Below are 57,671 nucleotides of genomic sequence, written 5' to 3' on the forward strand. Positions count from 1 at the left end.
GAGCAAGATATTAAGAAGGTTTTAAGTAAAGTTAAAGATACTTATGGTGAGGAGTATGCTTAATTAAGAGTGGAAAAATTGGATAAAGAGAATTTAGAAAACCCAGTAGAAGAGGTTAGCAGTAAGGAAGTAAAAAAAGACTTTCAAGGGCTTTTAGGTAGTGTGAAACAGTTTTTAAGAGAATTGTTAGATATTCGTCAGAATACAGATTTAGATGCCACCAAAGAAGCTATTATTGCAGATATACCATTTAAAGGACATACTTCTTGGATTCTTATTTGTTCTATATTTATTGCCTCTATAGGTTTAAATGCAAACTCTACTGCTGTTGTAATTGGAGCCATGTTAATATCTCCACTTATGGGACCTATTTTAGGTATAGGAATGTCATTGGCTATAAATGATATTGACACATTACGAAGATCTTTAAAGAATTTTGCAGTAATGGTAGTTCTTAGTATACTTACAGCCTATTTGTTTTTTGTTTTATTCCCGCTAAGAGATGAGTCATCAGAGTTATTGGCTCGTACAGCTCCAGATATTAGAGATGTTCTTATCGCTTTTTTTGGAGGTTTAGCATTAGTAATTGCACGCGCAAAAAAAGGAACCATGGCTTCGGTTATTTTTGGTGTTGCTATTGCTACTGCCTTAATGCCACCGTTATGTACCGTTGGTTTTGGTTTAGCAATAAATAATTACCAATATGCAGCTGGTGCAATGTATTTATTCTGTATTAATACCATTTTTATTGCTTTAGCAACATTCTTGGTATTAAAATTATTGCGTTTCCCAATGGTACGTTATGTAAATTCTCAAAAGAGAAGGCGTATTGCTAGAATAGCATCTTTAGTTGCAATTTTAGTGATGATACCTGCAGGTATAACTTTTTGGGATGCATTACAAGAGTCTCTTTTTAGAAAACAAGCACAGAATTTTATTGCCGAAAAAGTAGCGCCATACCAATTCTCTGGCTCTGGTAGGTTTATGGAAGATTTTACAGATATTGAGTTTAATGGAGGAAAAGATCCATTTATTGAGTTGGTTTTTATGGGGAATGAAACTATCCCTGATAATGTTATTGCGACCTGGAATAAGCAAAAGAACGAAGCCGAAGGGTTCTCAAGATTAAAAGATGCAGAATTGCAAATTATTCAAGGTTCTAAAAGTGAAGAAGGAAATCAATTAAAGTATGTGGAGGAATTATATACTTCGCAAAAAAATGAACTTTTAGGGAAAGATGAAAAAATTAAATTATTAGAATCTGAACTAAAAAGACTTAATAAATTGAACGCTAAACAAATTCCATTTCAAGAAATTAGTGCAGAAGCAGAAACAAACTATGATAATTTGGAGTATTTGGCTTTTTCAAACGCAATAAGAACAGATTTTAAGAAATTAGATACGGTATCTGTTTTTGAAGCGAAATGGAAACGAAATGCTAAAAGAGTTGAAATAATTAAGGAATCTAAGAAACTTCATAATTGGCTTAAAATAAGACTAAAAGATAGTACAATTTTATTGACAGAAATAATTCAAGATTAGTTTCTTTCTTCAATATACATTTGCCTTACTTTTTTAAATAAATCAGAAGAATAAACAAAATCTGTTACCGCTTTGTTATCTGTTTTAAAAATTTCATGTTTAGAACCTTCCCATTCTTTGAGTCCATTTTTTAAGAATATTATTTTTTCTCCAATTTGCATAACAGAGTTCATATCATGGGTATTAATAACGGTAGTAATATTATATTCTTCGGTTATTTCTTTAATTAGGTTGTCTATAATAATAGAGGTCCTTGGGTCTAAACCAGAATTAGGTTCATCACAAAATAAATACTTAGGATTCATTACAATAGCGCGTGCTATAGCTACTCTTTTTTGCATTCCTCCAGATATTTCGGAAGGGTATTTATGATGCGCATCAATAAGGTTAACTCTTTTTAAAACAGTGTCTACACGGTCTTGCATTTCAGATTTACCTTGTTTTGTAAACATTTCTAAAGGGAACATAACATTACCAGATACTGTCATGGAATCAAACAAAGCGCTGCCTTGGAAAACCATTCCCATTTCTTGTCTTAAGCTACGTTTTTCGTCTGGGCTTAAATCTTTATAAATTTTGCCATCATAAGAAATGGAACCCTCTTCAGGCATAAAAAGCCCTAATAAACACTTAAGAAAAACTGTTTTTCCAGAACCACTTTGCCCAATAATTAGATTTGTTTTTCCGTTTTCAAACTGTGTTTCCACGCCTTTTAGAATATGTGTCCCATCAAAAGATTTGTGAATGTTATTTACGTGTATCATTAGCCTAAAAGAAGTTGTGTTAATATATAGTTGATAATGATAATTACAACACTTGTCCAAACAAAGGATGTAGTACTTGCTTTACCAACTTCTAATGCGCCACCTTTCATGTAAAATCCGTGGTAAGATGGTATTGTTGCTAGAACAAAAGCAAATACCATTGTTTTTAAAAAGGAGTAGGTTATATGAAAAGGAATAAAATCTAATTGCACCCCTTCAATAAAATCTGCACTAGTGCTAAAGCCTCCAAAAACTCCTGCAAACCAACCTCCAAAAATACCTACATACATAGCAATTGCAATTATAAAAGGATACAGCATTAGTGCTATAATCTTTGGAAATACTAAATAATTTAAAGCATTAACACCCATAACTTCTAAGGCATCAATTTGTTCTGTAACTCGCATGGTTCCTATACTAGAAGTTATATAAGAACCTACTTTACCTGCCATAATTATAGAGCAAAAAGTAGGGGCAAATTCTAATATTATAGATTGTCTAGTAGCAAAACCAACTAAATTTTTTGGAATTAATTCACTAGTGATATTTAAAGCTGTTTGTATGGCAACTACACCTCCAATAAAGAAAGATATAAATATTAATATACCAAGAGAGCCATAAATAAGTTCGTCAATCTCTTTGAGAATCAAGGACTTCATAATGCTCCATTTGGTAGGTTTTTTAAAAACCTCCTTTATCATTATTGCATAGCTACCAATTGATGCTAAATAATTCATTTAATAAATATAAATTTCTTTATGTAAAAATAACAATAATGACTGTCATTTAACTTGCATTTAATTTTTTTGAGAGGGATTTTATTTACTTTTACTCAATCAATTTATTATATATGCATTTTAAAAACATTAGAACTTTATTAGTATTACTTTTTTTTGCTAATATTTTTGGTAATAGTTATGGGCAAAAAAAGAAGAGTAAAGACAAAACTATGGAGGAGTTTAGTGCGCCAAAATTAGTTGTTGGTATTGTAGTTGACCAAATGCGTTATGATTACTTAACTCGTTTTTCTAATAAGTTTCAAGAAGGAGGCTTTAAAAGGTTGTTAAATGATGGTTTTAATTGTAGAAATAATCATTTTAATTATGCGCCTACTAGTACAGGCCCTGGACATGCTTCTGTTTACACAGGAACAACTCCTGCAACACATGGTATAATTGGGAATGATTGGTATGATAAAGAGTTAGATAAAATGGTGTATTGCGCATCTGATGCTACATATGCTTCTGTAGGAACAATTTCAGATGCAGGTAAAATGTCTCCGCACAGAATGGAAGTAACTACAATAGCAGATCAGTTACGCTTGCACACGCAAATGAGAGGGAAAACAATAGCAATTGCATTAAAAGATAGAGGTGCAATTATGCCAGGAGGGCATACAGCAAATGGCGCGTATTGGTTTTATGGAAAAAATGAAGGAAGCTGGATAACAAGTTCTTTTTATATGAATTCTTTACCAAAGTGGGTGGTTAATTTTAACAACTCAAGAAGTGTAGATAGTTATAAGAAAGAATGGAATACATTAAAAGATATAAGCACATACTTAGAAAGTGGTTTAGATGACAACTCCTACGAGGGTCTTTTTGAGGGGGAGAATACACCTACTTTTCCTCATAATATTCCAGTTTTATGGGACGCTAATGATAAATATGAAATTTTAAAGCACACACCTTTTGGTAATAGTTTAACTACAGATTTTGCCATTGCCGCTTTAGATGGAGAAAATTTAGGAAAAGATGAGATTACCGATTTTTTGTCTATAAGTTTTTCTAGTACAGATTACGTAGGTCATAAATTTGGAGTAAATTCAAAAGAAATAGAAGATACTTACCTAAGATTAGACCAAGACTTAGCAAGGGTTTTTAATGCCTTAGATAAGAAAGTAGGAAAAGGAGAATATACTTTATTTTTAACAGCAGACCATGCTGCGATACATGTTCCTGGGTATTTAAAAGATAATAAAATACCAGCAGGATATGCAGAATTTAAAAGCCTAAAATCTAAATTAAATGAGTTTTTGCAGTATGCTTATGGAACAACAGATATAGTAAAGAGTTTTTCTAATTTTCAGCTTTTTTTAGACCATAAAATTATTAAAAACTTAGAGTTAGAAATTGGTATTGTACAAGAATCTATTGCTAAGGAAATTTTAAAGTATAATTATATAAATAGGGTGTATACCGCAGAACAAATGTGGAGTCAGCAATATACTAGAGGTATACCTTACATATTGCAAAATGGGTACAATCAAAAGCGGTCTGGAGATATATTGTTTGTTTTAGCTCCAGGTGTAATAAGTTATGGCAAAACAGGTTCTACACACGGATCCCCACAAATATATGACACCCATGTGCCGTTATTATTTTATGGAAAAGGTATTAAGAAAGGGAATACAGTAATTAGAACTGAAATTCCAGATATAGCACCTACTATTGCTACTTTGTTAGGTATTTCTTTTCCAAACGGAACTACAGGAAAACCAATTGTACCTGTTTTAAACTAGTAGAAATTATGAGTATAATCCCTATAGGTATATTTGATTCTGGTGTAGGGGGAACATCTATCTGGAAAGAAATTGAATCTTTACTTCCTAATGAAGACATAATATATTTGGCAGATAGTAAGAATGCTCCCTATGGGAAAAAGTCTAAAGAAGAAATTTTAAGGCTTAGCATAAAAAATACAGAGTATTTATTAGAAAGGGGATGTAAGTTAATAGTGGTTGCTTGTAATACAGCAACAACAAATGCTATAAATTATTTAAGGGAAAATTATAATGTCCCATTTATAGGAATAGAGCCAGCTATAAAACCAGCGGCACTACAGTCAGAATCTAAAATAGTTGGCATTTTGGCTACAAAAGGCACTTTGTCTAGTAGCTTATTTCATAGTACGTCCGAAAACCATGCGAGTGGTATAAAAATTATAGAAAGAGAAGGGGAAGGTTTAGTGCCACTTATTGAAAAAGGAGAGTTACAAAGTGTAGAATTAAAAAATCTATTAAGTAAATATCTGCACCCTATGTTAAAAGAAGGTATAGATTATTTAGTTTTAGGGTGTACCCATTACCCATATTTAATACCTTTAATAAAAGAAATAATACCAGGAAAAGTAAAAATAATAGACTCTGGTGAGGCTGTTGCAAAACAGACAAAAGCTATTTTAGAGAAAAATAAAATAGTAAACCCTTCTACAAAAAAAGGAGAACATACCTTTTATAGTAATGTAGATAGTAGTGTTTTAAAGAGTCTGGTAGAAAAAGAAGGAGTTACTACAAAAATTTCTTTTTTAGACTTTTAGATAAGTTAAATAAGTAAAAGCATATTTATGTTTCTCATCAACAGGGTGGTGTTCTTTAGAGTCTAGTTTCCAATTTTTAGGATTAATTTCAGGAAAAAAAGTATCTGCATCAAAAGAAGCATGCACTCTTGTTAGTTCAATTTTATTTGAAAACTTTTCGGCTTGTTTATAAATTTCACCACCTCCAATAATAAAACAATCTTCTTTAGTAACTAATTTTAGAGCATTTTCAATACTATGTACTACAACACAACTTGGATGTTCTACAATATAGTTATGGTCTCTTGTAATAATTATATGCGTTCTATTTGGTAGTGGTTTAGGAAAACTTTCAAAAGTTTTTCTTCCCATAATAATTTTATGTCCAGTGGTTAAAGTTTTAAACCTTTTAAAGTCATCAGGTAAGTGCCATAATAAATCGTTGTCTTTTCCTAGCGCATTATTTTCTGCCGCTGCGGCAATCATTGTTATGTTGTACACTACTCTTTTTTTTTATTAATATTGTTTAAAGGAAACTCTGTTTCAATTTCTTTCTGGATTTCTAAGATTCTTTTTTTCTGTTTGGCTACTAATTTTTCTCTTTGTTCACGTTCCCAGTCTTTTCCCATAAATTTTTGAGTAAAAAGAACATTAAAAACATGTATTACAAACAAGAAGCCCCAAAAGGTAATACCCCAAATAAACCAATTGTACTCTACACCGTATTTAAGAATTTTATTAATTAGGATAAGAAACACACTACCTATTAGGAAAATAACAAAGTGAACGTATAAGCGTTTTTTTTGCTTAATACGAGTTTGCGCATTTTCTAATAGCTCATGTTGTTCTGTATCTAATTGAGATGTTTTTTTATTCTTGGAAAACATAGCAATACTTATCTTTACTTCAAAGATAAAGTAATTACTAAATAAGTTTGCAACATGAATAAGGTTAGAAGCAATTTTCCGGTATTGAGACAGTATATCTATGCTAATACAGCCGCTTTTGGATTGTTTTCTGATGATTTATTAGATTGGAGGCAGGAATATGATCTAGATTTTTTATTGAAAGGAAGCGCAATGCGAAAGGAAGGGCTTAAAATAATCGAAGAAACTAGAGAATCTGTAGCATCATTATTTCACTGTAAAAGTGATGATGTGGCTTTAGTTTCTAATTTTTCTTTAGGAATAAATATGGTTTTAGATAGCTTAAAGGAAGGTTCTAAAATAGCTTTATTAGAGAATGACTATCCTTCTGTAAAATGGCCTTTTGAAACACGTTCTTTTAAAACTTTTGAAATTTCTATAACAGCACAATTAGAAGAGGATATAGAAAATCTTATAGCAAAAGAAAATATTGATGTTTTAGCTTTAAGTATAGTACAGTGGTTAAATGGTGTTAAGATAGATTTAGATTTTATAAAAAAACTAAAAAAAGAAAATCCGGAACTATTAATTATTGCAGACGGAACTCAATTTTGTGGAACTTCAGATTTTAATTTTCAAGAATCAGGAATAGATATTTTAGGAGCAAGTGCCTATAAATGGCTTTTGTCTGGTTATGGGAATGGCTTTTTTCTATTTAATGAGGCTGTAAAAGATAGGCTTGCAATTCCTATAATCGGCTTTTCTTCAGCAGGAGCAGAGGAAGAAAAAAAAGATAGTATTTCTTTTGTAAAACATTTTGAGCCTGGTCATTTATCATGTTTTGCCTTTGGAAGCTTAAATTTTTCTCTTAATTATATGAAGAGTATTGGGATAGATAAAATAGAAACTCGAATTAAAGTTATAGCAGCTAAAGCAATATTAGAATTTTCGAAATTAGGTTTGTTAGATGAGGTAGTTGTTCAAAGAAAAGAACATAGTACTATATTTAATATAAAAGGGGATAGTAAACTATTTAATCATTTAACTGATAATGGCGTAATATGTTCTCAAAGGGGAGATGGTATCAGGCTTAGTTTCCATTTTTATAATACAGAAAAAGATATAGAAGACATCATAAAGGTTATAAAATCAGTTATTTAGTTATTGCAATTATTAAAAAAACATCTCTTTTTTTATGATAGTTCTGTAAATAGTATCTGTTTATTATTAAATTGATAATAATTTATTAATCCTTGTTAATGAGAGAGTTATTGTATTAGTTTTGCCCTATATTTTAATTTAATATGTTATGGCAGTAGTAAAAAAGTATTTAAAATCTAAGCCAGTTTGTAAGGTTACTTTTACAGTACCAGCAGCGGAGGCAAAAAAAGTAGAAGTTGTAGGAGATTTCAATAATTGGAAACCTAAAGGAGCAACATTAAAGAAACTTAAGAATGGAACTTTTAAAGGTACTTTTGATTTACCTAAAGAGAATTCTTTTGAATATAAGTATATAATAGATGGTTCTTATGTAAATGAACCAGAAGCGGATCGTTACCAATGGAACGATTTTGCTGGTTCTGAAAATGCAGTATTAGAACTGTAATAATATAAAGCCTGTATGTTTTCCATGCAGGCTTTCTTTTTTAAATTATTTTGTTATTTCTACACCTTTCCAAAAGGCAACTCTGCCTTTAATTGTTCGGGCTAATTCACTTACTTCCGGATAAAACCAAGCAGCATCAATATTCTCTTTTCCATTTACATTTAGCGTGTAATATGAAGCTAATCCTTTCCACGGGCAAGTGGTATGTGTGTCACTTTCTTTAAAGTATTCTTTTTTAATACTATCAGAAGGAAAATAATGATTATTTTCAATAACAACTGTATCGTCACTTTCTGCTATAATTGTATTATTCCAAATTGCTTTCATAAGATTTATTTTTTTTTGAAAATATAGTTTTTGTAGTAATTCTTTGGGTCGGTAAATTCTGTTTCAATAGTCATGCCTGCATTTTTTGCTAGCATTTGTACTGTGCGTTCATCATATTTTTGAGAAATTTCAGTATGTATAGTTTCCCATGCATTAAAATTAATTTTGAGCTCTAATTTTTCTATTAAAACTTCTTGGTCAATTGTAGAAACTAAATAACTTTTTGCAGTTCCAGTTTCTGGATTATATGTTTCCCAATGTTTAAAATTGTCTAAATTAAAATTAGCATTTAAAGAGGTGTTAATTCTTGTCAAAATATTTTTATTAAAAGCAGCGGTAATACCTGTTTGGTCATTATAAGCATCTAATATAGTTTGCGGATTTTTCTTTAAATCAAAACCAACAAATAATAAATCATCAGAGTTCATATGTTGGGTAATGGAACTTAAGAATTCTGTAGCCTCTTTATGTTCCATGTTTCCTATATTAGAACCTAAGAAAAGAATAATTTTTCTAGAGGTACTAGGGACTTCAATTTTTTTAAGTGCATTAAAATAGGTTCCTTGTATCTTGTTTACTTTTATTTTAGGAAATTCTTCTTTAATAGAACTACCTAATTGATCTAAAGCATTTTGACTAATATCTATTGGTTGATACACAAAATCTATATTAGAATTATATAAATGTTCTAGTAAAATTTTTGTTTTTTTTCCGTCACCAGCTCCGAGTTCAATTAAATTAAAAGATTGACTGTCTTTTTGAAATAAAGAAGAAATCTGTTCTTTATATTTTGAAAGAATATCATACTCACTATCTGTTAAGTAATATTCTGGCATCGCCATTATTTCTTGGAATAACCCATCTCCTTTAGTATCGTAAAAATATTTTGAGGATAAATGTTTAGGGTAATCAGTTAAGCCATTATAAATATCTTCTTCAAAAGCGTTGGTAAAAATAATGGTAGTGTTTTCTTGCATTTTCTTTTTGTCGTAATTATTTGGCCAACCTTAATCCGGTATATTGCCATCTTAAATTTGTTTGAAAAAAATTACGGTAAGTAGGTCTTGTATGTTGTGTAGGAGTGGCAATAGAACCTCCTCTTAATACTTTTTGGTTTACCATAAATTTGCCATTATATTCTCCTAGAGCACCATCTACTTTAGCGTATCCTGGATAAGGCAAATATGCGCTTTCCGTCCATTCCCACCTATCTCCCCAGCTAAATTTACCTTGTGCTATTTCCCATTCAAATTCGGTTGGTAATCTTAGTTTTTTATACTGTGCATAAGCAAAAGCTTCAAAATAAGAAATATGAGTAACAGGAGAATTTAAATTTATTTCTTGTAATCCATTTAATGTGTAATGGTACCATTTACCATCTATATTATGCCAATATAAAGGAGTCGTAATTTTATTTTTATTAACCCAATCCCATCCTTCTGCATGCCAAAAATCATGTAATTTATAACCATTAGCAGTAATAAACTCTATAAATTCTTTATTGGTAACAAGCTTGTTTGCTATTTCGTAATTAGTAAGATAAACTTTATGTCTTCCTAATTCATTATCATAACAAAAAGAAGAATTATTATGTCCAATTTCATAAACCCCTTCATTGACTTTTAACCATTCTTGTTGGTAATCTTGTGTTTCATGTTCTTTAATTATATTACTATAAGAAGGTAATAGTGGGTTGTTTCCTAGGATAAATTTAATATCAGTAAGGAGTAGTTCTTGGTGTTGCTTTTCATGATGAATGCCTATTTCTAGTAAACTATTTATTTCTAGTGTATTGGTTTTTGTAATTAACTTCTCAATTTCTTTAGTTACATAGTTTCTATATTCGTACACTTTTTGGACAGATGGTCTAGACAAATTTCCTCTGTTAGAGCGTATTACTCTTTTGCCAACAGCTTCATAATAACTATTAAAAACAAAGGAAAAATCTTCATCAAATAATTTGTAGTTGCCCAGATGCTGTTTTAAAATAAACTCTTCAAAAAACCAAGTAGTATGTCCTAAATGCCATTTGGGAGGAGAAACATCTTCTATAGGTTGTACAACATAATCTTCAATCTCTAAAGGGCTGCAAATATCTTCTGTATGTTTTCGTGTTTTAAGAAAAAACTGAAGCAAGGGGTTTGTAGTGGTCATTAAAGCTTATTTGCTTTAAAGATAGGAATTAAGAATACACAAACTTTAAGCAATCTTATGAAGATTACTTAAAAATTACTTTTATAAAAAATATTAAATAGCAACAACCCCTTTAATGTGTGGGTGCGGATTATAATCTTCTAAAGTAAAATCTTCAAATTTAAAATCGAAAATATCTTTAATTTCTGGGTTTAATATCATTTTAGGTAAAGCTCTTGGCTCTCTACTAAGTTGTAATTCTACTTGCTCCATATGATTATTGTATATATGAGCATCTCCAAAAGTATGAATAAATTCCCCAGCCTCGTAACCACATACTTGCGCCATCATCATTGTAAATAAAGCATAAGAAGCAATGTTAAAAGGAACGCCTAAAAAGATATCTGCACTACGTTGGTATAACTGGCAAGAAAGTTTGCCATCAGCAACATAAAACTGAAAAAATGCATGGCAAGGAGGTAAAGCAGCTTTTCCGTTAGCTACATTTTTAGAAAAAGATTTAGAGGTGTCTGGTAAAACACTTGGGTTCCAAGCAGAAACTAACATTCTTCTACTATTTGGATTTGTTTTTAAAGAGTGAATAACTTCCTTTATCTGGTCAATTTCGTCACTATTCCAATTTCTCCATTGGTGACCGTATACAGGTCCTAAATCCCCATTTTCATCAGCCCACTCATTCCATATTCTAACACCATTTTCTTGAAGATATTTAATATTGGTATCTCCTTTTAAAAACCACAAAAGTTCGTAAATGATAGATTTTAGGTGTAACTTTTTAGTTGTCACCATTGGAAAACCTTCACTTAAATCAAAACGCATTTGATGTCCAAAAACACTAACTGTTCCTGTTCCTGTACGATCTCCTTTTTGGTTGCCAGTTTCTAATACGTGTTTTAATAAATCGTGATATTGTTTCATAATGATGATTAACTTAATAAAGTAAAATTAGTGAATAGAAATACTTAAGTAGTAAAAGAAAGAGTGATAATTATTAATAATTATTAACTATATACTAATGACATGTAAAATTTAACCAAGTATCATTCCAGCAATAGTTGCCGATAACAATGAGGCTAAAGAGCCACCAAGAACAGCTTTCATTCCAAATTCGGATAGGGTTTTTCTTTGTCCTGGAGCAAGAGAACCAATGCCTCCTATTTGTATTCCTATAGATGCAAAGTTTGCAAAGCCACATAACATATAAGTGGCCATTATTATAGATTTGTTATACGTAAAATGGGTAGCGTTAGCCATGTTTTTAAGTTCCGCAAGTTGTATGTAACCAATAAATTCACTTGCTGCTAATTTTATACCTAATAATTGTCCCATAAGCATAATATCTTCATTGGCAACACCTATTAGCCACATTAAAGGGGCAAAAATGGTTCCTAAAATAGCTTCTAAAGAAAATTTTTCATAGCTAGTATTATTAGCAATCCAGCTGTTTAGGTGGGTTATATCTCCACTCCATTCTAATATACCATTTATCATGGCAATAAAAGCTACAAAAACTAAAAGCATAGCGCCTACATTTACAGCTAATTTTAAGCCTTCGGTTGTTCCGTTTGAAATGGCGTCTAATATATTGGAACCTATTTTTTCTGTAGATACAGTTACATTAGTATCTATTTTTTCAGTTTGCGGGTATAGAATTTTTGAAACTACAATAGCACCAGGGGCAGCCATTACAGATGCCGCTAGTAAATGTTTAGCAAATTGTAACCGTAGCACAGGGTCATCCCCACCTAAAAACCCTATATAAGCAGCTAAAACAGCACCTGCAACGGTTGCCATACCACCAATCATAACTAACAAGATTTCGGATTTTGTCATTTTCTCTAAATAGGCTTTTATAAGCAAAGGAGCTTCTGTTTGACCTAAGAAGATATTACCTGCAACAGAAAGACTTTCTGGGCCAGATATTCCTAAGGTTTTAGATAAAAGTAAGGCAAGGCCTTTTACTACTTTTTGTATAAGTCCTAAATAGAATAATAAAGAGGTTAGTGCAGAAAAAAAGATGATTGTAGGGAGTACTTGAAATGCAAAAATAAATCCGAAGGTGTCCATATCTACTACTAAACCTTCAAATAAAAATTGACTTCCTGCTCTGGTAAAATCTAATATATTAACAAAAATGTTTCCTAATCCTTCAAATATTTTTTGAATAAAAGGAACTTTTAGTACGCCAATAGCAATTAATAATTGTATTCCTAAACCTATGCCAACAGTTTTCCAGTTAATTGCTTTTTTATTAGAACTAAATAAAAAAGAGATAGCAATTATAACTACCATTCCTAAAATACCCCTCCATAAACTATGCATGGAAAAGCCCGCATTAGGAACTATTGTAGGTGTTGTAGTAGAAATGTCATTAACAATTGTAGTATTGTTAATAATAGTGTCTTGCGCTGTTGCGTCTTGAGCATAAGAAAAAATGCCAAAAATGAAAAAAATAAAAATTAGCCATGGCAAATTTTTCATGCAACTATTTTAAAAATTTAGTTTCTTTTAGATATTTCGTCTCTTAGTTTGGCTGCTTTTTCGTAATCTTCATTTGCTACAGCTTTATTTAGCTCTTTATAAAGTTCATCTGTGGTAAGCTCTGTGTAGCCATCTGTTGCACCAGATTCAATTTCTATTGGGTCTCCGCCTTCTTGTAGAATTTCATCTACCATTATACTATCATCATTCTCCTTGTCTTTGTCTTTAGAAGAGAATTTTAAGAAAATGCCAGCCTTATCTAAGATAGTTTTATAAGTAAATATAGGAGCGTCAAAACGTAATGCTAATGCAATAGCATCACTAGTTCTTGCATCAATAATTTCTTCAATACCATCTCTTTCACATATAATGCTGGAATAAAAAACACCGTCTACTAGTTTGTGTATGATTACTTGTTTTACAACAATATCAAACCTGTCGGAGAAATTTTTAAATAAATCGTGTGTTAGTGGTCTTGGGGGTTTAATTTCTTTTTCTAAAGCTATTGCAATAGACTGTGCTTCAAAAGCGCCAATTACAATTGGAAGTTTACGATCACCTTCAACTTCATTTAAAATAAGGGCATAAGCTCCATTTTGAGTTTGGCTATAGGAAATCCCTTTTATTTTTAATCTTACTAAGCTCATAAATAGTTGTAAAAAAAGGGTTGTTTAAATAAGTTGAGTATCCATTTATTTAAACAACCCTTTAGAAAGGCACAAATTAACAAAAATTAAGCGTTTTGCGCTTTAAATTCTTTTAATTTTTCGATGAGCTGCGGCACAACCTCAAAGGCATCTCCTACAATACCATAATCTGCAGCTTTAAAAAATGGAGCTTCAGGGTCTGTGTTAATAACAACTTTTGTCTTAGAAGCACTTACACCAGCAAGGTGTTGTATGGCTCCAGAAATACCAATAGCAATGTATAAATTACTTGCAACAGGTTTTCCTGTTTGTCCTACGTGTTCTCCGTGCGGTCTCCAACCTAAGTCGGATACAGGCTTAGAACAAGCTGTTGCAGCGCCAAGAACATCGGCAAGTTCTTCAATCATACCCCAATTTTCTGGGCCTTTTAATCCTCTACCACCAGATACAACAATATCTGCATCTGCTATTGTAGCTTTTCCAATAATCTTATCTACTTCTATAGATTTAGTTGAAAAATTACTATCCTCTAAAGAGGCATCAAAATTTTCTACAGCTGCTGTAGTAGCATTTTCTATAATTCCAAAAGAATTATTAGATACTCCAACAACTTTTATATCTGTATTTATTTGCGTTAAGGCAAATCCTTTATTACTAAAAACAGTTCTTTTTACGGTAAAAGGACTTGTGCTTTCTGGAGCAGCAACAACATTAGGAGCGTAACCAGCTTTTAATGATGCGCTAACTAATGGAGCTAAATATTTAGCATCTGTACTAGAACTAGTAATAATAACTTGCGCATTTTCTGCCTTTGCAGCTTGTGTAATAGTATTTGCATACCCTTTTGCATTAAACACAGACAACTTATCATTACTAACATTTAATACTTTGCTAATACCATAAGTACCTAAAGTTTCATTTTCTGTTGCATTAATAGATATTGCAACGGCATTTGTTCCTAATAGTTTAGCAACTTCTGTAGCATAAGAGGCAACCTCTAAAGCATTTTTTTTAAATTTTCCGTTTTCGGATTCTGTATATACTAAAACTGACATTTTTTCTTAAATTAAAATATTCCTAAATAATTGGAATAAAGAATTAATACTAAATTACTTTTGCTTCATTATGTAATAAACTTATAAGTTCATCAACATTGCTAGCGTCTATTAATTTAACAGCACCTTTTGCTGCTGGCTTCTCAAATTTAGTGTCCTGTGTAGTGTTTAATGCATCTACAGGTTCAACAACAGTTAATTTCTTTTGTCTAGCCATCATAATTCCTCTCATGTTAGGAATTTTTAAATCACTTTCCTGTACTAAACCTTTTTGACCTCCAATAACAAGTGGTAGAGAAGTGGTTAGAGTTTCTTTTCCGCCATCTATTTCTCTTTGCGCAGTAGCGTTTTCACCATCTATTTCTAGACTAATACAAGTATTTACAAAATTCATGTCTAATAAAGAAGCAAGAATTCCAGGAACCATACCGCCATTATAATCAATAGATTCTCTACCGGCTATAATAAGGTTGTAATCTCCATTTTTAACAACTTCTGCTAATTGTTGTGCAACAAAAAAACCATCAGTAGGTTCTGCGTTAATACGTATAGCCTCATCTGCTCCAATTGCAAGAGATTTTCTAATTGTAGGCTCTATTGTTGGGCCTCCAACAGACACTACATGTACTGTTGCGCCTTGTTTTTCTTTAAACCACATGGCTCTTGTAAGACCAAATTCATCATTTGGGTTTATAACAAATTGCACACCATTGGTGTCAAATTTTGTATCACCATCTATAAAATTAATTTTAGAAGTGGTGTCCGGTACGTTACTTATGCAAACTAATATTTTCATCGATTAAATAAGCTTTTAAATATAATAGGGCTAAGATAGTTAATAATTTCTGAATTTACTATGCGTGCATAGTAAATTTATAACTTTTTTTGAGCAAAATGGTTATTATTTTGATATATAATTCCCTATTTTTGCTTGCCTTTTAGGTATTTAATTTAGGAATTCAATTGTTATAAACATGAAAACATTACAGTTTAGAGAAGCTATAGCGGAGGCTATGTCTGAAGAAATGAGAAAAGACGAATCTATCTATTTAATGGGAGAGGAAGTTGCAGAATATAATGGTGCTTATAAAGCTTCTAAAGGAATGTTAGATGAATTTGGTCCTAAAAGAGTTATAGATACCCCAATTGCAGAATTAGGTTTTGCAGGAGTAGGTGTAGGTTCTACAATGACAGGGAATAGACCTATTATAGAGTTCATGACATTTAATTTTGCTTTAGTTGGTATTGACCAAATTATAAATAATGCAGCTAAAATTAGACAAATGTCTGGAGGTCAGTTTCCATGTCCAATAGTATTTAGAGGGCCAACAGCCTCTGCTGGACAATTAGCTGCAACACACTCGCAAGCTTTTGAAAGCTGGTATGCTAATTGCCCAGGATTAAAAGTAGTAGTACCGTCTAATCCTAAAGATGCTAAAGGTTTGCTAAAAGCAGCAATAAGAGATAATGATCCTGTAATTTTCATGGAATCTGAGCAAATGTATGGTGATAAGGGGGAGGTTCCAGAAGGAGAATTTACAATTCCTTTAGGTGTTGCAGATATTCGTAGATCTGGTTCAGATGTTACTATAGTTTCTTTTGGTAAAATCATTAAAGAGGCAGATAAAGCGGCGGATGAGTTAGAAAAAGAAGGTATTAGTTGTGAAATAATTGATTTACGTACCGTTAAGCCTTTAGATTATAAAGCTATTGTAGATTCTGTTAAGAAAACAAACCGCCTAGTAATTTTAGAAGAAGCTTGGCCTTTTGGTAATGTAGCAACAGAAATTACGTACCATATACAATCTAATGCATTTGATTATTTAGATGCACCAGTTATAAAAATAAATACAGCAGATACACCAGCGCCATATTCTCCAGTTTTATTAGAAGAGTGGTTGCCAAATGCTTCAGATGTGGTTACGGCCGTTAAAAAAGTGTTATATAAGTAAATAAACACTTACATATTTGTAAAAGAATAGTAGCTTCGCCAACTTAAATTAGTCGGCGAGGCTTTTTTATTGGTATGTTATTTGTTAGTACCATTAAATAGAACACATAATTATAATGAAAAAAATAATTTTTCTTTTCCTTTTTTTATTTGCACTACTAGTAAATGCGCAAACTAAAGTTTCTGGAATAGTATTAGATGATTTGGGTGAACCTGTTGCATTTGCCAATATACTTTTTAAGAATTCTACAGAAGGAACCATTACAAACGATAATGGGAGGTTTTATTTAGAGTCAGATACAAGTTATAATACACTTGTGGTTTCTTTTGTAGGATATGAAACGCAGACCATAATTCTTAACTCTAAGGTTAATTACGAAATGGAAATTAAGCTAGCAGAATCTAGCGAACAATTAAATGAAGTAGTTCTTATAGCGGGTAAGCAATCTAAAAAAAATAACCCAGCAGTAGATATTTTGCGAAAAATATGGGCTAAAAAAAGAGAGAATGGAGTTCGTAAGTTTAAACAATATGCTTTTGATAAATATGAAAAGGTAGAGTTTGATTTAAATACTATAGATAGTGCATTAATGCAACGTAAAATATTTAAAGGACTAGAATTTGTATTTCAAGATTTAGATACTTCAAAGATTACGGGAAAAACGTACTTGCCAATTTTCTTAAACGAAACTTTTTCTAAGGTATATGGGGATAATATTATAAAAGAAGAAAAAGAAGAAATTTTAGGGAATAAGAATTCTGGTTTTGATAACAACCAAGCAATAATTGCATTTGTAGAAGATTTGTATCAGGATTATGATATTTATGATAATTACTTAAAGTTTTTTGATAAAAGTTTTACTAGTCCTTTATCTAGAACAGGAATAGATACCTATAATTATGCACTTAGAGATAGTGCTTTTATAGATAATAAATGGTGCTATAATATTGTATACTATCCAAGAAGAAAAAATGAATTAACATTTAAAGGAGACTTTTGGGTAAATGATTCTACATACGCTATTAAAAATATAAATCTAGAAGTTACTAAAAGTGCTAATATAAACTGGGTTAAAGAGATTTATATTGAGCAAGATTTTGATGTAATGAACGATTCTGTTTTTCTTTTAAAGAGAGACTATATGCTGAGCGATTTTAGTTTTAAAAAGAAAGAAAAATCAAAAGGGGTTTACGGTAAAAGAACAACGGTTTATAACGCTTATGATTTTGATAAAGAAAAACCTAGAGATTTTTATAAGAAAGATGGGAACCCTTTTGATCCAGAGGTAGTTGTAAAAGATGATGCGTTTTGGAAAGAGAATAGATTAGAATCTTTAAATAAAGATGAAAAAGGGATTTATAAGTTAATTGATACGCTAAAAACTGTACCTAAATTTAAGTCGTATTATAACTTAGTTAGTATTCTGGGATCTGGCTATGTAGAAATAGATAAATGGAATTTAGATATTGGTTCTGTTTACGATGTTTTTGGTTATAATGATGCAGAAGGAGCAAGAGTAAGGTTAGGAGCAAGAACATATTTTGGGCCAAACGATCCATGGAGAGTAGAAGGTTATGCTGCATACGGTTTTGCTGATCAAAAAGTTAAGCATGGTATATCTGGTAAGTTTTTGTTAGATAATAAAAGTAGATTAATAATCTCTGGAGGAAATAGAAGAGATATAGAGCAACTGGGGGTAAGCTTAACAGCTACCAATGATGTTTTAGGAAGGAGCATAGCATCTTCCTCTTTGCTAACTGTTGGTGCAAATAATAGGCTTACTAATATTAATTTGAGTGCACTTAGTGTAGAAGTAGAACCATTAACAAATGTTAGGGTTTCTTTGGGGGCAAACTTTAGGACGCTTAGCTCTGCATTACCTGGCGATTTTAGTTTAGACTATGTAGATGCAGAATCTGTAACAGGAATAGCATCAGAAGTAAAGCAATTTAATCTAAACACAATAGTAATATATACACCAGGAAAAAAAACAATAGGTCATGGTGTAGAGCGTAGAGATATTAATGATAACTATAGTACACTATTATTAAATTATACAAAAGGCTTAAAAGGCCCTATGAATAGCGATTTTAATTATAGTAAACTTCAGTTTTCATATAGTCAGCCATGGCAAGTAGGAGGTTTTGGAAGGTTGTATAGTACTGTGGAAATTGGGAAAACTTTAGGAGAGGTGCCTCTAGGTTTATTAAGTGTTATTCCAGGTAACCAAACATTCTTTTCTAATTATGGTACTTTTCCAAATTTAGATTTTTACGAATTTGTTACAGATACTTATGCGTCATTGCATTTAGAACATAATTTTAATGGCAGATTATTTTCTAGAATTCCGTTAATAAGAAAATGGAATTTAAGAGAAATTGTAGGACTGCGTGGAGTTTGGGGGCAATTGTCAGATGAAAACATAGCATTAAATGCGCCAGCAAATATTACAACGCCATTAATAGCACCATCAGATAAAGTGTATTATGAATACTCCTTTGGTATAGGAAACATTTTTAAAATATTTAGAATAGATTTTAACTTTAGAGGTAATTATTTAGACACTCCAGAAGCAAGGCCCTTTAGTGTAACAGGAACTTTTGGGTTTAATTTTTAAATTAATATAGAATTAATACAATTTCATTAATGGGCTAGCGTTCATTTGTTAACTTTGCACACGAAAAAAAATACAATAATGGCAGAAAAGAAAAGCATAACTTTTGATGTTTTAATAGAAATTCCAAAAGGAAGTAGAAATAAATATGAATATGATTTTACATTACATAAAATTAGGTTTGATAGAATGTTATTTTCTTCCATGATGTACCCTGGAGATTATGGTTTTATTCCAGAAACATTAGCGTTAGATAAGGATCCATTAGATATATTAGTATTGGGGCATCAACCAACATATCCAATGGTGGTAATGGAAGTTAAACCTATAGGTGTTTTTCATATGACCGATGAAAAAGGACCAGATGAAAAAATAATTTGCGTGCCAGTATCTGATCCAATTTGGAGCAATAAAAATGATATTAACGATATAAATCCACATAGATTAAAAGAGATAGAGCATTTCTTTAAGGTTTATAAAGATTTAGAAAGAAAAAAAGTTGATACCGGTGGTTGGGGAAATGCAGAAGAAGCAATAAAAATATACCATGAATGTGTAGAGCGTTATGATAAAAGCGAGCATAAAGATAAAGGTACATTTACAATATAAATTACCTGTTTAATAAAAAAAGCCACCTTTAAATTTAAAGGTGGCTTTTTTTATTATTATCGATTTGTTACATTTACTGCTATATAAATGACAAATTAATAATAAACTATGGAAGTATTTGTGAACTATTTATGGGGCTTTGGTATTCTGGCCTTAATTTTTGTATTCGTAAAAAATCTTTGGGTATCTAAACAAGACGAAGGGGAAGAAAAAATGGCAAGGATAGCCAAGAACATTTCTGACGGTGCAATGGCTTTTTTAAAAGCAGAATACAAGGTTTTAGCGGTTTTTGTAGTAGCAGTTGCGGTATTACTTTACTTTAAAGGAAATTCTGAGGAAGGATCTAATGGTATGGTAGCGGTATCTTTTATTGTAGGTGCAATTTGTTCTGCATTAGCTGGGTTTATAGGTATGAAAGTAGCTACTAAAGCTAATGTTAGAACAACGCAAGCTGCAAGAACTTCTTTAGGGAAAGCTTTAGAAGTTGCATTTGCAGGTGGAGCTGTAATGGGACTTGGTGTTGTTGGTTTAGGGGTTTTGGGTTTAAGCGGACTCTTTATGATATATAGCGGACAAGGATGGAGTATAGGAGAGGTGTTAAATGTTCTTTCCGGATTTTCTTTAGGAGCATCTTCCATAGCTTTGTTTGCACGTGTTGGTGGAGGTATTTATACTAAAGCAGCAGATGTAGGTGCAGATTTAGTAGGTAAAGTAGAAGCTGGTATTCCAGAGGATCATCCTTTAAACCCTGCTACTATAGCAGATAATGTTGGGGATAATGTTGGGGATGTTGCAGGTATGGGAGCAGATTTGTTTGAATCTTATGTTGGTTCAATTATAGGAACAATGGTACTTGGTGCTGTTTATGCTGGTTTACCAGAATTTGCTTCATCTTTTGATGGTTTAGGAGCAGTATATCTTCCATTAGTATTAGCTGCAACAGGTATTGTTATGTCTATTCTAGGAACATTTTTTGTTCGTGTTAAGGATGGCGGGAATCCGCAAACGGCATTAAATATCGGAGAATTTGGTTCTGCAGGTTTAATGTTGGTGGCATCTTTTTTTATTATTCAAAAAATGCTCCCAGAATCATGGGTAGAAGCAGGTGTAACATATACTTCTATGGGAGTTTTTTGGGCAACAATAGCAGGTTTAGTTGCAGGTCTTTTAGTGGGTAAAGTAACAGAGTATTATACTGCAACAGGTAAAAAACCTGTTATGGATATAGTTAAACAATCGGAAACAGGAGCGGCAACAAATATAATTGCAGGATTAGGTGTTGGGATGATGTCTACAGCAATTCCTATACTTTTAATTGCAGCAGCAATTATTATTTCGCATAGCCAAGCAGGTTTATACGGTATTGCTATTGCAGCAGTAGGTATGTTGGCTAATACAGGGATTCAATTAGCGGTAGATGCTTATGGTCCTATATGCGATAATGCAGGTGGTATAGCAGAAATGGCAGAGTTGCCGAGTGAAGTACGTGAACGTACAGATAAGTTAGATGCTGTTGGTAATACAACTGCTGCAATAGGCAAAGGATTTGCAATTGCCTCTGCAGCATTAACAGCATTAGCATTATTTGCAGCGTTTATGAAAACAGCAAATGTAACTTCTATAGACGTTTCTAGACCAGATATTATGGCAGGTTTGTTAATAGGAGGTATGTTGCCTTTTGTTTTTTCTGCTTTGTCAATGAACGCTGTTGGTAGAGCAGCAATGGCAATGATAGAGGAAGTTCGTCGTCAATTTAGAGATATTCCTGAATTAAAAGCAGCACTGGGTATTATGCGTAAGTATGATTCTGATATGAGTAAAGCTTCAGAGGAAGACAGAAAAGTTTTTGACGCTGCAGATGGTGTAGCAGATTACGGTAAGTGTATAGATATTTCTACAAAAGCATCTATTAAAGAAATGGTTTTACCTGGGTTATTAGCAATTGCTGTTCCGGTAATTGTTGGCTTTGGAGGTAAAATTGTTGGTATTGGTGGTGCTGAAATGTTAGGAGGTTTACTTGCTGGTGTTACTACTTGTGGAGTCTTAATGGCTATTTTTCAGTCCAATGCAGGTGGTGCATGGGATAATGCAAAGAAAACTATAGAAGAAGATGGAAGAAAAGGTACGGATGTTCACAAAGCTGCCGTAGTAGGGGATACTGTGGGAGATCCTTTTAAAGATACTTCGGGACCTTCTTTAAATATCTTATTAAAATTAATGTCTGTTGTTGCTTTGGTAATAGCGCCTAGTATTGCAATTACAAACGACGGTCTTGCTAAGCATGTTGAAGATGTTAATAGTATAAAAGTAGAAACTACAATAAAAGTAGAAGGCAACAAAGAGATACCTATAGCTTATGCAACATTCGTGAATGAAGAGAAAACTAAGGAATAATAATTTTACAGTCAATTTATATTTAGCCGTCTTGCACTATGTAAGACGGTTTTTTTATATTTTTAATTTCTGGTGAAATTAAAGCTATGTTTAAGAAAGATAAATTGCAAATTATTCCTTTTAAAACCTATGGGACATTAACTCATATATATTTACGAGGCAGAACTTTAGAGGATGAAAATATAGATATAAATAAAAAAGGAATATTGCCAGTTTTTATTAGCACATGGAAAAGGTTTGAAACGGATGAAGTAAAATTTGCTTCTATAAATATTGAGATAAAGAATAATGAGCAGGAAAAAATAATAGCAGATTCTGAAGGGTACTATATCTTAAATAAGGGCATAGAGAATTTATCAGAAATTGTTTCTAAAGATGGTTGGGTATCTTATAAAGTAGCCTATGATAAACCAGAAGAATATACTAAAAAAATAGTCTCTGAAAATCGTTTTTATGGAGAAATGTTGGTTGTTTTGCCAGAATCTGAATACGGGATTATTAGTGATATAGATGATACTATTTTGCATACTGGCGTTGCTTCAAAACTTAAATGGAAAGCAGTTTTTAATACTTTTTTTGTTAATGTATTACACAGAAAAGCTTTAGAAGGAACCGCAGATTTTTATATGCAATTACATAAAGGAAAGTCTAAAAACAATTGTAATCCAGTTTTTTATGTAAGTAATAGTCCATGGAATTTATATAAGTATTTAGAGATTTTTTTAAATGGCAATAATTTCCCAAAGGGAGCAATATTGTTACGAAACCTAAAATTTTTATTTGATAAAACTCCAAAGTCAAAAATATCACATAAGCATCATGAAATTCAAAATATATTAAATACCTATCCAGATTTATCTTTTATTCTTATTGGAGATTGTGGAGAGCATGATCCAGATATATATGTAGATATAGTTGCTAAAAACCCAAATAGAATAACTTCCATTTATTTAAGGTCAGTAAAAAGTAAAAAGAAAATGCTACGTGTAGAAAAGTTATTTCAGGACTATAAAGACGTTGATGTTTTATTAGTTTATACTACTACAGAAGCAATTGGTCATGCAAAAAAGAAAGGCTTTATTTAAAAGTAATTACTTTAAGTAAAGTAGGGAAGTATTTGTAGGTACCTCAACAGGTTCTTTGTTCTGTTCAAAGATTCTTGCGGAAAGTTTTCCTTCAAGAGTGCATTTATTGTTTTTTAGACGAATCCAGCTGCCTTCACGTAAGCCAATAACGGGAGTTTCGTTAAACTGATGAAACTCTTTTATTCTAGTTTCTCTGGTTTCTCCTTTGTGTGTAGATGTTGGGTCTGGATCTAAATAATGTGCATTAATATTAAAAGGGATAATATGTAATGTAGAAAAGCTAGGAGGGTAAACTATGGGCATGTCGTTAGTAGTTTTCATGCTAACGCCAGCAATATTACTTCCTGCGCTAGTTCCCAAATAGGGAGTGCCTTCTAGAATTTTTTTTCTTAAAGGATTTATAAGTTGTAACTCGTATAACATAGAGACTAAGACAAATGTATTACCTCCTCCAGTAAAAATTCCTTTAGCATTATTAATAGCTTTTATAGGCTCATCAAAAGTATGAATGCCAATAAGTTTTTTGTTAATTTTCTGAAATCCTTTTTTTGCTATCGTAGTATATTCTTCATGCGAAATACCACTTGGTCTAGCGTAAGGAATAAATAGAACTTCATCAGTATTACTGTATAATTCTTTTAACTCATTAAAAAGATATTCTAAATAGGTGCTATTGTATATAGTAGATGAGCTGGCGAGAATACAGTTAATCATTTAAAAAAGACCATTTATTTCAGCATCAATCTTATTAATAACTTGCCCTAAATCTTCGGGTTTATCAACAAAATCTAATTGATCTACATCAATGATTAATAATTTGCCTTTAGTGTAATTATGAGCCCATGCCTCATAACGTTCATTTAGCCTACTTAAATAATCTATAGAAATACTATTTTCATAATCTCTACCACGTTTATGAATTTGTTTCACCAAGTTTGGTATAGAACTTCTTAAATAAATAAGTAATTCTGGTGGCTGTACTAAGGATTCCATTAGTTCAAAAAGACCAGTATAGTTACTAAAATCTCTATTTGTCATTAAACCCATAGCGTGTAAGTTAGGTGCAAAAATATGTGCATCTTCATATATGGTTCTATCCTGAATAATATTTTTTCCACTTTCTCTAATTTCAAGAATTTGTCTATATCTATTATTCAAAAAATAGATTTGCAAATTAAAACTCCAACGTTCCATTTGATTATAAAAGTCATCTAGGTAAGGGTTGTCGGCAACTTCTTCAAAATGGGGTTCCCATTTATAATGCTTGGCTAATAATTTGGTTAAAGAGGTTTTTCCGGCACCAATATTTCCTGCTACAGCAATATGCATTTTTTAGATGTTTTTTATAGTTATGATAATAAGAAAAAAATATTGCCATACAATATACAAGATAACAATAGGATGGTAAAATGTTTATGTAAATATCCGTTGAATTTTTTTTCAGGATAGATAATTAATAAAATAAAAGTATAATTTTTTAAGAGATTCTATTTTGACATATTTCTGAATAGCACTACTTTTACACTTTCAATCTACGAGGAAAGATTTGACTGCTTGCAACCTCTAAAAAATGCTAAAACAGATATTACTACGCCTATATAGGGTATTCTATCTATTTGCTTTTTTATTTTGCGCGCTGCTTTCCTTTTTAAAAAAGAATTATGTCTTATTTATTTACATCAGAATCTGTTAGTGAAGGGCACCCAGATAAAGTTGCAGACCAAATTAGTGATGCATTATTAGATAGTTTTTTGGCTTTTGACCCCGAAAGTAAAGTTGCTTGTGAAACTCTTGTTACAACGGGGCAAGTAGTTTTGGCAGGAGAGGTAAAAAGTAATACCTATTTAGATGTTCAAAATATAGCAAGAGAAGTTATTAATAAAATAGGCTACACTAAGGGAGAATATCAATTTAGTGGAGATTCTTGTGGTGTAATATCTCTTATTCATGAACAATCTAAAGAAATAAACCAAGGGGTAGATAGAGGCGAAAAAGAAGAGCAAGGGGCAGGAGACCAAGGAATGATGTTTGGTTATGCAACTAAAGAAACAGAAAACTATATGCCATTGGCATTAGATATTTCTCATAAAATTCTTCAGGTATTAGCAGATTTAAGAAGAGAGAATAAAGAAATTAGTTATTTAAGACCAGATGCCAAGTCGCAGGTAACTATAGAATATTCCGATGAAAATGTACCACAACGTATAGATACTATTGTAGTATCTACACAACATGATGCTTTTAATGCGGAGGATGAAGCTATGTTGGCTAAAATTAAGGAAGATATTGTAACAATATTAATACCTAGAGTTAAGGAACAATTACTAGAAAATATTCAAGCATTATTTAATGATGAAATTACGTATCATGTTAACCCGACAGGGAAGTTTGTAATTGGAGGACCTCATGGAGATACCGGTTTAACAGGACGTAAAATAATTGTAGATACTTATGGTGGTAAGGGTGCACATGGTGGTGGTGCTTTTAGTGGAAAAGACCCAAGTAAGGTAGACCGTAGTGCGGCTTATGCAGCAAGGCATATAGCTAAAAATTTAGTGGCAGCAGGTGTTTCTGATGAAATATTAGTACAAGTAAGTTATGCTATTGGAGTAGTAGAACCAACCTCTATTTTTGTAGATACTTATGGAACAGCAAATGTAGATGTAACAGATGGTGCTATTGCAGAGAAAGTAGCACAATTGTTTGATATGCGTCCGTTTGCTATAGAAGAACGTTTAAAATTACGTAATCCTATTTATTTAGAGTCAGCAGCATATGGCCATATGGGAAAAGAGCCAAGAACTATTACTAAAGTCTTTGAATCTCCTTATAATGGTAAAGTAGAAAAAGAAGTAGAATTATTTACTTGGGAGAAATTAGATATGGTAGATAAAGTAAAAGCTAGTTTTAACTTGTAAATTATAAAAATATGGCTCTGGAAAAGGAATCTGATTCAGAGCTGTTATTTTAAAATAAATAAATAAAAGTGTTATTTTATTTATAAAAAGTAGGCAAATAAACTTTTGGAGTATATATTTGCAACAAATTAAGTTCAAATACATATTGAAATGTTATCAAGAAAGGCGGAGGGATTAGACCCTGTGAAGCCTTAGCAACCCTTTGTTTTGCAAAGAAGGTGCTAAATTCTACCAGAGAAATCAGAAGTGATTTATAAGGCAGATAACGAAATAAGCTATCATACATAGCAACTTTCCAATTTCTTTTTAACTTTTTGATTTTACTTATTTTACAATGTCGTAATATAAGGTTTGAATTTTTTTATCAATTAACTAAAAAAATCAAAAAATCATGAGTGATCAAAAATTTTCAACAAACGCATTACATGCAGGGCATGACACAACACAAACAGGAGGAACTAGAGCGGTACCTATTTACCAAACTTCTTCTTATGTTTTTAATGATACAGAACATGCAGCAAATTTATTTGCATTAAAAGAATTAGGATTTATTTATACAAGATTAAATAATCCAACCAATCAAATATTACAAGATCGTTTAGCTGCTGTAGAAGGTGGTGTTGGTGCTGTTGTTTTTGCTTCTGGAACCTCTGCTATTGCAACAGGATTAATGACTTTGTTAAAAGCAGGAGATCATATTGTAGCCTCTAGTAGCTTATATGGAGGAACGTTTACTTTATTAAATGTTACACTACCAAGGTTAGGTATTACAACTACTTTTGTAGATGCATCTGATCCAGAAAGTTTTGGAAAAGCAGTACAAGATAATACAAGAGCATTTTTTGTAGAATCTTTAGGAAATCCAAAGTTAGATGTATTAGACCTTAAAGCTATTTCTGCACAAGCAAAAACAGCACAAGTTCCTTTTATTGTGGATAATACGGTTGCTTCACCAGCATTATTAAATCCAATTGAGCACGGAGCAAACCTTGTAATTCATTCACTTACTAAATATATTGGTGGTCAAGGAACATCTTTAGGAGGCGCAATTATTGATGCAGGTACTTTTGATTGGACAAACGGAAAATTCCCTGAGTTTACAGAACCATCTGCAGGATACCATGGTTTGGTGTATAGCGAAGCTTTAGGAGCTGCAGCATTTACTTTTAAATTAATTTTAGAAGGATTGCGTGATTTTGGAGGAGCTTTAAGTCCTTACAATGCTTTTCAAATTATTCAAGGTTTAGAGACTTTAAACGTAAGAATAAAACAACATAGTGCTAATGCATTAGAATTGGCAACTTGGTTAGAGGGTAGAGAAGAAGTAGCATGGGTAAATTACCCAGGATTAAAGAGTAGTAAGTACTATGATTTAGCAAAAGAGTATTTACCTAAAGGACAAAGTGGGTTAGTTACATTTGGCTTAAAAGGAGGATTTGAAGCTGCTAAAAAAGTAACAGATGCTACTAAAGTATTTTCTCTTTTAGCAAATATTGGAGATACAAAATCACTTATTATTCACCCAGCAAGTACAACGCACCAACAATTAACAGCCCAGCAACAAATAGATGCAGGAGTAGGAGCAGATTTAATACGTTTATCGGTTGGTTTAGAAGATATTGCAGATTTAAAAGCCGATTTAGAACAGGCTTTTGCGCAATAAGCATAAAATTTAATAAAGTAAAAAATACCAGATGTTACATCATCTTACAATTAATAAATACAAAACATATAGCGGAGTATCTCAGGATATTTCGCTATCCTATCAACTTTTTGGAAAGCCCTTGCATAGTGCTCCAATAGTGCTAGTAAATCATGCTTTAACGGGGAACTCTAATGTTACAGGTAAAGATGGTTGGTGGTCTGCTATAGTAGGGCAAGGAAAATGTATAGATACAGATAAGTATACTATTCTGGCTTTTAACGTTCCAGGAAATGGATATGATGGTTTTGTAATAGAAAATTATAAAGATTTTATTGCAAGAGATGTTGCAAGAATATTTTTATTAGGTCTTAAAGAGTTAAAAATCTCTAATTTATTTGCAATAATTGGAGGCTCTATGGGAGGTGGTATTGCTTGGGAAATGGCAGCGCTAAACCCTAATTTAACAGAGCATTTAATCCCTGTAGCATCAGACTGGAAGTCTACAGATTGGTTAATAGGAAATTGCCAAATACAAGAACAGTTTTTAATTAATTCTAAGCAACCTGTACATGATGCTCGTATGCATGCAATGTTGTGTTATAGAACGCCAGAATCTTTTAATGAGCGTTTTAAACGTAGTACTAATGAAGAGTTGCAGGTTTTTAATGTAGAAAGTTGGTTAATGCATCATGGTGATAAATTGAAGGAGCGTTTTCAATTATCAGCCTATAAATTAATGAATCAGCTTTTAAAATCTATAGATATTACTAGAGATAGAGAAGCAGCTTTTGTAGACTTGCAGAATAGTGAAACCAATATTCATATTATTGGAGTAGATTCTGATTTGTTTTTTACTGCTAAAGAAAATAGAGAAACCTTTAAGCAAATAGCACAAGCAAATAGTAATGTTACCTATGGCGAAGTACAATCTTTACATGGACATGATGCTTTTTTGATTGAGTTTGATCAAATGCAAAAATTGTTAAATCCTATTTTTAATAAAGAAGAGGAAACAGCTAAAGTTAAAGTCTTAAAATTTGGAGGTAAATCTTTAAGTAATGGAGAAGGTTTAGAACATGTTTTAGATATTATTTTAGATAAAGTAAAGGCTAAAGAAAAAGTTGCCGTGGTACTTTCTGCAAGAGAAAAAGCTACAGACCAACTAGAGGCTATTTTAGAAAAAGCTGCATCCGGTAAAAGTTATGTAAAAGACTTTGAAGCTTTTGAAAAATACCAGACGCATTCTTATAAAAATGTAAATTTATCAAAGGAGTTTGCAAGTTTGTTTCAGTTGTATGAAGGGGTTGCTTTATTAGGGGATTATAGTTCTAAGATTAAAGACCAGGTTTTAGCTTATGGAGAGTTAATATCTGCAAAACTAATAACAAAACTATTAATAGGAAAAGGGGTAAAGGCAAAAGTAATGGACTCTAGAAGTCTTGTTAAGACTGATGATAATTTTGGAGATGCTAGTGTTTTAGAAACTATATCTAAAGAAAATGTTTTAAGAGAATTTGGTTTGTTGCCGCAGGGAACCATACCTGTTTTTACAGGTTTTATAGCTTCTACTTTAGACGGTGAAACTACAACTTTAGGAAGAAATGGGAGTAATTACTCTGCGGCTTTATTGGCTAATTTCTTAGATGCTTCAGAGCTTCAAAATTATACGCATGTAGATGGTATTTACACAGCAAATCCAGATTTTGTAGCAGACGCTAAACGTATTTCTGAGCTTTCTTATAGTGAAGCCAATGAATTAGCAAATTTTGGCGCTACTATTTTACACGCCAAAACAATTATTCCTTTAATAGAAAAAAATATTCCTTTACGTATTTTAAATACATTTAATAGTGATAATGAAGGAACTTTAATAAGTGCAAAAACTAGTAAAGACGGTATTAAATCTATTTCTGTAATAGAAAAGGTTGCTTTAATTAATTTAGAAGGTAGGGGATTGTTAGGAAAAGTAGGGGTGGACGCTCGTATTTTTAAAGCTTTAGGAGATAGTAATATTAGTGTAAGTATTATTTCTCAGGGTTCCTCAGAACGTGGTATTGGGTTGGTGGTAGATGCAGATATTGCACAGAAAGCAAAACAAGCTTTGGATAGAGAATTTACACATGATTATACTTCTAAAGATGTTAATAGAATTACTGTAGTAGGCGATGTTTCTGTTATTTCTATTGTAGGTCAAGATTTGAGTACTTTTCATAAACCGTACAACTCTTTAATTAAGAACCAAATAACACCATTGCTTTTTAATAATACAGTTACAGGGAAAAATGTGAGTTTGGTAGTAAAAAAGACCGATTTACATAAGGCTGTAAATGTAATGCATGGGCAAGTTTTTGGAATGAGTAAAAAGGTTAATATAGCAGTTTTTGGGCATGGTAATGTTGGGGGAACACTAATAGATCAGATATTAAAATCTGCCAAAAATATAGAAAAAAGAAAAGGTCTAGATTTAAGAGTTTTTGCCGTTGCAAATTCTAAAAAAGTAATATTGAGTAAAAAAGGAGTTTCTAAAAATTGGAAGTCTTTGTTAGATAAAAAGGGAGAACCTTATACTTTGAGTACAATTTTTGATTTTGCTAAAAGACATCATTTAGAAAACTTAATTGTAGTAGATAATACAGCAAGTGAGGATTTTGTTGCACATTATTTTGATTTTGTAGAAAATGGTTTTGATATCGTATCCTCAAATAAAATAGCAAATACATTAGGCTTTGATTATTACCAACTTTTAAGAGAAGAGTTGGTTAAAAATCAGAAGCAATATTTATATGAAACTAATGTAGGTGCAGGACTACCTTTAATAGATACTATTAAATTATTGCATTTATCAGGAGAGAATATTACAAGAATTAAAGGTGTTTTCTCAGGTTCTTTAAGTTATATTTTTAATACTTTTTCTGAAGTAAACGCACCTTTTTCTACTATTTTAAAAGATGCTATGCAAAAAGGATTTACAGAGCCAGACCCTAGGGAAGATTTGTCTGGAAATGATGTAGGCCGAAAATTATTGATACTAGCTAGAGAGTTAGAATTACACAATGAATTTTCGGATGTAGAAATCCAAAATTTGATTCCGGCTTTATTAGAAAAAGGAGATACAAATCATTTCTTAGATAATTTAGGAATGTTAGATGATACTTTTAATGAGATAAAGAAAAATCAAAAATCAAATCATGTTTTGCGCTATGTAGGTGATTTACATGGAAATTTACAAGAAGAAAAAGGGGAGTTAGAAGTAAAACTGATTTCCGTACCAAAAGAAAGCGCTTTAGGGCAAATAAAAGGGTCCGATTCTATTATAGAAATATATACAGAGTCTTATGGAGAAAACCCATTAGTAATCCAAGGAGCAGGAGCAGGAGCAGCCGTTACAGCAAGAGGTGTTTTTGGAGATATATTAAGAATTGTAGAAAAGAATTAATTTCAACTTCGCTCAATTACCATTAATTGAGCGTAGCAGAATCATAGACGGCTGAGCGTAGTCAAAGCCAAAGAATATAAGTAAGATGAAAAAATTTGAAACAGAAGCGATAAGAACACAGTCAGAGCGTACGCAATTTTTAGAACATTCTACACCAATGTACTTAACTTCTAGTTTTGTTTTTGAAGATGCAGAAGATATGCGAGCTTCATTTGCAGAAGAAAAAGAGCGTAATATCTATTCTAGATACTCTAACCCTACAAACAATGAGTTGGTAGAGAAAGTATGTAAAATGGAGAGAGCAGAATCTGGTTTTGCTTTTGCTTCTGGCATGGCTGCAGTATTTTCTACTTTGGCAGCATTGGTAGAAACAGGGGATCATATTCTTTCTGCAAGGAGTATTTTTGGGTCTACGCATACTTTATTTACCAAATTTTTACCAAAATGGGGGGTTACAACTAGTTATTTTCCTATTGATGATTTGGGTGCCGCAGAGGCAATGATAACCTCGCAAACAAAAATTATTTATGCAGAGTCCCCAACAAATCCTGGGGTAGACGTATTAGATTTAGAAAGATTAGGGCAAATAGCAAAAAAACACAATTTAATATTCATTGTAGATAATTGTTTTGCAACACCATATATACAACAACCAATTAAATTTGGTGCAGATTTGGTTATACATTCTGGAACCAAATTAATGGATGGCCAAGGAAGGGTTTTAGCGGGTATTACTGTTGGTAGTGCGGAGTTAATAGATAAAGTATATCGTTTTTCAAGAATTACTGGACCAGCATTATCCCCTTTTAATGCTTGGGTATTAACCAAGAGCTTGGAGACATTGGCAGTTCGTTTAGACCGTCATTGCGAAAATGCATTAAAGTTGGCTCAGTTTTTAGAAGAGCACCCTAAAGTCAGTTGGGTAAAATATCCGTTCTTAAAATCGCACCCAATGTATGCGGTTGCTAAAAAGCAAATGAAAGCAGGAGGTAGTATTGTTGCTTTTGAGGTTAAAGGGGGAATTGAAGCTGGTAAAAAGTTTTTTGATAGTATTAAGATGTTGTCTTTATCTGCAAATCTTGGAGATTCTAGAAGTATTGTTACGCATCCAGCATCTACAACACATAGTAAGTTATCTGTAGAAGAACGTTTAGAATCTGGCATAACAGATGGTTCTGTACGTGTATCTGTGGGCTTAGAACATGTAGAGGATATTATTGCAGATATAAAGCAGGCTTTAAATTAAGCGGGAGTTTGCAGCAATATAAAAGCCAAATCTAATTAGATTTGGCTTTTAGGGTTTTGTCAAAAAAATGACCTTAAATTATTCTTTTTTAGTAAAAACGGCAATAAAAGTACTGCGTTCATTTTCATTTGTATCGTAGAATTTAGAAAAGAGTATTTCAAGTTTTAAGGTAGTTTCAGTCATTTCTAAAATTGTTGCTCTGTTGCCTACTTCAGAAGACCCCTTAACGTGATCGTATAATTCTGTTAAATTGTTTTCTAGTTTCCATCCTCTTGAATTGTTAAAAAAATCAAAATCTCTTATCTCTTCAATAACATCTCCATCTTCATAAGTTATAGTATAACGAAAAGTTCCTTCGGTTTTTAAAGAATTTGGGTTATTAGAAAATACCATACTAGCATCTAAATCCTTTGCTATAGCAGTGAATTTATATTCTTTATTGACTTCGTTCAATTTTAAAACGGCATCTTTTGTTATTAGTTCTGTTAGATCCCAAGTTCCAACAATTAGAAAGGAAGTTGTTGTGTCGTCTTTTTCAGAACTTTCTCTTTCCATGGTTATTGTTAATTTACCAGTAGTAGTAGAAGTTGCTCCTTCCTGTACTTCAATAGTTTCATTTATGTCATAAGAAAGAACCAACTTATTTTCTGTAGATTCTATAGTTGTCATTTTGGTTTCTTTATTGTTTTCATCAATAAAAAAGATAACACCATCTCTAAGTTCCCAGATACTAGAGTTAAATACAGTGTAAAGAGGAATTTCTGTTACTTGGGTTTGTCCTAAAATAGAAATACTAGTTTCAGATATGAATGAGCCATTGCTAGTTGCGGTGTTAGGGTCATTGCTAAATTCTATTTGCATATCAAAATCTTTTCCAATAGAAGAGTATTTTTGAGTTACAGATGCGCCATTTACTTTAGTTACTGTTTCTCCATCTTCTACTTTATAAGCAGTTAAATCCCATTCTCCGATAATATCGGATTCGGAAGTTAATGAATTTTTTAATTGGTTTTCATCGCTATCTTTTTCACAAGAAGTAAATAAAATTGTTGTGGATAAAAATAAAAATAAGCTTAGTTTTTTCATAGTTTTTTAATAACGGTTAATATATGAGAGATAAGAACGGAACAGGTTTTTAATTAGTATATTTATAGTTGTTTTTTTTATTTCCCTATCTTCGTGCTATGCTATCCAAGAAAACTAAATACGGATTAAAAGCACTTTCCTTTTTGGCATTACAAAAAGAAAATGCACCTGTACAAATAGCAGAAATTGCTAAGCAAGAAAATATATCACAAAAGTTTTTAGAAAGTATTTTGTTAACCCTTCGTAAAACAGGTTTTTTGGGTTCAAAAAAAGGAAAAGGAGGAGGGTATTACCTTATTAAGGAACCTAAAGATATTTTAATGACTGATGTTATGCGAGTACTAGAAGGGCCTATTGCAATGGTGCCTTGTGTGAGCCTTAACTTTTATGAAAAATGTGACGATTGTCCAGATGAAAAAACCTGTTCTGTAAACAAGTTAATGCTTCAAATAAGAGACAGTACTTTGCAGGTGTATAGGAACAATACGTTGGCAGATATTTTAGTTTAACCTTTCAAGTACTTCTTTTTTCGTGTTTTTATGGTTTCAAAATTTTTATGAAATCACTTTATTAGATTCATTATTCTCAATAAAACTTCTAAATATTTAATAATCTATTAAATCGATAGGGTAAAAGTAATTTTAGTTATTTTTTAACGTCTTAGGTTGTATAAATATACTATTTTTGAATATCCTATTAAATCTATAGGGTAATAGATAAATAATAACAAATGATTGCTGATCAATTGATTTTAGATAAAAAAGCCACGAAAAGTAAGTATGAAGACGACAAGAAGTCTGAAAAACCTATTCGTAGTGTAGCAAAGGCATTAAGTTGGAGAGTAATAGGTACACTGGATACTTTAGTTGTATCTTATATATTAACTGGTAAAATGGCAGTAGCGGCATCTATAGCCTCTGTAGATTTTTTAACTAAGATGGTATTGTATTTTTTCCATGAGCGTATTTGGAATGGTATAAAATGGGGTAAATAAGATAAAGACTGATGAACTATACAGAAGAAAAAATTGCAGATTGGAATAAAAAGTTTGAAAAATCTTCTCCTGCTGAAATAATAGAATGGGCATTACAACAAACTACAAATGCTGTTGTAACAACTAATTTTAGACCATACGAAGTAAATATTTTACATGCAGTTACTGCAGTAGATAAAGATATTAAAGTTATTTGGTGCGATACGGGGTATAATACACCAAATACATATAGACACGCAGAAGAGTTAATTGAGAAATTGGGGTTAAATATTCATTTATATGTGCCTAAGCAAACTTCTTCTCATAGAGATGTGGTAATGGGGATTCCAGGAATAGAGGATCCTAATCATGCAATTTTTACAGAACAGGTAAAATTAGAACCTTTTGGAAGAGCAATGGCAGAGCATAAACCAGAAGTTTGGTTTACAAATCTTAGAAAAGGACAAACTGCTTTGCGAAATAGTCTAGATATTTTTAGTGTAAGTAAAGATGGCGTTTTAAAAGTTAGCCCTTTTTACCACTGGGAAGATGCGCAATTAGATGCCTATTTAGAAGAGAATAATTTACCTAATGAACATAAATATTTTGATCCAACTAAGGTTCTAGAAAACAGAGAATGTGGGTTGCACACATAGTATTTATAAATATATAAGGAGAAAATAAAAAGAATTAAAAAAATAAGATGAGTACAAATACATCACATATAAATCCATTAGAAAACGAAGCCATCTATATCATGAGAGAAGTGGCTGCCCAGTTTGAAAAACCTGTGTTATTGTTTTCGGGAGGTAAAGATTCTATTACCCTAGTTCGTTTGGCACAAAAAGCATTCTGGCCTGCAAAAATTCCTTTTCCTTTAATGCATATAGATACTGGGCATAATTTCCCAGAAACTATAGAATTTAGAGACAGGTTAGCAAAAGAACTTGGAGTAGAACTTATTGTTCGTAATGTACAAGACTCTATTGATGCTGGTAAGGTAAAAGAAGAATCTGGCAGGTATGCTAGTAGAAACTCTTTACAAACCACAACATTATTAGATGCTATTGAGGAGTTTAAGTTTGATGCTTGTATTGGAGGTGCTCGTAGAGATGAGGAAAAAGCAAGAGCAAAAGAACGTATTTTTTCTGTACGTGATGATTTTGGTCAGTGGGATGAAAAAAGTCAACGTCCAGAATTGTTTGATATGTTAAATGGAGATATAGAATTAGGACAAAATGTTCGTGTATTCCCAATATCTAACTGGACAGAATTAGATGTTTGGTCTTACATTCAAAAAGAAGAGATAGAAATTCCTTCTATATACTTTGCACACAAGCGTAAAACATTTGTAAGAGACGGTATGATTTGGTCTGCTGAAGATGATATAGTTTTCCGTGATGCAGAAGAAATAGTAGAAGAACGTTTAGTACGTTTCCGTACCGTAGGAGATATGTCTTGTACAGCTGCAGTACTTTCAGACGCTGTTAGTATAGATAAAGTAGTAAGTGAAATTAGAGACTCTAGTATTTCTGAAAGAGGTGCGCGTATAGATGATAAACGTTCCGAGGCAGCAATGGAGAAAAGAAAACAACAAGGATACTTTTAAAATTTTCTATAGAAAATTTTGTCTTTAGCTATTGGCACCTAGCCATTAGCAAACCATAAAAATAATATTTAAAAAGGCTAAATGCCAAGAGCAAATAGCCAACAGCTAATAAAAATGGAAGTACTAAAAATAGCAACAGCAGGTAGTGTAGATGATGGAAAGAGTACCTTAATTGGTAGAATACTATATGATACAAAATCTCTTACAAGTGATAAATTAGAAGCTATAGAAAAAACTAGTAAGCAAAAAGGATATGATTATTTAGATTTTTCTTTAGCAACAGATGGATTAGTAGCAGAACGCGAGCAAGGTATTACTATAGATGTTGCGCATATATATTTTTCAACAGCAAAAAAAAGTTACATTATAGCAGATACACCAGGTCATGTAGAATACACACGTAACATGGTAACAGGAGCTTCTACATCGCAAGCAGCTATTATATTAATAGACGCTCGTAAAGGAGTTATAGAACAAACTAATCGTCATTTTTTTATCAATAATTTGCTTCGTGTAAAAGAAGTGATTGTGGCTATTAATAAAATGGATTTGGTAGATTATTCTGAAGAAACATACAATGCTATTAAATCAGATTTTTCTGAATTAATGAGTAAAAGAGATTATGAAAACCAGAACATTACATTTATACCTGTAAGCGCACTTAAAGGAGATAACGTAGTAAATAAAACCGATGTTATGCCTTGGTATAACGGCGAAACTATTTTAGAGCATTTAGAGCGTTTAGATTTAGCGGCTGTTTCCAATGTAGGAACACCACGTTTTCCAGTGCAATATGTAATACGCCCTAAAACAGAAGACTTTCATGATTTTAGAGGTTTTGCAGGAAAGGTTTATGGCGGAGAGCTTAATGTTGGAGATACAGTTGTTGCTTTACCATCGCAAACAAAATCTAAGATAAAAGAAATTTATGCGTATGATAAAAAGTACCAAACGGCATCAAGACGTTCTTCTGTAACAATTACATTAGAAGATGAGATTAATGTAAGTAGAGGAGATATGATTGTTAAAGAAGGAGATTTACCTACAATAGATAAGCAGTTTACTGCTACTATTGCTTGGATGGATTCAGACCAACTTAAAGCAGGTACTAAATACGTAATACAGCATGGCGTAAATAAAGTACTAGCAAAAGTAGATAAGATTCATCATAAAATTAACCCAGACTATTCAGGTATAGAAGAAAATGTAGATGGGTTAGGGATGAATGATATTGCAAAGGTTACGTTTAAATTAAATAAACCAATTTTCTTTGATGCTTTTAAAAACCACAGAACAAACGGTTCTTTTATAGTTATAGATACAAAGAATAACAATACAGTAGGAGCTGGGTTTATACAGTAAATAAAAGTAGTAAGGTTAAAAGTAAATAGTACAACGTACTAAAATATAAAGTATGCAAAGTTTTAGAACAGAAATAGAGAATCCAATTGTAGAAAAAGATATTATCGATTTAGCAAATAAAATTGATATGTTTCACAATGGGAAAATTGATGAAGAAAAATTTAGAAGTCTTCGTTTAGCTCGTGGGGTATACGGTCAGCGTCAAGAAGGCGTACAAATGATTCGTATAAAATTACCTTATGGTAAAGTTTCTTCAGAACAATTAAGAAGAATATGTGATGTTTCTGAAGAATATTCTAGAGGTCGTTTGCATATTACTACACGTCAAGATATTCAAATTCACTATGTAGATTTAGATAGAACTCCAGAATTATGGGCAGAGCTAGAAAAGTCTGATATTACTTTGCGTGAAGCTTGTGGTAATACGGTACGTAATGTAACAGCAAGTGAAACTGCGGGTATAGATGTAGATGAGCCTTTTGATGTTTCTCCCTATGCGCATGCATTATTTCAATATTTTTTAAGAAACCCAATTAGTCAAGAATTGGGAAGAAAATTTAAAGTTTCTTTCTCTTCTAGCGATGCAGATACGGGTCTTTCTTACATGCATGATTTAGGTTTTATTGCAAAAATAGAAAACGGAGAGAGAGGTTTTAAAGTAATGCTTGGTGGTGGCTTAGGTTCACAACCTCGTCATGCAGATGAATTGTACTCTTTTTTACCTACAGATAAAATTATTCCTTTAATGGAAGGTGTTGTTCGTGTTTTTGATAGATACGGAGAACGTAAAAGTAGGGCAAAAGCACGTTTAAAATTCTTATTAAAAGATTTAGGATTAGACGGTTTTAAAGCTTTATTAGAAGAAGAACAAATTGCTGTGCCAATAAAATCTTTTCCGATTGATGCAGAGGCGTATCCAAAACCACAAATTGCGGAGGTTGCAGTCCCAAATACAACTATAGAAGACCAAGAATCTTTTGATGCTTGGAAGGCTGTAAATGTAATTCCTCAAAAACAAGAAGGGTATGTTGCAATAGGAGTAAAAGTTTTATTAGGAGATTTTTATCTTAAAGAAGCTCGTGCACTAGCAGATTTAGTTCAAAAATATGCAGCAGATGAAATTAGACTTAGCTTACGTCAAAATATATTAATTCCTTATGTAAAAGAAGAGTTACTTCCTTTCTTTTATGCAGAGTTAAGTAAGCTAGGATTTACAGAAGTTGGTTATGATAAGGCTATAGATATTACTGCATGTCCGGGTACAGATACTTGTAATTTAGGTATAGCAAGTAGTACAGGTATAGCAGAAGAGTTAGAAAGAATAATGAAAATTGAATATCCAGATTATATTAATAACCCAGATGTGGTTATTAAAATTAGTGGATGTATGAATGCTTGTGGGCAACACAACATGGCAAATATTGGTTTTCAAGGAATGTCTGTTCGTACAAAAGATAAATTAGTAGCACCTGCATTACAAGTATTGTTAGGTGGTGGTAATATTGGAAATGGAGAGGGTAGATTTGCAGATAAAGTAGTAAAAATACCAAGTAAAAGAGGACCAGAAGCATTGCGTTTAATCTTAAATGATTTTGATGCAAATGGTGATGGAGCATCTTTCCCAGAGTACTATGCAGAAAAAGGAGAACACTATTTTTATGATTTCTTAAAAGATTTAACTGCGGTAGATAATTTAACTGCAGATGATTTTATAGATTGGGGAAATTCAGAAGAATATGTAAAAGCAATTGGTGTTGGTGAATGTGCTGGTGTGGTTATAGATTTAATTGCAACTTTATTATTTGAGAGTGAAGAAAAAATACAAACAGCAGAAGCTACATTTGCAGAAGGTAAATGGGCTGCTAGTATTTATCATTCTTACTCTTCTATGGTTAATACGGCAAAAGCAATATTAACGGCAGAAAATGTAAAAACAAATACACACGCTGCAATTATTAAAGATTTTGATGCAAAATTTGTTGCAAATAATAGAATATCTTTGAATACTGGTTTTGAAGAGTTTATTCTTCAAATAAATAAAAATGAGCCTACAGAAGAATTTGCTAAAAACTATTTAAAAGACACAAAAGATTTTTTAAATAAAGTGCAAGCTTTTAGAGAGGCAGATTTAGCTAAGGCATAATTTTATGAATAGCATAAAGCAACATACAAATAATAGCGAAGGTTTGCTTACGGTAATAGGAGCGGGTCCTGGAGATCCAGATTTAATTACAGTAAAAGCTATTAAAGCATTACAAGCAGCAGATGTTGTTTTGTATGACGCTTTAGTAAATCCTGTGTTGCTAAATTATGCAGAAAATGCAGAGCTCATTTTTGTAGGTAAAAGAAAAGGTTGTTATGCATATCAGCAAGAACAAATAAATGAATTAATTGTTAGTCGTGGTAGAACACAACACGTGGTTCGTTTAAAAGGGGGAGACCCATTTGTTTTTGGCCGTGGAGCAGAAGAAATGAAATATGCAGCAGCCTATGGTATAAATGTGGCAATGGTTCCAGGAATATCATCATCGGTAGCTGTACCAGCATCTCAAAATATACCAGTTACTAAGAGAGGTTCGGCAGAAAGTTTTTGGGTAATAACAGGAACTACAAAAGAGCATAAATTATCTTCAGATGTTGCTTTAGCGGCAAAATCTAATGCAACAGTTATTGTTCTAATGGGTATGAGCAAATTAGCAGAAATTGTTACTCTTTTTAAGAAAGAAGAGAAAGCTAATTTGCCAATTGCAATTATACAAAATGGTACACGTACTAATGAACAGGTAGCAGTTGCAACTATAGAAACAATAGTAGCGAAAGTAGAAGAAAAAGGACTAACAAATCCAGCAATAATAATAATAGGAGAAGTTGTAAAACATAGAGCAACTTTACAGGAAGCAATAAATAAGTATAGTAAAGAATTAAGTTAGATTAAAATGATAGAAACTGATATATTAATAATTGGCGCGGGGCCAACAGGTTTGTTTACCGTATTTGAAGCGGGATTATTAAAATTAAAATGCCATTTAATAGATGCACTTCCACAAACTGGAGGGCAGTGTTCGGAAATATACCCAAAGAAACCAATTTACGATATCCCAGCTTTTCCAGAAATTTTAGCAGGAACATTAGTAGATAATTTAATGGAGCAAATAAAGCCTTTTGAAGCTGGTTATACTTTAGGAGAGCGTGCAGAAACATTAGATAAGCAAGAAGATGGTTCTTTTATTGTTACAACAAACAAAGGAACAAAACACCATGCACCTGTAGTGGTTATTGCAGGAGGTTTGGGGTCTTTTGAACCAAGAAAACCACCTTTAGAAAACATAGTAAATTTTGAAGATAAAGGAGTTGCGTACATAATTAAAGATCCAGAGGTTTATCGTGATAAAAAAGTAGTAATAGCTGGTGGAGGAGATTCTGCATTAGATTGGTCTATTTTCCTTGCCGATGTAGCTTCAGAAGTATCTTTAGTGCATAGAAGAAACGAATTTCGTGGTGCATTAGATTCTGTAGAAAAAGCAGCAGAATTAGCGAAATTAGGTAAGATTAAATTATTTACAGAGGCTGAGGTTAAAGGATTAAATGGGGATGATAAATTAGAATCTGTTCTTATTAAGCATAAAGATGCCGATAAAGAAGATACTATTTTAGAAGTAGATAATTTTATTCCTTTATTTGGCTTATCTCCAAAGCTAGGACCTATAGGAGATTGGGGCTTAGAAATAGAGAAAAATGCAATTAAAGTAAATAATGCTAAAGATTACCAAACAAATATTTCTGGTGTTTTTGCAATTGGAGACGTTAATACCTACGAAGGAAAATTAAAACTTATTCTTTCTGGTTTTCATGAAGCAGCAGTTATGTGCCAATATGCATATCAAATTATAAACCCTAATAAACGCTTTGTTATGAAATATACTACGGTAGGTGGTGTAGAAGGTTTTGACGGAAGTAAAAAAGAAGCTAAAAAAGAAGTTGTACAAAGTATAGCTTAAAAAAAATTTATTTTAATTAGTCAGGAAAACCTCCTTTATCTTTTAGATTGGGAGGTTTTTTATTAGTAAAAAACTAGAATTAGAGTAATTTTTTTATTTTTAATACGTTTTAAAAATTCAATAATTAACAATAACCTAAAAATAAAAATATGGAATGGTTTACAATGGTGCTTAAAAAGTACGCCGAATTTAAGGGGAGATCTAGAAGAAAAGAGTACTGGATGTTTTATTTGTTTAGTACAATTATCAGTGTAGTTTTAAGTATTATAGATGCATCTGTTTTAGGCTTAGAAGGTTTTGGGATAAACACTTTATATAGTTTAGGAGTATTAGTGCCAACAATAGCTGTAGGTGTAAGAAGAATGCATGATGTAGGTAAGAGTGGTTGGTTTTTATTGATACCATTTTACAATTTATACTTGCTATGTACTAACGGAGATGAAGGAACTAATGAGTATGGTCCGGATCCAAAAAATCCAGATAGTGAGCTTAATGAAATAGGAGTTTCAGAAGCTTAAATCTATTTATAATAGTATAGAAAGAGATAAAATGTATACTACGTTTTATCTCTTTTTTGTTTCAATAAAAAAAATATGAATTGGTATTTAAAAGCAATGAAACAGTATGCAGATTTTTCTGGACGATCTAGAAGAAAAGAATATTGGATGTTTAATCTTTTTAATGCAATTATTATAATTAGTATTATAGGTGTAATAGCTGTATTAGGAATAGAGGATTATGTAGTTATGATTCCTGTAGGTTTGTATATGTTGGCAATTGTGATGCCTTCATTAGCTTTAACTGTAAGAAGGTTGCATGACCAAGATAAAAGTGGTTGGTATATATTTGTTCGTTGTATTCCTTTTATTGGTGGAATTTGGTTTTTAGTTTTAATGTGTACAGAAGGGGGAAATAACGCTAACCAATACGGATTAAACCCAAAGAAACCTATAGATAATGAAATAAACGATATAGGTATAACACAAGTTTAATAATAACAGTATTACATATTTTTTGTAAAATGGTTATAATCTTTTAGAACACACTTAATAAAATTTTCGGCAGTAACATCTGGGTGTGGTTCTTCTTCAATTACCCCAATAATTTTTTCTTTTAAAATAAGAATAGTTTTAAAATCATTCGCTTTTTTAGCGCGAATAAAATTTTCTTTAATAATACGCATATCGTTATCTGAGAGTTTAATTACAGAAAGATAAGTGGGTTTGTAATCTTCGGAAACCTCTTGTAATATAGTATGGCTAATGTTTACGTTGTTTTTTAAGGTAATAACTCCAGTTCCAGATGCCATACCACCCAATCTTTGGTGATTTTTAGAGCTTCCAATACTCACTAGAGCAACTACACCAGAGAAAATATTAATATCTACAAAACGCATAGCCCAGCGTATAAAAAAATCTAAAAAAGTAGCACGATAGCCATCAATTTTTACCACTTGAATTTTGGCTATTTTTTTACCTATAGTTTGGCCTAGCATTAAGGACTCTGAAACTATGGTATAAAAAATAACAGGAGATCCTAAAATAATAATAATGGCCATAACACTCCATGGATCTGTATCAAAATTATTTTCAAAACCCATTCCTCCAGTATTAGAAACAGCTCTAAAAATAGCTACAACAACACTTATGTAAGCTATTTTAATAAGCAAGTCAATAAAATAAGCTAAAATACGTTCTCCTACTTCGGCAGCAGTAAAAGCTATGGTTACATTTTGAGTAGTAGTAATTTGTATTTCTGCCATTATATGATTTTATTTGTTAAGCATGAGAGAAATTGCCTTTATTAGACAAAATAAGGAAAAATGGTTACAATTTGAAAAAGCCATTGCGCAAAAAAAAATTGATAATCCTGATGATTTGTCTAATTTATACATGCATTTAATTAATGATTTAGCATACGCCCAAACTTACTACAAAAAAAGCAAACTTGTAACCTATCTTAATAATCTTGCGGTTCGGGTTTATCAAAAAATTTATCAAACTAAAAGAGAGGAGACAAACGTTTTTGTTCATTTCTTTAAAGTAGAAGTTCCACTTTTATTGTATCAATATAAAAGATATATACTGTATTCTTTCTCTTTTTTCATAATTGCGGTTTTAATGGGGGTAGTTTCTGCTGCTAATGATGACACTTTTGTGCGTTTAATTTTAGGGAACAGTTATGTTAACGAAACATTACAAAATATAGAAAACGGCGACCCAGTAGCTATTTATAAAAGTGGAAGTAATTGGGGTAGTTTTATAGGAATTACATTTAATAATTTAAGGGTAGGCCTCATGAGTTTTGTTTATGGCGTAACTGGTGGTATAGGAACAGGATACGTGCTTTTACAAAACGGAATTATGCTTGGGGCTTTCCAATATTTCTTTGAGCAAGAAGGTGTTTTATGGAAAAGTGCCAAAGGAATTTGGATACACGGTGCAATGGAAATTTTTGCTATTGTAATAGAAGGAGCTGCAGGGTTTCTTTTAGGTGCTAGTATTTTGTTTCCTAAAACGTTCTCTAGGCTAAATTCTTTTAAAAGAGGAATACGAGACAGTATTAAAATTGTTATTAGTACATTTCCGTTTACAATTGCAGCAGGTTTTTTAGAAGGTTTTGTTACCCGATATTCTAATATTATGCCTAATTATTTGGCGCTATTTATAATTTTAGGAACCCTTAGTTTAATCTCTTATTACTATTTAATATATCCTTTTAAGGTGTATAAGAAAACAATTCCAAGAAGTGTTAAAAAATAAGAGAATTCCATACTTTTTTGCTTACGTGTTCTATTTTGTAATAGGCACTTTTTTGGTTGCGGCACAAGAAAGTATTGTTCCAAACAAGCCAGAAGAGTTGCGTACGTTACCCAATACCTTTAAGGAAGATTATAGAGGAACAGATTATGACTATAAAGAAACTATTTCTTGGATAGACAAGTTTAAAGCCTGGTTAACAGATTTGCTTACTAGCTGGTTTAGTGTAAAAGATGAAGGAGCTAGGAATATAATTGAAAATCTAAAACTTTTGTTTTTTATTTTAATAATAGTGGGTGTTGTTTATATTATTGTAAGGGTAATTTTAAACAAAGAAGGGCGATGGTTTTTTAGAAAGAAAAAAGAAGAAGCCGGCGAGCTTAATTATGAAATAGGAGAAAATATACAAGAAGTTAATTTTGAAGTTTTAATTCAAGAAGCCTTAGTTAATAAAGACTATCGTTTAGCGGTACGTTATAATTATTTGTTACTTCTTAAAAAATTAGACCAGAATAATATAATTACGTATGATTCTCAAAAAACCAGTTATGATTACCAAGTAGCATTAGAAGGTACTTCTTATGCCAAAGGCTTTAATAAAGCTACGTATTACTTTACCTATATTTGGTACGGTGAGTTTTCTATAGACGAAAAAGAGTATACAACGGCATCAACGGTTTATTCGCAAATTTTAAAATCATTTAAAAATGCGTAAAAAACAATTACTTATTCTTGGAGGGGTATTACTAGTATTTATTTTATTAGTTACAAACCAAAGTAATGAGATAGACTGGTCACCTACTTTTGATGAAACCCAAACAAAACCTCTAGATACTAAAGTTTTTTTTGATCAAATACCATTTTATTTTAAGGGAGAGTCTTCTAAAAAAGTATACACCACTTTTTATGAGTACGATCAGCATTTGCGAATGCAAGAAAAGGATACTTTAAAAAATTATGTTAGTATTTCTGGTAGATATGATATAGACGAAACTTCTTTTAATTCTTTATTAGAATATGTAGAGTATGGTAATCAGGCCTTTATATCGGCCTATTATTTTCCTGAATATGTACAAGATACTTTAGGATTTAAAATGGAATATGATCGAGTAGAAATAAAACAAGAAGAAAAGACACTGTTTTTAAATTATGTTATAGATACTCTAAAATATACTCCAAAGGTTCCTTTTGGTGCTAGTTATTTTTCCGACTCTATTTCAAAAGGAAAAAAACTAGGCTATGTTAAATCACTAGAAAATGAAAAACACTCTAATTTTATAGGTATCCCATACGGAGACGGCGTGTTTTATATACATACTACACCAGAAGTTTTTACGAATTACCAAATGTTAGAGGCAAAAGATGCAGGGTACGTTAGTAGTGTAATTTCCTATTTACCAAAATTGCCAATTTTAGTAGATAAAGCTGTTAAGCTAGACCCAGAAATTAGCAGAAGTCCGTTGCGCTATATACTATCTAAAGAACCTTTAAAATGGGGTTGGTACTTGTTATTAACTACTATAGGCTTGTTTATGCTTTTTAATGCAAAACGTAGGCAGCGTATTATTCCTTTAAAAGACCCATTAAAAAATACAACAACAGAGTTTGTGCAAACGGTTAGTAATTTGCATTATGAGGCCCAAGACTATAATGGTATTATACAAAAAGTAATTGTTCATTTTTTAGAGCATGTGCGTAGTAAATATCATTTGTCTACAGATAAGTTAAATGAAGATTTTGTAACCAAATTAGCATTACGTTCTGGTAAACCTGTAGAAGAAATACAGCAGTTAGTGAGTTTAATTATAAAGATGAAATCGCATCAATTTAGTACAAAAGAACCATTAAAAGCACTGAATAAAGAAATAGAAAAATTCTATAAACAATAAACCGCCAGTAAGATAAAACAATATAGTATGGAAGAAAACAACGATATTGAATTTAATAGTAGGTTAAATTTAGAAGAGCTTAAAGTAAGTGTAGCTCAGATAAAAGAAGAACTTGCAAAAGTAATTGTAGGTCAAAAACATATAGCAAATTTGTTAATTACTGCGCTACTTGCAGAAGGGCATGTTTTGTTAGAAGGGGTTCCTGGTGTTGCCAAAACAATAACAGCAAAGTTATTGGCTAGGTCTTTAGAGGTAGATTTTAGTAGAGTGCAGTTTACACCAGATTTAATGCCGTCAGATGTTTTAGGAACTTCTATATTTAATTTAAAAACTTCCAATTTTGAATTTAAAAAAGGGCCAATTTTTTCTAACATTATTTTGGTCGATGAAATAAACAGAGCACCTGCAAAAACACAAGCCGCTTTGTTTGAAGTTATGGAAGAAAGGCAAGTAACTATGGATGGTGTAAAATACCTACTAGAAGCTCCTTATATGATTTTGGCAACGCAAAACCCAATTGAGCAAGAAGGAACCTACCGTTTGCCAGAAGCACAATTAGACCGTTTTTTGTTTAAAATAACTATAGATTATCCTAATTTAGAAGATGAGGTAGAGATTATTACCAGAGAGCATCAGTTAAAAACAACAAAGCTAGCACAGATAACCAATAGTTTAAGTAAAGAGAAAATAGTACAATACCAAAGTTTAATATCGCAAGTAATTGTAGAGCCGCATTTAATAAAATATATAGCAGAAATTATTCTAAATACCCGTAACAATCCATTTTTATATTTAGGAGCTTCACCAAGAGCGTCTATTGCTGTTCTTAAAGCAAGTAAAGCATTTGCAGCTATAAATGGTAGAGATTTTGTTACTCCAGAAGATATTAGGCAAATTGCTATTCCTGTGTTGCAGCACAGAGTTATAATTACTCCAGAAAGAGAAATGGAAGGAATAACATCGGTACAGATTATTAATGATATTTTACAAAGTGTAGATATTCCTAAATAAGGAAAGTTAATGTCGGAGAATAAAACATCAGAATTTTCTAGAATGCCGTTAATTCGGTTTTTTAAAGACTTGTTTCTAAACAATCGTTTTTTTTATGCGATGTTTGGAATCATAGTTCTATTTGTAGTAAGTTTTATTTTTCCAAGTATATTATTATTAGCTAAACTTTTATTCTTTGTTTTTATAGCACTTGTTCTTGTAGATATATTAATTCTTTTTGGAAATAAAAATGGTATAGAGGCGCAGCGAGAATTGCCAGAGAAATTTTCTAATGGCGATGAGAATAAAGTACCAATTTCCATTACTAATAAATATTCTTTAAAAACGTATTGCACTATTTTAGAAGAGCTTCCAATGCAATTTCAGCAAAGAGATTTTAGTATTGCAATTAGTATTAATGCAAATAAAAAAGAGCAATTAAGTTATACAGTTAGGCCAACAGAAAGAGGAGAATACAATTTTGGAAAACTGTATGTGTATACAGCTAGTAAAATAGGTTTAGCTGTACGCAGGTTTTCTTTTGGAGATTCCCAAATGGTTAAAACATATCCAAGTTTTTTACAATTAAAAAAGTACGATTTAATTTCCTTAAACCAGAGTAGTCTACAATTTGGAATAAAAAAAATAAGACGTATTGGAAATTCTTTTGAATTTGAGCAAATTAAAGAATATGTACAAGGAGATAATATAAAAGACATTAATTGGAAAGCAACTGCAAAGCGTAACCAATTAATGGTAAATCAGTTTCAGGACGAAAAATCGCAACAAATTTATTCCATCATAGATAAAGGTAGAGTCATGAAAATGCCTTTTAAAAACCTTAGCTTGTTAGATTATGCAATAAATGCAGCCTTAGTTATTAGTAGTGTTGTAGTTCGTAAACATGATAAAGCTGGTATGTTCTCATTTTCTAAAAAACCAGAAAACTTTGTGGTAGCAGAGCGTAGAAATGCGCAGATGAATTTAATTCAAGAATCACTATATAATGTAAATACAGATTTTAGCGAATCGGATTTTGGAAATTTATATGGACATATAAAAAGAAAAATAACCACAAGAAGCTTACTATTATTATATACTAATTTTGGAAGTTTAGATGCTGTTCATAGGCAAATGAACTACTTAAGAGCAATTAATAAAAGTCATATGCTAGTAGTTGTTTTCTTTAAGAATACAGAGCTAGAACAGTTAAAAGGGCAAGAAGCAAAAAACACACAAGAAATTTTTGATAAAACTATAGCTGAAAAATTTAGTTATGATAAAAAATTGATAGTGGCAGAGTTAAATAAGTTTGGAATACAAACCATTCTTACCGAACCTCAAAATTTAACAATAGATACTATAAATAAATACCTAGAGATTAAGGCAAAAGGATTATTATAGTTCTTTTTTTAACATCTGTTTTCATTCCTGTGGTATCCTGTTTCTGTTCTTGGTAAAGAATAGCCTATAGTCTACCTTTGCACTTCCTAAAAAGCAAAGTAATTTTTAGGTGTTTTGGGAGACTTATTTGCTATGAAAAAGAATATTCAAGATTTATTACAAGAGCGTATTTTAGTGTTAGATGGCGCTATGGGGACTATGTTGCAGCGCTATAAATTTACAGAAGAAGATTTTCGAGGTGAACGCTTTAAAGATTGGAAATCTCCAGTACAAGGAAATAATGATTTATTGTCTTTAACCCAACCAGAAGCTATTGCAGAAGTACACAGAAAATATTTTGCTGCAGGAGCAGATATTGTAGAAACAAATACATTTTCTAGTACAACAATTGCTATGTCAGATTATGACATGGAAGAGTTGGTGTATGATTTAAATTATGAATCTGCTAGAATAGCAAAAATGGTAGCTGATGAGTTTACAGAAAAAGAACCTCATAAACCACGTTATGTTGTTGGTAGTATTGGACCAACGAATAAGACCGCTAGTATGTCTCCAGATGTAAATGACCCTGGTTACAGAGCTGTTTCTTTTGATGAGTTGCGTATAGCTTACAAGCAACAAGTAGAGGCTTTGTTAGATGGTGGTTCGGATATGCTAATGGTAGAAACAATTTTTGACACCTTAAATGCCAAAGCTGCATTATTTGCTATAGAAGAAGTTAAAGAAGAACGTAATATTGAAGTCCCAATTATGGTTAGCGGAACTATTACAGATGCATCAGGTAGAACATTATCAGGACAAACAGCAGAAGCATTTTTAATTTCTGTTTCTCATATTCCAATTTTATCGGTAGGTTTTAATTGTGCATTAGGAGCCAACCAATTAGTACCTCATTTAGAAGTATTGTCTGCTAAAACTAATTTTGCAGTATCGGCACACCCCAATGCAGGATTACCAAACGCCTTTGGTGAGTATGACGAGACTCCAGAGCAAATGGCAGCACAAATAAAAGAATATGTAGAAAAGAGTTTGGTAAATATTGTGGGTGGTTGTTGTGGTACTACTCCAGAACATATTACAGCAATTGCTGATGTGGTAAAGGATATTAAACCAAGGTCGTTAAACGTTTAGCATTAAACGTTTTTCGTTGTTATTAAATTATTTAAGTTGGACTATAAAGAATTAGATATTTGGATACAGGCACGTAAATTGGTAAAATCTGTTAACGTTTTGACTAAGGTTTTTCCTAAACAAGAGCAATACGAGCTCATTTCTCAAATAAGAAGATGTGTTGTTTTTGTAGAAGAATGTGGAAGAAAATTAAACAAGAAAACTATACATTTTTTAAATATAAGTAGAGGTTCTTTATTTGAATTAGAAACACAATTAATTTTAGCTAACGATTTAGAGTTTCTAGAATCAGACATAAATATTATTTTAAAAGAAGTGGAAAGAGTAAAAAAGTTGTTAAGTGGTTTTATTAATTATTAAAGGAAAATAGGGTGAACAACGAACAACAAACAACGAAGAGCAAAGAACGAAAGTTCTTAAAACTTTCGGGCTTAGAACCTTTAGTTCTCTCTGAGAATACAAATTTTATAAATGTAGGAGAAAGAACCAATGTTGCAGGGTCAAAAAAATTCCTTCGATTAATAAAAGAAGAAAATTTTGAAGAAGCACTTAGTGTTGCTAGGGAGCAGGTAGATGGTGGTGCTCAGATTATAGATATTAACATGGATGACGGACTTATAGATGGTAAGGAAGCCATGGTTAAGTTCTTAAATCTTGTTATTGCAGAACCTGATATTGCTAGGGTTCCTATTATGATAGATAGCTCTAAGTGGGATATTATTGAGGCAGGGTTACAAGTTGTTCAAGGAAAATGTGTAGTAAATTCTATTAGTTTAAAAGAGGGTAAAGAACAATTTATTAATCAGGCTAAACTTATAAAAAGATACGGTGCTGCTGTAATTGTAATGGCTTTTGATGAGGTTGGCCAGGCCGATAATTATGAGCGTAGATTAGAAATAGCAAAACGTTCTTATGACGTTTTGGTAAATGAAGTAAATTTTGCTCCAGAAGATATAATTTTTGATTTAAATATTTTTCCTGTTGCCACAGGTATGGATGAGCATAAGCTTAATGCTATAGATTTTATTGAAGCAACAAGATGGGTAAGAAACAATTTACCACATTGTAGTGTAAGTGGAGGGGTAAGTAATGTCTCGTTTAGTTTTAGAGGAAATAACCCAGTGAGAGAGGCTATGCACTCGGTGTTTTTATACCATGCAATCCAAGCAGGTATGAATATGGGAATTGTAAACCCTAGTCTTTTAGGTGTTTATGATGACATTCCTAAAGACTTGTTAGAACGTGTTGAAGATGTTGTTTTAAATAGGAGAGATGATGCTACCGAAAGATTATTAGATTTTGCAGAAACCGTAGTTGGTACAGCAAAAGAAAGTAAGGTAGATTTATCTTGGAGGGAAGAGCCTTTGCAAAACCGTATTACCCGTGCTTTAGTAAAAGGAATAGATAAGTATATTGTAGAAGATGTAGAAGAAGCTCGTAAAAATGCAGAAAAACCTATAGAAGTTATTGAAGGAAATTTAATGACTGGGATGAACGTTGTTGGAGATTTATTTGGTAGCGGAAAAATGTTTTTACCACAAGTAGTAAAATCTGCCAGAGTAATGAAAAAGGCAGTTGCATATTTATTGCCATATATAGAAGAAGAAAAGCTAAAAAATCCGCAAGTAGGAGATTCGGATAACAATGGAAAAATATTAATGGCAACTGTAAAAGGAGATGTTCATGATATTGGTAAAAATATTGTAAGTGTTGTTCTTGCTTGTAATAATTACGAGATAGTAGATTTAGGTGTAATGGTTCCTCCAGAGAAAATTATTAACGCTGCTATAGAACATAATGTAGATATTATAGGCCTTAGCGGATTAATTACCCCATCTTTAGATGAGATGGTTTTTTTAGCAAAAGAAATGGAACGCCAGAATTTTAATGTTCCTTTATTAATTGGTGGCGCAACAACAAGTAAAGCACATACAGCAGTAAAGATAGATACGCAGTATAGCAATGCAGTAGTCCATGTAAATGACGCCTCTAGAGCAGTTACGGTGGTTGGCGATTTATTACAGAAAGAAACCTCTTTAGATTATAAGAAAAATATAAAGTTAGATTATGAATCTTTCCGAGATAAGTTTCTAAGCAGAACTAAAAAGAAAGAATATAAAACAATAGAAGAAGCTCGTAAAAATAAGTTTCAGATAAATTGGGAAGCATCAAAGATTGTAAAACCAAACAAAATGGGAGTGCAAGTTATAGAAGATGTTTCTTTAAAGAAATTGGAGCCGTATATAGATTGGTCTCCGTTTTTTAGAGGATGGGAATTGCATGGTAAATTTCCAGATATTCTTACGGATGAGGTGGTTGGTAAACAAGCAAAAGAGTTGTTTGATGATGCACAACAAATGCTTCAGAAAATTTTTAAAGAAAAATTGTTTACGGCAAAAGCTATTTTTGGTTTGTTTCCTGCAAATGCAGTTACCGATGATGATATTGCTTTACATCATAACGGAAAGGAGTACTTTTTTAGAACATTAAGGCAACAATTAAGGCGTAGAGAAGGAGTAGCAGATTATGCACTTGCAGATTTTATAGCCCCTAAAGATACAGGGAAACAAGATTATATAGGTTGTTTTTGTGTAAGTACAGGTTTTGGAGTAGATGAAATTGCAGATGCTTACAAGGCAGACTTAGACGATTATAATTCTATTTTAATAAAAGCATTAGCAGATCGTTTGGCAGAGGCTTATGCAGAATATTTACACAAAGAGGTGCGTATAAATCACTGGGGATATGCAGCTAATGAATCTTTAGAAAATGAAGATTTAATAAATGAGACTTATAAAGGAATACGTCCTGCACCAGGATATCCTGCTTGCCCAGATCATTTAGAGAAATTAACTATTTGGGAGCTTTTACAAGTTGAAGAAAAAATTGGAGTTAAATTAACCGAAAGTTTGGCAATGTGGCCAGCATCTAGTGTTAGTGGTTACTATTTTGCCAATGAAGAAGCTCGTTATTTTGGATTAGGAAAAATAAAAGAAGATCAGGTTGCAGATTTTGCAAATCGAAAAGGAATGCCTTTAGAAGAAGCAACGAAATGGTTAGCAACAAATATATCGGACGAATAGAATGAAAAAGTATATAGAAGTTTCTTTAGGTAGTTCTAGTATTAGTCATAGGTATGATACTGATAATAATGAGATAGTGGGAAATTTTCATGTAGAAGGTTTTTCTAAGAAAATTGTAGCAATAGAGCGTATAAAATTGGTCATTGAAAAATATATTTTAAAAGATTATTTGTATGGAAGATGGATTTATTGGGGGTATAAAGAGACATGCAATGATGTGAAATTAATGTTAGGTTTGTAACTATTTTATTCTGTAGATTATGAAGATAGAAAATTATTATTCTACAATTAATGAAGTTTTTAATGGAGAACCTTGGTTTGGAAATTCATTAGTTGGATCTTTACAAAACATTCCTCTTAAAAATTGGAATATAAAACCTAAAAACACTTCTAACTCTATTGCAAGTATAGTTTGTCATGTAATAGATTGGAAGTATTTTGTAATTGAAAAATTAAAAGGAAATGCTTCTTTTGATATAGAACTAAATACTAAAGAAGACTGGAGAGAAAATGTAGTAGTATCTTCGGAAGAAGAAAGAGATAAAATAGTATTAGAATTAAAAGTTTCACAAGAGGAACTTATTAAATTAGTAAAAGAAAAAAAGGAAACTTGGTTAAGTGAAAAAGCCGCTGGTAAAGAATATACAAATGATTTTATGCTACATGGTGTCTTGCAGCATGATGTGTATCATTTAGGGCAAATTAACTTAATCAATAGCCAATTAAATAGCCTGTAAAAGGAAATAAGTTTAGAGTAATGAAAGTAACAGATCACATTAAAAATGCTAAAGGAGAAACATTATTTTCTTTTGAAATAGTACCACCTGTTAAAGGAAAAAATATTCAGCAATTATATGATAATATAGATCCCTTAATGGAATTTAACCCTCCTTTTATTGATGTTACAACCTCCAGAGAAGAATATGTTTATATTAAAAAATCGGGTCTTTTAGATAAGCAAATAACACGTATGCGTCCTGGAACAGTAGGTATTTGTGCTTCTTTAAAACATAAATATAATGTAGATACGGTACCACATGTGCTTTGTGGAGGCTTTACAAAAGAAGAAACAGAATACATGTTAGTAGACTGCCAATATTTGGGAATAGATAATGTTATGGCTTTGCGTGGAGATGCTATGCGAGAAGAACAATATTTTACACCAACAAAAGGCGGTCATCCATACGCAGCAAGTTTAGTTTCTCAAATTCAGAATTTAAATACAGGAAAGTATTTACATGATGATACTCCTATGGAGAATAATGCGAATTTTTGTATTGGTGTAGCGGGGTATCCAGAAAAACATTTAGAAGCACCTTCTTTACAATCAGACCTAAAAAGATTAAAAGAGAAAGTAGATGCTGGTGCGGATTATATAGTTACGCAAATGTTTTTTGATAATCAAAAATATTTTCAGTTTGTAGAAGCGGCAAAGGAAATAGGAATTAATGTGCCTATTATTCCAGGAATAAAACCAATTGCAGTAAAAAGACATTTACAATTGTTACCGCAAGTATTTAAAATAGATCTGCCACAAGATTTAATTGATGCTGTAGATGGTTGTGAAAATAATAAAGCGGTAAGGCAAGTAGGTATAGAGTGGGCAATACAGCAGTCTAAAGAACTAAAAGAAGCGGGGGTGCCGGTATTGCATTATTATTCTATGGGTAAATCTGATAATGTATTTTCTATTGGAAAGGCATTATTTTAAAGAATAGTATTTTTAATAAAAATAAAAGAAATAAGACTAGTCTCAAATTCCTACTTTTGTGGTTTATGAGACTAGTTTTTTTTATAGCCATTATTTTCTCGTTTTCTTTTTGTTTTTCGCAAGAAGATATAGTTCCAAAAAAGTATACCATTGATGCGAATCAATTTTATGGTTCTGTACTTAAACATAACCCAAGTATATCGCATTTAATTACGGAACATCCAGGAGGTCTTATTTTAAGCTTAAATAAGAAAACTTTTGGACAAGAAGAATGGGAGCAAGCCTATAATTATCCAGATTTTGGGTATTCTTTCATATATCAGAATATGAATAATAGTACCCTTGGAGAGCATTATGGCGTTTTTCTTCATTATAATTTTTATTATCTAAAAAGAAACTTGCAATTAAGGTTTGGGCAGGGGGTATCTTACAATACAAACCCATATGATAAGGAAACTAATTTTAGAAATAATGCCTATGGAACTTCTATTATGGCATCGGTATATTTTATGCTTAATTACCATAAAGAAAATATTTATAAAGGTTTAGGTTTTAAAGCAGGACTATCTTTAATACATTACTCTAATGGTAGTTTTAAATCGCCAAATACATCAACCAATACATTAGCTTTTAATGCGGGACTTGTGTATGATTTAGATGGAGGTAAAGAAATACATTTTAATGTAAGTGTAGAGAAAGAAAATTTTAAAGAGCCAATAAAATATAATCTAGCTTTACGAGGTGGAATTAATAGTAGTGATGTTGAAGGAATGGGGCAATATCCTTTTTATATTATATCTGCATACGCAGATAAACGTATAGGAAGAAAAAGTGCTTTCCATTTAGGAACCGATATTTTCTTTTCTAGGTTTTTAAAAGAGTTAATACGTTATAGAAGTATATCTTTTCCAGAGGATGCTATTTCTGGGGATACAGACTATAAGAGAGTTGGTGTTTTTGTGGGGCATGAATTATTTATAAATAAACTATCTATTACCACTCAATTAGGATATTATATTTATTATCCTTTTGATTTTGAGGGGAGAATGTATAATAGATTAGGTTTAAAAAGATATTTAGGAGAGAAGGTTTTTGCGGTAGTATCTTTAAAATCTCATGCAGCAAATGCAGAAGCTATTGAATTTGGAGTAGGAATTCGGTTTTAAAATAAACAAGTGAAAAAAATAAAACGCATATATTTTTTAGTAGTATTAATAAACTTTGCATGTAGTAGTACCAATGCTCCAGATTGTTTTCAGGCATCAGGAGATATTAGTATAGAGGAAGTAACAGTACCTGTCTTTAATAAAATTACAGTTTTTGAAAACATAGAGCTTATTCTTAAAGAGGGAGAGCAAAACGTAGCAATAGAAACTGGAGAATTTTTAAGAGAAGAAGTAACTGCAATTGTAGAAGAAGGCAGGTTAGTTTTAAGAGATAATAACAATTGTAACTTTGTTAGAAACTATGGCATAACAAAAATCTATGTAACAGCACCTAATATTACAGAAATACGAAGCAGTACTAGTTGGCCCGTTCGTAGCGATGGTGTGTTGTCTTATAGTAGCTTAACATTATTATCAGAGAGTTACGGAGAGCCAGAAGTAGAAACAACAGATGGGGAATTTAATTTAGCATTAAATTCAAATACTATTTCTATAGTGGTAAATGGAAATTCTTACTTTAAACTTTCTGGAACAACAAATAATTTAAATGTGGTTATAGCTGCAGGAGATTCTAGGATAGAAACAGAAAACCTTATCAGTAAAAATGTAACATTCAATCATAGAGGTTCAAATGATTTACTTATATCTCCACAAGAAGCTCTAAATGGTGTTTTACGAGGGCCGGGAGATGTTAGGAGTTTTAATAAACCACCTATAGTTTCTGTAGAAACGCTATATACAGGGCAATTAATTTTTGAGGTTAATTAATTAATCTGTCATGAAAAACCCTATTATACAATATTTAAAAAAAACATTTCTTTCTAAGAGAATAATAGGGGATAAAAAAGAATTAAATAGACTAGTTAGAGCTGACGTTCTTTTACAAAATTTAATTGAAGAGAAGAAAATACCAGGCCTTGCTATTACTGTTTTAGAAAAAGGAAAAGTCAAATTTCAAAAAGGATATGGGTATGCTAATCTAGAAGAGAAAATTCTAGTAGACCCTATAACAACTCAATTTAGAATAGCAAGTGTTTCTAAGCCCATTGCGGCAACAGCTTTAGCGCATATGGTTGCAGATGGAGTTATAGATTTAGATGCTTCTTTTTATAAATACGTTCCGTATTACCCAAAAAAGAAATGGGATTTTACCATAAGGCAACTGGCAAGCCATACTGCAGGAATAAGAAGTTATGAAGGAATGGAGTATGCCTTAAATAAACCCTATACTATAAAAGAGAGTATAGCTATTTTTAAGGAGGATATTTTGCTATTTAAACCAGGAACAGATTATTTATATAATAGCTTTGATTGGGTTTTAGTTTCTCTTGCAATGCAAGAGGCTAGTGGAATACCTTTTGAGGAGTATGTAACGGAAAAGGTTTTAAAACCTTTAAGAATGAAAAATACGGTTGCAGAAATTCAGGAACATGTATATCCAAATGCGACTTCTTTTTATGTAAAAAACAGATTAGGTTTTAGAGAAGCTATTCCAGTAAATAATTTCTATAAGTTAGCGGGAGGAGGGTTTCTCTCTACTACAGTAGATATAGCAAATTTTGGACAAACTTTTTTAGATAATAAATGTCTTAACAAAGAGATTTTAAGTCAGTTCTTAACTTCAGAAATAATAAATAATAAGCCAACGTATTATGGTCTTGGTTGGCAGGTTAGCCAAGATAGCATGGGTAGAGATTATTATGGACACGTAGGAAATGGAGTAGGCGGGTATTCTAACTTTTATGTGTACCCTAAAGAGCAGTTAGTTTTTTCAATTTTAATAAATGGTACCAATCCTAAAATACAAGACGTTTTAGATGAGGTTATTTCTTTCATTATAGGTTAAATATAATATTATTTTTTTAAGGTTGT

Annotated in this window: 55 protein-coding genes and 1 riboswitch (1 of these 56 only partly in view); of the genes, 39 read left to right on the forward strand and 16 right to left on the reverse strand. The window is 31.9% G+C overall.

The annotated features are described in order from the left end of the window. Positions 1-63, forward strand: partial view of a mannose-1-phosphate guanylyltransferase gene (locus Q0945_RS10870; protein WP_299434413.1) — the final stretch only. 1,017 nt of this gene lie to the left of the window's left edge; the window shows 63 of its 1,080 coding nt (coding positions 1,018-1,080); the start codon falls outside the window, past its left edge; the stop codon is at positions 61-63. Positions 64-78: 15 nt separating this feature from the next. Beyond that, positions 79-1,542, forward strand: a complete 1,464-nt coding sequence (locus Q0945_RS10875) for a DUF389 domain-containing protein (RefSeq protein ID WP_299434422.1) — start codon at positions 79-81, stop codon at positions 1,540-1,542. On the opposite strand, the gene Q0945_RS10880 is transcribed toward Q0945_RS10875, so the two are convergent. Further along, complete coding sequence (locus Q0945_RS10880; protein WP_299434424.1) at positions 1,539-2,306, reverse strand: ATP-binding cassette domain-containing protein; 768 nt, start codon at positions 2,304-2,306, stop codon at positions 1,539-1,541. The genes Q0945_RS10875 and Q0945_RS10880 overlap by 4 nt on opposite strands. Further along, positions 2,306-3,043 (reverse strand): ABC transporter permease, encoded by a 738-nt coding sequence (locus Q0945_RS10885; protein WP_299434426.1) that lies wholly within the window; start codon positions 3,041-3,043, stop codon positions 2,306-2,308. The genes Q0945_RS10880 and Q0945_RS10885 overlap by 1 nt, the downstream gene beginning before the upstream one ends. 113 nt (positions 3,044-3,156) lie before the next feature. On the opposite strand from Q0945_RS10885, the gene pafA reads away from it, so the two are divergent. Both pafA and murI read left to right on the forward strand, forming a co-directional pair. Continuing rightward, complete coding sequence (pafA, locus tag Q0945_RS10890; RefSeq protein WP_299434428.1) at positions 3,157-4,827, forward strand: alkaline phosphatase PafA; 1,671 nt, start codon at positions 3,157-3,159, stop codon at positions 4,825-4,827. Between the two features lie 8 nt (positions 4,828-4,835). Further along, positions 4,836-5,624: a glutamate racemase gene (murI, locus tag Q0945_RS10895; RefSeq protein WP_299434430.1), complete on the forward strand. Its 789-nt coding sequence runs from the start codon at positions 4,836-4,838 to the stop codon at positions 5,622-5,624. Here the strand turns inward: murI and Q0945_RS10900 are convergent. Next, entirely contained in the window at positions 5,613-6,089 is a 477-nt protein-coding gene (locus Q0945_RS10900; protein ID WP_299434697.1) for a dihydrofolate reductase, read from the reverse strand. The two genes, murI and Q0945_RS10900, sit on opposite strands and share 12 nt — an antisense overlap. 14 nt (positions 6,090-6,103) lie before the next feature. Further along, entirely contained in the window at positions 6,104-6,490 is a 387-nt protein-coding gene (locus Q0945_RS10905) for a 2TM domain-containing protein (RefSeq protein ID WP_299434432.1), read from the reverse strand. Positions 6,491-6,544: 54 nt separating this feature from the next. Between Q0945_RS10905 and Q0945_RS10910 the strand changes: the two genes are divergently transcribed. After that, positions 6,545-7,630 (forward strand): aminotransferase class V-fold PLP-dependent enzyme, encoded by a 1,086-nt coding sequence (locus tag Q0945_RS10910; RefSeq protein WP_299434434.1) that lies wholly within the window; start codon positions 6,545-6,547, stop codon positions 7,628-7,630. Positions 7,631-7,778: 148 nt separating this feature from the next. Further along, positions 7,779-8,075: an isoamylase early set domain-containing protein gene (locus tag Q0945_RS10915; RefSeq protein WP_299434436.1), complete on the forward strand. Its 297-nt coding sequence runs from the start codon at positions 7,779-7,781 to the stop codon at positions 8,073-8,075. Between the two features lie 45 nt (positions 8,076-8,120). On the opposite strand, the gene Q0945_RS10920 is transcribed toward Q0945_RS10915, so the two are convergent. The 8 genes from Q0945_RS10920 to Q0945_RS10955 all read right to left on the reverse strand — a co-directional run bounded on the left by Q0945_RS10920 (position 8,121) and on the right by Q0945_RS10955 (position 15,535). After that, positions 8,121-8,402 (reverse strand): DUF427 domain-containing protein, encoded by a 282-nt coding sequence (locus tag Q0945_RS10920; RefSeq protein ID WP_299434437.1) that lies wholly within the window; start codon positions 8,400-8,402, stop codon positions 8,121-8,123. A gap of 5 nt (positions 8,403-8,407) precedes the next feature. Further along, positions 8,408-9,379 (reverse strand): L-histidine N(alpha)-methyltransferase, encoded by a 972-nt coding sequence (gene egtD / locus Q0945_RS10925; RefSeq protein WP_299434439.1) that lies wholly within the window; start codon positions 9,377-9,379, stop codon positions 8,408-8,410. 16 nt (positions 9,380-9,395) lie between these two features. Next, positions 9,396-10,556: an ergothioneine biosynthesis protein EgtB gene (gene egtB, locus Q0945_RS10930; protein ID WP_299434441.1), complete on the reverse strand. Its 1,161-nt coding sequence runs from the start codon at positions 10,554-10,556 to the stop codon at positions 9,396-9,398. 93 nt (positions 10,557-10,649) lie between these two features. Beyond that, entirely contained in the window at positions 10,650-11,474 is an 825-nt protein-coding gene (locus tag Q0945_RS10935) for a thymidylate synthase (protein ID WP_299434443.1), read from the reverse strand. 111 nt (positions 11,475-11,585) lie between these two features. After that, positions 11,586-13,037 (reverse strand): nucleoside transporter C-terminal domain-containing protein, encoded by a 1,452-nt coding sequence (locus tag Q0945_RS10940; protein ID WP_299434445.1) that lies wholly within the window; start codon positions 13,035-13,037, stop codon positions 11,586-11,588. A 17-nt stretch (positions 13,038-13,054) separates the two neighbouring features. After that, a complete protein-coding gene (locus Q0945_RS10945) occupies positions 13,055-13,684 on the reverse strand; it encodes a bifunctional nuclease family protein (RefSeq protein WP_299434447.1) in 630 nt (209 codons plus the stop codon). 86 nt (positions 13,685-13,770) lie between these two features. Beyond that, positions 13,771-14,739, reverse strand: a complete 969-nt coding sequence (locus Q0945_RS10950) for an electron transfer flavoprotein subunit alpha/FixB family protein (RefSeq protein ID WP_299434449.1) — start codon at positions 14,737-14,739, stop codon at positions 13,771-13,773. 49 nt (positions 14,740-14,788) lie between these two features. Beyond that, complete coding sequence (locus Q0945_RS10955) at positions 14,789-15,535, reverse strand: electron transfer flavoprotein subunit beta/FixA family protein (RefSeq protein WP_299434451.1); 747 nt, start codon at positions 15,533-15,535, stop codon at positions 14,789-14,791. A gap of 178 nt (positions 15,536-15,713) precedes the next feature. Here Q0945_RS10955 and Q0945_RS10960 point away from each other — a divergent pair, with 178 nt between their 5' ends. The 5 genes from Q0945_RS10960 to Q0945_RS10980 all read left to right on the forward strand — a co-directional run bounded on the left by Q0945_RS10960 (position 15,714) and on the right by Q0945_RS10980 (position 23,393). Continuing rightward, positions 15,714-16,691: a pyruvate dehydrogenase complex E1 component subunit beta gene (locus tag Q0945_RS10960; RefSeq protein ID WP_299434453.1), complete on the forward strand. Its 978-nt coding sequence runs from the start codon at positions 15,714-15,716 to the stop codon at positions 16,689-16,691. A 115-nt stretch (positions 16,692-16,806) separates the two neighbouring features. Further along, positions 16,807-19,308 carry a DUF5686 family protein gene (locus Q0945_RS10965; RefSeq protein ID WP_299434455.1) on the forward strand — a complete coding sequence of 834 codons (2,502 nt, stop codon included), beginning with the start codon at positions 16,807-16,809 and terminating at the stop codon, positions 19,306-19,308. Positions 19,309-19,386: 78 nt separating this feature from the next. Next, a complete protein-coding gene (locus tag Q0945_RS10970) occupies positions 19,387-19,914 on the forward strand; it encodes an inorganic diphosphatase (RefSeq protein ID WP_299434457.1) in 528 nt (175 codons plus the stop codon). 108 nt (positions 19,915-20,022) lie between these two features. After that, the gene (locus Q0945_RS10975; protein WP_299434459.1) at positions 20,023-22,308 is read left to right on the forward strand and encodes a sodium-translocating pyrophosphatase; all 2,286 of its coding nucleotides are present in this window, start codon (positions 20,023-20,025) and stop codon (positions 22,306-22,308) included. Positions 22,309-22,394: 86 nt separating this feature from the next. Then, the gene (locus Q0945_RS10980) at positions 22,395-23,393 is read left to right on the forward strand and encodes a phosphatase domain-containing protein (RefSeq protein WP_299434461.1); all 999 of its coding nucleotides are present in this window, start codon (positions 22,395-22,397) and stop codon (positions 23,391-23,393) included. 6 nt (positions 23,394-23,399) lie between these two features. Here Q0945_RS10980 and pepE read toward each other — a convergent pair whose 3' ends face one another. After that, on the reverse strand, positions 23,400-24,107 hold the full coding sequence (gene pepE, locus Q0945_RS10985) for a dipeptidase PepE (RefSeq protein ID WP_299434463.1): 708 nt from the start codon (positions 24,105-24,107) through the stop codon (positions 23,400-23,402). Then, complete coding sequence (locus Q0945_RS10990) at positions 24,108-24,722, reverse strand: deoxynucleoside kinase (RefSeq protein WP_299434465.1); 615 nt, start codon at positions 24,720-24,722, stop codon at positions 24,108-24,110. 332 nt (positions 24,723-25,054) lie between these two features. Here Q0945_RS10990 and metK point away from each other — a divergent pair, with 332 nt between their 5' ends. From metK to Q0945_RS11010, 4 genes are all read left to right on the forward strand, one after another. Beyond that, entirely contained in the window at positions 25,055-26,311 is a 1,257-nt protein-coding gene (gene metK, locus Q0945_RS10995) for a methionine adenosyltransferase (protein ID WP_299434467.1), read from the forward strand. Between the two features lie 150 nt (positions 26,312-26,461). Further along, a riboswitch (SAM riboswitch) is annotated at positions 26,462-26,580 on the forward strand. Positions 26,581-26,702: 122 nt separating this feature from the next. Further along, positions 26,703-27,974 carry an O-acetylhomoserine aminocarboxypropyltransferase/cysteine synthase family protein gene (locus Q0945_RS11000; protein ID WP_299434469.1) on the forward strand — a complete coding sequence of 424 codons (1,272 nt, stop codon included), beginning with the start codon at positions 26,703-26,705 and terminating at the stop codon, positions 27,972-27,974. Positions 27,975-28,005: 31 nt separating this feature from the next. Next, on the forward strand, positions 28,006-31,392 hold the full coding sequence (gene thrA / locus Q0945_RS11005; RefSeq protein WP_299434471.1) for a bifunctional aspartate kinase/homoserine dehydrogenase I: 3,387 nt from the start codon (positions 28,006-28,008) through the stop codon (positions 31,390-31,392). An 85-nt stretch (positions 31,393-31,477) separates the two neighbouring features. Then, positions 31,478-32,638: an aminotransferase class I/II-fold pyridoxal phosphate-dependent enzyme gene (locus tag Q0945_RS11010; protein WP_299434473.1), complete on the forward strand. Its 1,161-nt coding sequence runs from the start codon at positions 31,478-31,480 to the stop codon at positions 32,636-32,638. A 78-nt stretch (positions 32,639-32,716) separates the two neighbouring features. On the opposite strand, the gene Q0945_RS11015 is transcribed toward Q0945_RS11010, so the two are convergent. Beyond that, positions 32,717-33,724, reverse strand: a complete 1,008-nt coding sequence (locus Q0945_RS11015) for a hypothetical protein (RefSeq protein WP_299434475.1) — start codon at positions 33,722-33,724, stop codon at positions 32,717-32,719. 98 nt (positions 33,725-33,822) lie between these two features. Between Q0945_RS11015 and Q0945_RS11020 the strand changes: the two genes are divergently transcribed. The 10 genes from Q0945_RS11020 (at position 33,823) to Q0945_RS11065 (ending at position 42,658) form a co-directional block, all read left to right on the forward strand. Further along, positions 33,823-34,233 (forward strand): Rrf2 family transcriptional regulator, encoded by a 411-nt coding sequence (locus Q0945_RS11020; protein ID WP_121068934.1) that lies wholly within the window; start codon positions 33,823-33,825, stop codon positions 34,231-34,233. Positions 34,234-34,454: 221 nt separating this feature from the next. Further along, positions 34,455-34,718 (forward strand): DUF2061 domain-containing protein, encoded by a 264-nt coding sequence (locus Q0945_RS11025; RefSeq protein ID WP_298488823.1) that lies wholly within the window; start codon positions 34,455-34,457, stop codon positions 34,716-34,718. An 11-nt stretch (positions 34,719-34,729) separates the two neighbouring features. Next, positions 34,730-35,353: a phosphoadenosine phosphosulfate reductase family protein gene (locus tag Q0945_RS11030; protein WP_299434478.1), complete on the forward strand. Its 624-nt coding sequence runs from the start codon at positions 34,730-34,732 to the stop codon at positions 35,351-35,353. Between the two features lie 47 nt (positions 35,354-35,400). Beyond that, a complete protein-coding gene (gene cysD, locus Q0945_RS11035) occupies positions 35,401-36,306 on the forward strand; it encodes a sulfate adenylyltransferase subunit CysD (protein ID WP_298488820.1) in 906 nt (301 codons plus the stop codon). Positions 36,307-36,420: 114 nt separating this feature from the next. Further along, positions 36,421-37,668 (forward strand): GTP-binding protein, encoded by a 1,248-nt coding sequence (locus Q0945_RS11040; protein WP_299434480.1) that lies wholly within the window; start codon positions 36,421-36,423, stop codon positions 37,666-37,668. 52 nt (positions 37,669-37,720) lie between these two features. Then, positions 37,721-39,811, forward strand: coding sequence for a nitrite reductase (locus tag Q0945_RS11045; protein WP_299434482.1), 2,091 nt, complete (start codon positions 37,721-37,723; stop codon positions 39,809-39,811). A 4-nt stretch (positions 39,812-39,815) separates the two neighbouring features. Next, complete coding sequence (cobA, locus tag Q0945_RS11050) at positions 39,816-40,598, forward strand: uroporphyrinogen-III C-methyltransferase (RefSeq protein WP_299434484.1); 783 nt, start codon at positions 39,816-39,818, stop codon at positions 40,596-40,598. 6 nt (positions 40,599-40,604) lie between these two features. Continuing rightward, positions 40,605-41,666, forward strand: a complete 1,062-nt coding sequence (locus tag Q0945_RS11055) for an NAD(P)/FAD-dependent oxidoreductase (RefSeq protein WP_299434486.1) — start codon at positions 40,605-40,607, stop codon at positions 41,664-41,666. 149 nt (positions 41,667-41,815) lie between these two features. Then, the gene (locus tag Q0945_RS11060; protein ID WP_299434489.1) at positions 41,816-42,184 is read left to right on the forward strand and encodes a DUF805 domain-containing protein; all 369 of its coding nucleotides are present in this window, start codon (positions 41,816-41,818) and stop codon (positions 42,182-42,184) included. A 75-nt stretch (positions 42,185-42,259) separates the two neighbouring features. Then, positions 42,260-42,658 (forward strand): DUF805 domain-containing protein, encoded by a 399-nt coding sequence (locus tag Q0945_RS11065; protein ID WP_299434491.1) that lies wholly within the window; start codon positions 42,260-42,262, stop codon positions 42,656-42,658. A gap of 11 nt (positions 42,659-42,669) precedes the next feature. Here Q0945_RS11065 and Q0945_RS11070 read toward each other — a convergent pair whose 3' ends face one another. Beyond that, positions 42,670-43,428 (reverse strand): RDD family protein, encoded by a 759-nt coding sequence (locus Q0945_RS11070; protein ID WP_299434493.1) that lies wholly within the window; start codon positions 43,426-43,428, stop codon positions 42,670-42,672. A 22-nt stretch (positions 43,429-43,450) separates the two neighbouring features. On the opposite strand from Q0945_RS11070, the gene Q0945_RS11075 reads away from it, so the two are divergent. The 14 genes from Q0945_RS11075 (at position 43,451) to Q0945_RS11140 (ending at position 57,645) form a co-directional block, all read left to right on the forward strand. Then, positions 43,451-44,428, forward strand: a complete 978-nt coding sequence (locus tag Q0945_RS11075) for a stage II sporulation protein M (protein ID WP_299434495.1) — start codon at positions 43,451-43,453, stop codon at positions 44,426-44,428. Between the two features lie 25 nt (positions 44,429-44,453). Next, positions 44,454-45,140 carry a hypothetical protein gene (locus tag Q0945_RS11080; protein WP_299434497.1) on the forward strand — a complete coding sequence of 229 codons (687 nt, stop codon included), beginning with the start codon at positions 44,454-44,456 and terminating at the stop codon, positions 45,138-45,140. Next, complete coding sequence (locus tag Q0945_RS11085) at positions 45,133-46,314, forward strand: hypothetical protein (RefSeq protein WP_299434499.1); 1,182 nt, start codon at positions 45,133-45,135, stop codon at positions 46,312-46,314. The genes Q0945_RS11080 and Q0945_RS11085 overlap by 8 nt, the downstream gene beginning before the upstream one ends. Before the next feature lie 27 nt (positions 46,315-46,341). Further along, positions 46,342-47,325: a MoxR family ATPase gene (locus Q0945_RS11090; protein ID WP_299434501.1), complete on the forward strand. Its 984-nt coding sequence runs from the start codon at positions 46,342-46,344 to the stop codon at positions 47,323-47,325. A 9-nt stretch (positions 47,326-47,334) separates the two neighbouring features. Next, positions 47,335-48,708 carry a DUF58 domain-containing protein gene (locus Q0945_RS11095; protein ID WP_299434503.1) on the forward strand — a complete coding sequence of 458 codons (1,374 nt, stop codon included), beginning with the start codon at positions 47,335-47,337 and terminating at the stop codon, positions 48,706-48,708. A 132-nt stretch (positions 48,709-48,840) separates the two neighbouring features. Continuing rightward, positions 48,841-49,839: a homocysteine S-methyltransferase family protein gene (locus tag Q0945_RS11100; protein ID WP_299434505.1), complete on the forward strand. Its 999-nt coding sequence runs from the start codon at positions 48,841-48,843 to the stop codon at positions 49,837-49,839. A gap of 36 nt (positions 49,840-49,875) precedes the next feature. Continuing rightward, positions 49,876-50,199 (forward strand): four helix bundle protein, encoded by a 324-nt coding sequence (locus Q0945_RS11105; RefSeq protein WP_299434507.1) that lies wholly within the window; start codon positions 49,876-49,878, stop codon positions 50,197-50,199. A gap of 11 nt (positions 50,200-50,210) precedes the next feature. Beyond that, on the forward strand, positions 50,211-52,922 hold the full coding sequence (metH, locus tag Q0945_RS11110) for a methionine synthase (RefSeq protein WP_299434509.1): 2,712 nt from the start codon (positions 50,211-50,213) through the stop codon (positions 52,920-52,922). A 1-nt stretch (position 52,923) separates the two neighbouring features. Next, on the forward strand, positions 52,924-53,163 hold the full coding sequence (locus Q0945_RS11115) for a hypothetical protein (protein WP_299434511.1): 240 nt from the start codon (positions 52,924-52,926) through the stop codon (positions 53,161-53,163). Positions 53,164-53,182: 19 nt separating this feature from the next. Next, positions 53,183-53,659 carry a DinB family protein gene (locus Q0945_RS11120; RefSeq protein ID WP_299434513.1) on the forward strand — a complete coding sequence of 159 codons (477 nt, stop codon included), beginning with the start codon at positions 53,183-53,185 and terminating at the stop codon, positions 53,657-53,659. 20 nt (positions 53,660-53,679) lie between these two features. Further along, complete coding sequence (metF, locus tag Q0945_RS11125) at positions 53,680-54,633, forward strand: methylenetetrahydrofolate reductase [NAD(P)H] (protein WP_299434515.1); 954 nt, start codon at positions 53,680-53,682, stop codon at positions 54,631-54,633. A gap of 65 nt (positions 54,634-54,698) precedes the next feature. After that, positions 54,699-55,799 (forward strand): acyloxyacyl hydrolase, encoded by a 1,101-nt coding sequence (locus Q0945_RS11130; RefSeq protein WP_299434517.1) that lies wholly within the window; start codon positions 54,699-54,701, stop codon positions 55,797-55,799. Positions 55,800-55,808: 9 nt separating this feature from the next. After that, positions 55,809-56,567, forward strand: a complete 759-nt coding sequence (locus tag Q0945_RS11135) for a head GIN domain-containing protein (protein WP_299434519.1) — start codon at positions 55,809-55,811, stop codon at positions 56,565-56,567. Positions 56,568-56,577: 10 nt separating this feature from the next. Further along, on the forward strand, positions 56,578-57,645 hold the full coding sequence (locus tag Q0945_RS11140) for a serine hydrolase domain-containing protein (protein ID WP_299434521.1): 1,068 nt from the start codon (positions 56,578-56,580) through the stop codon (positions 57,643-57,645). Positions 57,646-57,671: the final 26 nt, after the last annotated feature.

Origin of the sequence: uncultured Maribacter sp. (assembly GCF_947500405.1) — a bacterium.
Taxonomy (GTDB): domain Bacteria; phylum Bacteroidota; class Bacteroidia; order Flavobacteriales; family Flavobacteriaceae; genus Maribacter_B.

Coding starts and splice junctions, on each gene's coding strand:
- Q0945_RS10880 (WP_299434424.1), bottom strand. CDS start 2,306: ATGATACACGTAAATAACATTCACAAATCTTTTGATGGGACACATATT.
- Q0945_RS10885 (WP_299434426.1), bottom strand. CDS start 3,043: ATGAATTATTTAGCATCAATTGGTAGCTATGCAATAATGATAAAGGAG.
- pafA (WP_299434428.1), top strand. CDS start 3,157: ATGCATTTTAAAAACATTAGAACTTTATTAGTATTACTTTTTTTTGCT.
- murI (WP_299434430.1), top strand. CDS start 4,836: ATGAGTATAATCCCTATAGGTATATTTGATTCTGGTGTAGGGGGAACA.
- Q0945_RS10900 (WP_299434697.1), bottom strand. CDS start 6,089: ATGATTGCCGCAGCGGCAGAAAATAATGCGCTAGGAAAAGACAACGAT.
- Q0945_RS10905 (WP_299434432.1), bottom strand. CDS start 6,490: ATGTTTTCCAAGAATAAAAAAACATCTCAATTAGATACAGAACAACAT.
- Q0945_RS10910 (WP_299434434.1), top strand. CDS start 6,545: ATGAATAAGGTTAGAAGCAATTTTCCGGTATTGAGACAGTATATCTAT.
- Q0945_RS10915 (WP_299434436.1), top strand. CDS start 7,779: ATGGCAGTAGTAAAAAAGTATTTAAAATCTAAGCCAGTTTGTAAGGTT.
- Q0945_RS10920 (WP_299434437.1), bottom strand. CDS start 8,402: ATGAAAGCAATTTGGAATAATACAATTATAGCAGAAAGTGACGATACA.
- egtD (WP_299434439.1), bottom strand. CDS start 9,379: ATGCAAGAAAACACTACCATTATTTTTACCAACGCTTTTGAAGAAGAT.
- egtB (WP_299434441.1), bottom strand. CDS start 10,556: ATGACCACTACAAACCCCTTGCTTCAGTTTTTTCTTAAAACACGAAAA.
- Q0945_RS10935 (WP_299434443.1), bottom strand. CDS start 11,474: ATGAAACAATATCACGATTTATTAAAACACGTATTAGAAACTGGCAAC.
- Q0945_RS10940 (WP_299434445.1), bottom strand. CDS start 13,037: ATGAAAAATTTGCCATGGCTAATTTTTATTTTTTTCATTTTTGGCATT.
- Q0945_RS10945 (WP_299434447.1), bottom strand. CDS start 13,684: ATGAGCTTAGTAAGATTAAAAATAAAAGGGATTTCCTATAGCCAAACT.
- Q0945_RS10950 (WP_299434449.1), bottom strand. CDS start 14,739: ATGTCAGTTTTAGTATATACAGAATCCGAAAACGGAAAATTTAAAAAA.
- Q0945_RS10955 (WP_299434451.1), bottom strand. CDS start 15,535: ATGAAAATATTAGTTTGCATAAGTAACGTACCGGACACCACTTCTAAA.
- Q0945_RS10960 (WP_299434453.1), top strand. CDS start 15,714: ATGAAAACATTACAGTTTAGAGAAGCTATAGCGGAGGCTATGTCTGAA.
- Q0945_RS10965 (WP_299434455.1), top strand. CDS start 16,807: ATGAAAAAAATAATTTTTCTTTTCCTTTTTTTATTTGCACTACTAGTA.
- Q0945_RS10970 (WP_299434457.1), top strand. CDS start 19,387: ATGGCAGAAAAGAAAAGCATAACTTTTGATGTTTTAATAGAAATTCCA.
- Q0945_RS10975 (WP_299434459.1), top strand. CDS start 20,023: ATGGAAGTATTTGTGAACTATTTATGGGGCTTTGGTATTCTGGCCTTA.
- Q0945_RS10980 (WP_299434461.1), top strand. CDS start 22,395: ATGTTTAAGAAAGATAAATTGCAAATTATTCCTTTTAAAACCTATGGG.
- pepE (WP_299434463.1), bottom strand. CDS start 24,107: ATGATTAACTGTATTCTCGCCAGCTCATCTACTATATACAATAGCACC.
- Q0945_RS10990 (WP_299434465.1), bottom strand. CDS start 24,722: ATGCATATTGCTGTAGCAGGAAATATTGGTGCCGGAAAAACCTCTTTA.
- metK (WP_299434467.1), top strand. CDS start 25,055: ATGTCTTATTTATTTACATCAGAATCTGTTAGTGAAGGGCACCCAGAT.
- Q0945_RS11000 (WP_299434469.1), top strand. CDS start 26,703: ATGAGTGATCAAAAATTTTCAACAAACGCATTACATGCAGGGCATGAC.
- thrA (WP_299434471.1), top strand. CDS start 28,006: ATGTTACATCATCTTACAATTAATAAATACAAAACATATAGCGGAGTA.
- Q0945_RS11010 (WP_299434473.1), top strand. CDS start 31,478: ATGAAAAAATTTGAAACAGAAGCGATAAGAACACAGTCAGAGCGTACG.
- Q0945_RS11015 (WP_299434475.1), bottom strand. CDS start 33,724: ATGAAAAAACTAAGCTTATTTTTATTTTTATCCACAACAATTTTATTT.
- Q0945_RS11020 (WP_121068934.1), top strand. CDS start 33,823: ATGCTATCCAAGAAAACTAAATACGGATTAAAAGCACTTTCCTTTTTG.
- Q0945_RS11025 (WP_298488823.1), top strand. CDS start 34,455: ATGATTGCTGATCAATTGATTTTAGATAAAAAAGCCACGAAAAGTAAG.
- Q0945_RS11030 (WP_299434478.1), top strand. CDS start 34,730: ATGAACTATACAGAAGAAAAAATTGCAGATTGGAATAAAAAGTTTGAA.
- cysD (WP_298488820.1), top strand. CDS start 35,401: ATGAGTACAAATACATCACATATAAATCCATTAGAAAACGAAGCCATC.
- Q0945_RS11040 (WP_299434480.1), top strand. CDS start 36,421: ATGGAAGTACTAAAAATAGCAACAGCAGGTAGTGTAGATGATGGAAAG.
- Q0945_RS11045 (WP_299434482.1), top strand. CDS start 37,721: ATGCAAAGTTTTAGAACAGAAATAGAGAATCCAATTGTAGAAAAAGAT.
- cobA (WP_299434484.1), top strand. CDS start 39,816: ATGAATAGCATAAAGCAACATACAAATAATAGCGAAGGTTTGCTTACG.
- Q0945_RS11055 (WP_299434486.1), top strand. CDS start 40,605: ATGATAGAAACTGATATATTAATAATTGGCGCGGGGCCAACAGGTTTG.
- Q0945_RS11060 (WP_299434489.1), top strand. CDS start 41,816: ATGGAATGGTTTACAATGGTGCTTAAAAAGTACGCCGAATTTAAGGGG.
- Q0945_RS11065 (WP_299434491.1), top strand. CDS start 42,260: ATGAATTGGTATTTAAAAGCAATGAAACAGTATGCAGATTTTTCTGGA.
- Q0945_RS11070 (WP_299434493.1), bottom strand. CDS start 43,428: ATGGCAGAAATACAAATTACTACTACTCAAAATGTAACCATAGCTTTT.
- Q0945_RS11075 (WP_299434495.1), top strand. CDS start 43,451: ATGAGAGAAATTGCCTTTATTAGACAAAATAAGGAAAAATGGTTACAA.
- Q0945_RS11085 (WP_299434499.1), top strand. CDS start 45,133: ATGCGTAAAAAACAATTACTTATTCTTGGAGGGGTATTACTAGTATTT.
- Q0945_RS11090 (WP_299434501.1), top strand. CDS start 46,342: ATGGAAGAAAACAACGATATTGAATTTAATAGTAGGTTAAATTTAGAA.
- Q0945_RS11095 (WP_299434503.1), top strand. CDS start 47,335: ATGTCGGAGAATAAAACATCAGAATTTTCTAGAATGCCGTTAATTCGG.
- Q0945_RS11100 (WP_299434505.1), top strand. CDS start 48,841: ATGAAAAAGAATATTCAAGATTTATTACAAGAGCGTATTTTAGTGTTA.
- Q0945_RS11115 (WP_299434511.1), top strand. CDS start 52,924: ATGAAAAAGTATATAGAAGTTTCTTTAGGTAGTTCTAGTATTAGTCAT.
- Q0945_RS11120 (WP_299434513.1), top strand. CDS start 53,183: ATGAAGATAGAAAATTATTATTCTACAATTAATGAAGTTTTTAATGGA.
- metF (WP_299434515.1), top strand. CDS start 53,680: ATGAAAGTAACAGATCACATTAAAAATGCTAAAGGAGAAACATTATTT.
- Q0945_RS11130 (WP_299434517.1), top strand. CDS start 54,699: ATGAGACTAGTTTTTTTTATAGCCATTATTTTCTCGTTTTCTTTTTGT.
- Q0945_RS11140 (WP_299434521.1), top strand. CDS start 56,578: ATGAAAAACCCTATTATACAATATTTAAAAAAAACATTTCTTTCTAAG.